This is a genomic window from Streptomyces sp. NPDC001093, assembly GCF_040298985.1.
Lineage (GTDB): Bacteria > Actinomycetota > Actinomycetes > Streptomycetales > Streptomycetaceae > Streptomyces.
This window is the reverse complement of sequence record NZ_JBEPBF010000055.1, coordinates 1-56,687: the sequence shown is the minus strand read 5'-3', so window position 1 is coordinate 56,687 and position 56,687 is coordinate 1. Positions and strand designations below refer to the sequence as shown.

Below are 56,687 nucleotides of genomic sequence, written 5' to 3'. Positions count from 1 at the left end.
CGGCCGACGGGAATCAGCCACTCCAGGCAGGACGGCGCGGATCGTCGGCACGTACCAGGACGTCCGCCGTTCCGGCGGGGTCGGTCTCGGACTCGTAGCGCTCGAAGGCGGGGAGCGTCCAGTGCTCGGCCTCGGGAGTACGCCGGCGCAGTGCACCCGGGGAAAGGAGGAGATGCACGGTCAGGTCGAAGGGGAACCAGTGCCGCAACAGGAGGGGGCCGTGGAGCAACAGGACACCACCGGGCGGGAGTTGGACATAGGGGCTGCGGGTGGCCCGGTCGGTGGCCGGATCCCAGAGGTCGGGCAGGACACGACCGCTGCCACCGGGGTCGAGCGGGCCGAAGACCTCGCGCCACAGGGCGCCGGTATCGAGCCAACCGCCGTAGTACGACTCCGCGTCGCGCCGCCCGTGTTCCAGGCGCAGCGAGGCGGGGCGCAGGAAGCCCTCGGCGCCGACCACGAGTGAGGGCCGGCCGCGCACCCGCAGCGCCTCCCCTACACGTTCGGCCAGGTCGCCGGGCCGGGCGGCCGGGGCTCCGTCGAAGCCGACACGCGTCCAGGCGCTGCCGTCGGCCGGCTTCAGCCCGGCCAGCCGGTCGGCGAGCAGCTCGGCGAGCCGGTCCCAGGTGATCGCTTCGAGTCGCACATGGCCATGATGCCGGGTGGCGGAAGGTGGGGTGACAGTGCCTGCGGGGGACGGGCCCCGCCTGCGGAGAGCGGAGTGACGGCACCTGCCAGCGGATGGGCAGGGCTCCGAGGCCGGGCACGAACCCGGCCGACGGAGAGGACGAGATGGCGCAGCTGCCGGGCGAGCTGTGCGGTGGGGCTGGGGAAGGGCGTGGCCAACGCGCTCCTCGACGGGCTCGCCGGGGCCGGGGTGGACCGGCTCGGCGCGGTGGGGCTGGGCGCACATCTGCTCGGCCTGGACGCACGGCCAGTGGGGGACGACCTGGTGGCTTTCCCACCGGAGCTCCGCCGCTTCGCGCGGGCCGCACCACGGGACTGGAGCACCTGCGGGGCGTGCAGACGATCCCGTCGACTGGGTGATGCCCACGCCCGCCGGGACGGCTGGAGCAAGGCAGACCGCAGACGGGACCGACCGCGTCGGCCAGGAGCGGCTGCCCGGTGGTCGAGGGCGGCGAGGACGGAGGGAGAGAGAGGGACACCCAGGAGGAGGCGGAGGAAAAGAAGGAGTGGGCAAGGCGTGCGAGGTGCGGGCGGCGGCGGGGAAAGTACCGCGTATGGCGCTTCCCTCAACTCCCCACTCCCCCGGTCGGCTTGTCGTCATCCAGGCGCAGAAGCCCAAGCGGTGCGCCAGGTGTCGGCGCGGGCCGCTGTCACTGCTCGTGCTGGAGGACGGGGCACCGCGCTGCCTGGACTGCGCGGACCTCGGACACCTGGTGTTCCTGCCGCGCGGGGACACGGCGCTGACCCGCAGGTCGAGGGAGGAGAGCGGGCTGTCGGTCGTCGTGGTGCGGTTCAACCGGCGCAAGAGTCGTTACGAGCGGCAGGGCGTGCTCGTGGAGGAGGCCGCGCTGGCCCGGGCCGAGGCGCGATGCCTGGCGGACGCGGAGGCGCGGCGTAGGCGTCGGGCGCGGGACGCGCGGCGCCGGGCGGCGGAGGACGAACGGTTCGCGGCGGCGTTCGCGGCCGAGATCCTGCGGCTCTTTCCCGGCTGCCCCGCCGATCGCGCGCGGGCCATCGCGGCGCACGCGTCCTTGCGCGGCAGTGGGCGGGTCGGGCGCAGCGCGGCTGGGCGGGCGCTGTCGGAGGGAGCGGTGGTCTCGGCGGTCGTGGCGGCCGTACGGCACGTCGACACACCGTACGACCAGCTGCTGATGAGCGGGGTGTCACGGTACGAGGCACGCCGCCGGATCGCCCCGGCCGTGGAGAGCGTGCTGCGCACCTGGCAGGACGCGGGGGCGGAGGCAGGCTGAGCGGGGCGGGGACCGGGGGGAGGGGGTGGGGGGAGGGGCCCCCGGGGAGGGGAGGGGGCGGAGAGACGCTCGCGTCTGTCGTCGCCTTCCTGGGCCATGGTCCGAACCCGTTCCTGGGCATTCACTGGGAGGTAGCGGTGATGCCGGGCGCGTACCGGGCGGAACAGACGAGCTGGGGCGTGGAGATGATCGACGGGCCGTTCTTCGTACTGGTCGTGGTGGGGATGCTCGGCACCGGGCTGGTGGCTGGGACCTTCTGCGCGTTCTCGACCTTTGTGATGCGGGGGCTCGCCACCCTTCCGCCGGCACAGGGCGTCGCGGCGATGAACGCGATCAATGTCGCCGCGGTCCGGCCCGCCTTCATGACGGTGTTCACCGGCTCGGCGGTACTGAGCGCGATGATCGCGGTGGTGACGTTCGTGGTGTGGCCGGACGAGGGGAAGCTCGAACTGCTGCTCGGCAGCGCGCTGTACCTCTTCGGCTCATTCGGGCTGACGATCGTCGCCAACGTCCCGCGCAACGACAGGCTGGCCCGGCTGACCCCGGGCGCCCCGGAGGCCGCCGTGTACTGGCCGGCGTATGTGCGCGAGTGGACGCTCTGGAACCACGTCCGCACCGTCGCATCCGCAGCGGCCGCCCTCGCCTACGTACTGGCGCTGGCTTGACCCTCGTACGGGTTGCCCCTCTACGGCTTGACCCTCGTACGGGCCGTTTCGTCTGACCCGATCCTGACAACCGGCGGTCCCCCTGGTCCGTTCATGCCCGACCCTCCCCCGGCCCACCTCCGACAGCCCCCTGACTGTTCCCCGATCAACCCCCGACCACTCCCGATCCCTCAACCACTCCCGACCCCAACCACTCCCGAATCCCCCCAACCACTCCGCGATCAACCACTCCCCGATCACCCCCAGCCACTTCACGATCAAGCACTCCCCGATCAGCCCGTGGCCACTCCCCGATCACCTCTCCCACCGCCCCGGATCAGTCCCTGATCGCCCCCCGCCCCCCGACTCCCCTGATCACGCCCCGACCACTCCGCGATCACCCCTGACCGTCTCCCGAGGCCTCCTCGGGAGGGGGGTCGGACGGCTTCCGGTGCCGGGCCGGGGGTGTGGCCGGAGAAAGCGCTGTCCGCCACTCTGCGCGGTGGTCGGCGCGGACGTATCGTGGCCGAAAGGGTGCCGGAGGAGTGCAGGAAGAGTGCCGAGGGTTGCCGCCCGATGGCGTACGGCCCGTCGTACACCTGATACCCGCGCGGTATCTGTACGCGAGGAAGACGACCATGGCCGATCCCAAGGGGTTCATGACCACGCCGCGGCAGGAGTGGGCGCGGCGGCCCGTCGAGGAGCGGGTGCGGGACTGGGACGAGGTGTACGTCCCGGGAGCGCTGCTGCCCATCATCAGCAAACAGGCCGACCGGTGCATGGACTGCGGCGTCCCGTTCTGCCACGACGCCTGTCCGCTGGGCAATCTGATCCCCGAGTGGAACGACCTGGTCTCGCGGGAGGACTGGCGGGCGGCGAGCGACCGGTTGCACGCGACGAACAACTTCCCCGAGTTCACCGGGCGGTTGTGTCCGGCGCCGTGCGAGGCGGGGTGCGTGCTGGCGATCAACCAGCCGGCCGTCACCATCAAGAACGTCGAGTGCGCGATCGCCGACCGGGCCTGGGAGGAAGGTTTCGCCCAGGCGCGGCCGCCCGATCGGCTGTCCGGGAAGACGGTCGCCGTCATCGGCTCGGGGCCCACCGGGCTCGCCGCGGCACAGCAGCTGACGCGGGCCGGGCACACGGTCGCCGTGTACGAGAGGGACGACCGGATCGGCGGGCTGATGCGGTACGGGATCCCCGAGTTCAAGATGGAGAAGCGGCATCTGGAGCGGCGGATCGAGCAGATGCGGGCCGAGGGGACGAAGTTCCGTACGTCGACGGCCGTCGGGCGGGATGTCGGGGCGGTGGAGCTGCGGGGACGGTACGACGCCGTCGTCATCGCCACGGGGGCCACGGCGTGGCGGGAACTTCCGGTGCCGGGCCGGGAGTTGAAAGGGATACACCAGGCGATGGAGTATCTGCCGCTGGCGAACCGGGTGTGTGAGGGGGATCTGGAGGTTTCACCGCTGTCCGCGGCCGGCAGGCACGTGGTGATCGTGGGCGGCGGGGACACCGGGGCGGACTGTCTGGGGACCGCGGTGCGCGAGGGGGCCGCGTCCGTGAGCCAGCTGGACATCTACGCGCAGCCGGGCGCCGAGCGTGACGAATACGCCGAGCCGTGGCCGACGTACCCGAAGGTCTACCGGCTGTCGGCCGCGCACGAGGAGGCCCGGGACCTGCGTACGGCGCCGGCGGCGGACGCGGATGCCCGGCTGTTCGCGGCGTCCACGCTCCGGTTCACCGGGGACGACGGCGGGCGGGTGCGCCGGCTGCACCTGGTGGAAGTCGACGAGGTGCGTCGTCCGGTGCCGGGCACCGAGCGGGCGCTTCCCGCCGATCTCGTGCTGCTCGCCCTCGGGTTCTCCGGCCCTGACCAGGAGGACGGGCTGATCGGGCAGCTGGGGCTGACGCTGGATCCGCGCGGCACGATCGCCCGGGACGACGGCTTCGCGACGAACGTCCCCGGGGTCTTCGCCGCCGGGGACGCGGCGCGCGGGCAGTCGCTCATCGTCTGGGCGATCGCGGAGGGGCGGGCGGTGGCGGCGGCCGTCGACCGCTATCTGACGGGGAGTTCACGACTGCCGGCCCCGGTCTCTCCGAGGGATCGGCCGATGAGGGTGTGAGTGTGGCCGACGGTCGTTGTGGCCGTTGGCTGTGCTCGGCGGTGGTGACGGCCGGTTCGGCACCGCCGGGATGCGGCGTTGTGGTTACTCGCCGTTGGGGCGGGGGGCCGGGCCACCCGCGAGATCCAGGGCACCGGCCAGACAAAAGGATCGGCGTCGGTGCCTGTCGGTGCCGGCCATCCATTCCCGTCATCCCTTCCGGTCATCCCTTCCGCTCGTCCGTCCCCGCCACCTTCCCCGTCGACAGGGCCACCCGGTTCCACGTGTTGATCGTGCAGATCATGGCGATGACGTGGGCCAGTTCCTCCTCGTCGAAGTGGGCCGCGGCCTCGGCGTAGACGGTGTCGGGGACGCCCGCGTCGGCGACGTGGGTCAGGGCCTCCGTGAGCGCAAGAGCGGCCTGTTCCCTGGGGGTGAAGAAGTGCCGGGCCTCGCGCCAGACGGCCACCATGTGCAGCCGGTCCTCGCTCTCGCCGGCCTTGCGGGCGTCGTTGGTGTGCATGTGCAGGCAGTAGGCGCAGTGGTTGAGGAGCGAGGAGCGGATCTGGATCAGCTCCACCAGTGCCGGGTCGAGGCCGGCCCGCGCGGCGGCGTCGAAGCCGATGAGGGCACGGAAGGCCTTCGGGGCGGACTTCGAGAAGTCCAGTCGGGCGCGGGCGTCCTCGGTCTCCGCGATCGCGGTGGTGATGTCGGCTGCGGTGGCGTTCGTGTGCGTTGTCATGGCTTCAACCTACGAGCCCGATAGACCGGCTGTAGGGTGCATTTTCGTGATGGAATCGTGGGTCAATTCCGCGGAGCGGATCGGCGCCGATCTGCATCTGGAGCTGTCGGGTCCGGGCGGGCGGCGGGCGGCGCTGACCCGGGCGCTGCGGGCGGCCGTGCGCAGCGGGCGGCTGGCGCCGGGCACCCTGTTGCCGCCGTACCGGTCGCTCGCCGCGGATCTGGGCGTGGCCCGCAACACGGTGGCCGACGCCTACGCGGAACTGGTGGCGGAGGGCTGGCTGACCGCCCGCCAGGGTTCGGGCACCCGGGTCGCCGACCGCGCGGAGCCGCTGCGGCAGGCCGTACGGACGCCCGTGAAGGCACCTCCACGCGCGCGTGGCCCGCGACACGATCTGCGGCAGGGCACGCCGGATGCGTCGGCGTTCCCTCGGGCGGCCTGGTCGGCCTGCTACCGGCGGGCCCTTCAGGCGGCGCCGAACGAGGCGTTCGGGCCGGGGGATCCGGCCGGGCGCCGGGAGCTGCGGGAGGCGTTGACCGAATATCTGGCACGCGCGCGTGGCGTGCGCGCCGAGCCGGGCCGGATCGTGATCTGTTCGGGCTTCGCGCACGCGCTGCGGCTGCTGTTCGGCCAGGGTGCGGGCGGGGTGCTGCGCGGTCCGCTGGGCGTGGAGGCGTACGGGCTGGACTTCCACCGGGGGTTGCTCGCCACGGCCGGGGTGCGCACGGTGCCGCTGCCGCTGGACGAGCGCGGCGTGCGGGTCGATGTACTCGGGCGGGAGCGGGCCGTGCTGCTCACGCCGGCGCACCAGTTCCCGACCGGCGGGCCGTTGCACCCGGAGCGCCGGTCGGCCGTGATCGACTGGGCACGCGCGCGTGGGACGGTCGTGCTGGAGGACGACTACGACGGCGAGTTCCGGTACGACCGCAGGCCGGTCGGTGCGCTGCAGGGCCTCGATCCGGAGCGGGTGATCCACCTCGGGTCGGTCAGCAAGAGCCTGTCACCGGCGCTGCGGCTGGGCTGGATGGTGCTGCCGGAGCGGTATGTCGGGCCTGTGCTGGCGGCGAAGGGCGAGCGGGAGGGCTGGGCGAGCGTGCTGGACCAGCTGGCCCTGGCGGAGTTCATCGTCTCCGGGTCGTACGACCGTCATGTGCGGCGCATGCGGCAGCGCTACCGGCACCGGCGTGACCGGCTCGTCGCGGCGCTCGCCGACCACGCGCCGCATGTCGAGGTGACGGGCGTCGCGGCCGGGCTGCACGCGGTGCTGCGGCTGCCGCCGGGCAGCGAGCCCTCCACGGTGAAGGCCGCCGCGTGGCAGGGGATCGCCCTGGACGGACTCGCCGCGTTCCGGCATCCGCAGGCGGTGGCGACGGCGGGTGACGGACTGGTCGTGGGCTACGCGGCCGCCGCCGAACACGCCTACGGCGCGGCGCTGGAGGCGCTGTGCGGGGTGCTGCCTCCTGGGTGAGGAGCGGGTTGCCTGCGGCCTGCGGCCTGCGGAGCGGTGGTTCGGAGATCGGGGTCGGCGGCGGTGACGTAGGCCTTCGCGCCCGGTGACTGGCTGCGGCCGGCTGTCGAGCCCGCCGCTGGCCCCAGGGCGAGTTCCCCCGGCTCAACAGGTGTGCCGCGCAGGTCTACCGTTTCCGCGCCACCGCCCCGTACCCGGGAATCACCCCGTCGTCCTGGCCCGGGACCGGCTCGCCCAGTTCCGGGTGCCACTTGTGGACGATCTCGACGCCGGGCCCGACCAGGTCGAGGCCGGTGAAGAAGCGGGTGAACTCCTCGCGGGAGCGCAGGGCGAGGGTGACGCCGGCCGCCTTCAGTTTCTCGGTGGCGGCCGCCGACTCCTCGGGGGTGAAGTCGGCCGTGGCGTGGGTCATCACCAGGTGGCTGCCGGAGGGCAGTTCGGCGAGCAGCCGGCCGACCAGGTCGTGTGCGCCGTCCTCGTCGGAGACGAAGTGCAGCAGGGCGATCAGGGAGAGCGCGACCGGCCGGTCGAGGTCCAGGATCTCCTTGGCACCCGCGATGACCGCGTCCGGATCGCGCACGTCGGCCTGCAGGTACTCGGTGGCGCCCTCCGGTGTGCTGCGCAGCAGCGCCGCGGCGTGGGCCAGCACGATCGGGTCGTTGTCGCAGTAGACGACCCGGGCGTCGGGGGCGGCCTGCTGGGCGATCTGGTGGAGGTTGGGCTCGGTGGGTATGCCGGTGCCGATGTCCAGGAACTGCCGTATCCCCTGCTGGGCCAGCCACCGCGTGGCCCGGTGCATGAACGCGCGGTTGACCCGGGCCATGACCGGGACCCGGGGGTCGAGGGCCAGCATCTGCCGGCCCATCGCCTCGTCGACGGGGTAGTTGTCCTTGCCGCCGAGATACCAGTCGTACATCCGCGCGGGGTGCGGCTTGCTGGTGTCGATCGCCACGGCCGTCGGGTCCTGCCCTGTCATGCGGCACTCCATGAGCGTGATGAACGTCCGGCGCAATGAGTGAGCAAGTGGGTTCCACGATAGGGAAGTTGAGCGAAAAGCAACACACGGTCCAGGTCAGGACAGCAGGAAGTCGGCCTCCCCCGCCTTGGCGCCCTCGATGAACGCGGTCATCTCGGCGGTGGTGTAGATCAGCGCTGGTCCGTCCGGGTCGGTGGACTGGCGTACGGCGATCCGGCCGTCGGCCAGCTTCATCGCCTCCAGGCAGTTCCCGCCGTTGCCGCCGCTCCAGGGCTTGTGCCAGCCCTCGCTGCCCAGCTCCCGCGCGGGCATGCCGTTGTAGACGCGTCCGCGCGGCGTGATGCGATCCATTCACAGCTCCTTGCGGAGATCCCGGAGGATCTCCTTCGTGCGTTGTGCCGTAGCGGCCTGCGCCGCCATGCGGTCCATGACCTCGAGGTGGGTCGCCACCTCCGCGCGCGCGTCCAGGTAGACGGCGCCGGTCAGGTACTCGCTGTAGACCATGTCCGGCAGCTCCGGCATGGCGAATCGGAACAGCACGAAGGGCCCGTACGTCCCCGGGTGCGGCCCGCTCGCGAACGGGGCGACCTGGAGCGTGACATGGGGCAGCTTCGTGGCCTCGAGCAACCTGTCGATCTGCGCGCGCATCACCTCCGGACCGCCGACCGGGCGGCGCAGGGCGGTCTCGTCCATCACCGCCCAGAAGCGGGGGGCGTCGGGACGGGTGAGCAGTTGCTGGCGTTGCATGCGCAGGGCGACGTGCCGCTCGATGTCGTCCGGACTGGTCTGGCCGATGGCACCGGACTTGAGCACACCGCGCGCGTAGTCCTCGGTCTGGAGCAGGCCGGGGACGAAGTGCGGCTCGTAGGAGCGGATGAGAGCGGCCGCACCCTCCAGGCTGACGTACATCGAGAACCAGCCGGGCAGGATGTCGTGGAAGCGCTGCCACCAGCCGGGCTTGTTGGCCTCCTCGGCCAGCTGGACGAAGAGTTCGGCCTCGTCGTCGGGTACGCCGTATGCCTTCAGCAGCAGTTGCAGGTACGGGATCTTGAGGGCGACCTCGGCCATCTCCATGCGGCGGACGGTGGCGGGCGCGACACGCAGGACGCGGGCGGCCTCCTCACGCTTCAGTCCGGCGCGTTCCCGCAGGTCCAACAGGCGTCGGCCGAGGACCACCTGGCCCACCGTCGGCGCGGACCGCGGTTCGCTCACGCTCTCACCTCCACCGCACGCCTCCACCGAACGTGTCCTGACAGATGTTTCCCGACAGCCCTGCGGCGCCGTTCGAAGATGCATTCGAAGACCGGGTCGGTCTCCGATGCCCCCAATTGGCGCCGCTCGACGTGCTGTTGCGAGCAGTGTGCCACGGCCTCTGACCGAGTCACACAGCACTCTGCAATTTTCAGAGTGATACTTGCCAAGTGTTCACGGCGGGGAGATAGTGGCAAGCGTGATTCCGTCCGCGCCCTTAGGAACAGACTCCGCCGCAGACCGTCCCGGTCGCGGTGCAGCCACGGGAGCAGCCCCTGACGGGGGCGCTGCCGGGCGCCGGTTCCGCTTCGAGCTGGCCGCACATCCCGGTTCCGTCGCCCGGGCGAGACGCCTCGCGCACGCCCGGCTGACCGGCTGGTCGGTGTGCGCGGACACCTGCGACAGCGCGGCCCTGGTCATATCCGAACTGGTCACGAACGCGATCGTGCACACCGCGAGCAGTCGTGTGGTGTGCGAACTGCAGGATCACGACGACACCGTGCGCATAGCCGTACGCGACGAGGGCTGCGCCCCAGGCGAACCCCACCCGTCCCCACAGCGGCCCGATGAGGAGCACGGGAGGGGATTGCTCCTCGTCGACGCGCTGTGCCGGGCCTGGGGCGCGCAGGAACACGGGCCCGGGCTGCTGGTCTGGGCCGAGCTGGCCCGCCAGACCGACGCGGACCGCGGCACCGCCGCTCCGCGAGCCGACCTGGGCTGGGGCGCCCGCCCCAAACCGGGCCGCCCGGACGACTCCGGCGAGGACGAGGCGCCGGAGGGCCGGCAACGGGCCGCCGGGCGCCCCCACCCTCACACTCCCGAGCACCAGCACCGCCCCGGGGCACCGGACCCCCACCGGCACCGAGCCCTGGACCGGCCCCCGCACCACCCTCTGCACCGGTTCCCCGAGCAGCACCGCGCCGGGGAGCGCCCGTGACCGCCGAGTACGACTCCCGCGGGTACGACTCCGTGGGGTACGACTGCGACGCCTACGACTGCGGCGGCTACGACTCCGGCCGAGAGGGTGTCACCGGCCGCGTCCTGGGCGGCGACAGGTACGACACCGCAAGCCCCTTCCCGCCCGGCGCCGCCGGTGTCTTCGGTGCGGCCCGTGCCGCTCATGCGGCCGGTGCCGCCGGCCGGGGACCCGAACCGGCCCTCGGCCTGGACACCCTGGTGCGGCTGCAGCGGCGCAGGTCCGTCCCGGACGAGCCCCGCCGGCTCGCCGTGCCGGACGGCATGACCGCACCGCTCGGCTGCGACGCCGTGGCCGTGCCCGACCGCCTCGGCCCGCTCGTCGTACCCCGGCTGCCCCGGCTGGGCTGTGTGTACACCGACGGCGCCCGCTGGTGGTGGATCGTTCCGTCGGACTCCGACTACGCCCTCCCCTGGCCCTTCCCGGCCCACTACGCCCCCGGCGCCCTGGTGACCGGCACCGCCCGGCTCATCCACCGCCCGGAGGGCACGGTCCCGTACACCCCGCCGATCCCGCTGTACCTGGCCCTGTGCCGGGTGACCGGGACGGCTCCGGACTGGTCCAGGGCGGTCCCCGCGTAGACGCGGACGCGGCGGCCGGCTTCGGGCCGTGGCCGTGACCCTGGGGCCGTGGTGGGGCGGGCTCGGCTTTCGGCGGCTGATCGTGGACGAGCCGACGGCCGCGCCGGCATGCCGAACTGGTGCAGCCTGCCTGAGCACGGCCTGCCTGAGCGGAGCGGACGGCAGCGGCGCGCTCACTCGGCCGCTTCGGCTCCCCGCACGATCACCAGGAACATGTCCGTCGCGAGGTCCATGACGACCTCGGCCGGCAGGCCTTCCAGACGCCGCGCGTGCGCGAACTCCTCCGCGGGCCAGGATCCCCGCGGACCACCGGCGGGAAAGCGTTCGAGCACCGTTCGCCCGTTCACCATCTCGCACCTCCAGAAAGCGTCGTACCTGTAGGAGTTAACGCCCTGGAGAAGGGAAAAGCCTCGCTCGGTGACGGGACTGAGACATTACCTACACTCGTTCGGCGCGGAGTGTGAGCAGACGTTCACTTTGTGGGATGAACCGCGCCCTCCGCGTCAGTGGTCGTACTCGTCGTGAAGGCGCAGCCGGTCGCTGCCGGCGGGGCTGCGGCCGAGCGCGGTGAGGTCGAGCAGACCGGCGAGGGTGCCGAGTCCGTCCAGCCCGTCGTCGTAGACCGAATAGGTGTGGAAGACCCGGTCGTGGTCGCGCAGGAAGCAGCTGATGCCCGGCCGCTCGACCAGGCTCTGACCCTGACCCTGACCCTGACCCTGGCTCCGGCACTGGTCCTGGTTCTGGTTCTGGCTCCGGTCCTGGTCCGGCTCCACGGTGGCCTCGAAGTCGAGGTTGAAGTCACTGTCGGACGACGAGTACCAGGGCACCATCCAGCCCATCCGCGCCTTGAACGGCAGGATCCGGGTGAACGGCGCCCGGGAGACGACCGCGAAGGAGGTGTTCCGGGAGCGCAGATGGGCGAGGTGGCCGACCTGGTCCAGGAAGGCCGAGCAGCACGGGCAGCCGGTCTCCCACTCCGGGGCGAACATGAAGTGGTGGACGACGAGCTGGGCCCGGCTCTCGAAGAGGTCCAGGAGGGTGGCCTTGCCGTCGCCGCCCTCGAAGACGTACTCCGCGTCGACCTCGGCCATGGGCAGCCGCCGCCGCTCCTCCCCGAGCACCTCGCGGGCCCGTCTGACCGCCTCCTCCTTGCGCAGCAACTCCTCGCGCGCCGCACGCCACTGCTCGCGCGAGACGATCTCCGGAAGCGACATGGGCCCTCCTGTCCGACGATCCGACGGTCGGTCCGGGTGGTGACCGTCGCCGGGAGCGGAACTCATCGCCACGCGCGAAGATTCTTTCCGGCGCGCCTCCGGCCTGCGCGGCGTCGGCCGGCTCAGGTCCGCAGGGGCCCACGTACCGCTACGCGGCGGCGGGCAGCGGCACCTCGACGAGACCTTGGAGCTTCAACTCTCCCAATGCGTCCTGGAGTTGCCTGACGTGCCGAGCTGTGAGCCGGCCCGTGTCGTCGAGGTGTACGGCGCTGGCCGTGGTCGTGTCGACAAGTCGCTCCAGGACGTCCGCGACGGCGTCCGTGCCCGCGGTGTGCCGGGCGAGGGCAGGCAGTTCGGCGGCGGCGAGCGCGATGGCGGCGCGCGCCTCGGCGAGGGTGCGGTAGGCCTCCCGGCGCAGCGCCCACCGTTCGGCGCGGTCGCCGGACCCGTCCAGGACGTGCACGAGATAGGCGTGCGCGGCGCTTCCGGCCGCCGCGAGCCGGGCGCGTACGCCGCCGCCGCGCTCCCCCGGCATCGGCAGATGCCCGACGACCAGCACGAGCGCGCAGGCCAGCAGGGTCTCGCCGATCCGGCTGACGGAGGCCTGCGGCTCGCCTCCGGCCATGACCAGGGCGAGGACGAGGACGGTGACGACGGCGGTGAGCGCGGCGAAGTGCCGGGTGGCGACCGGCACGAGCGCCCCGCAGACGGCGACCAGCGCGATCAGCCCGGCGGGCCGGGGCAGCAGCGCGGCGAGTCCGGCGAACACCAGGGCGCCCAGTACGGTCCCGGCGGCCCGGCACAGCACTCGGGAGGCGAGCGGCCCGAGGTCGGGCTTGACGAGGAAGACGGCGGTGGCGGGCAGCCAGTACCAGTGCTGGTGGTTGCCGTACCAGCGGGTGTGGTGCAGGGCCTGGGCGATGGCGGCGCTGGCCCCGAAGCAGAGGGCGACCCGCAGGCCGTACTCGCGTCCGCCGGTGCCGAACGCGGCGCGGACGGCGTGTCGCACATCCCGGCGCCGGGCGGGTGGCCGCTGGTGTGCGTCCTCGGCCCGGTCGAAGGCCTCGGCGGCGCGCAGCAGGGCGTCGTCGAGGGCGCGCAGGGCGGGGGCGGACCGGTGGGGAGCGGGCAGCGGGCCGGTGCCGGTGTTGTCGCGGACCGCTGCGGCGAGGCGCCGGGGCCCTTCCGCGGCCCGCGCCGAGACCGGCTCCCCCGCCCAGAACAGGGCGGTGGCGGCCTCGGCGAGGGGCAGCGCGGCCGCGAACCGCGCGTGCAGCCGGCGTTCGGCGGCGGAACTGGCGTACCGGCGCAACCGGGGTCCGGCGAGGGCGTCCTGGGCATGGTCGAGGGCGGCGGTGAGCGCGGCCCGCCGGGCGGTGGCCCGTTCACCGCCCACGGCGTCGAGCAGCGCGGCGACGGCGTCGTACACCTCGGCGACCGCCGCCCGCTCCCCGTCGAACCGGAAGTCCCCCGCGAGGGAGCCGGGCGTGGGCAGGGCGAGCCGCAGCACAAGCAGCCAGCCGGCCCCGGCGAGGAAGGCGAGCGCCCGCTGCCAGCCGCTCTCGGCCGTCGGCATTCCGGCGCCGATCGCGGCGCCGACGAGCAGTTGCGTTCCGGCGGCGGAGGCCACGGGCCCGACCGCGCTGATGCCACCGGCGACCAGCCCGAGCAGGGTGAGCGCCAGGGTCAGCGGTACGGCCGCCAGCCCCTGCCCCGCGTACGTCCCTGCGAGCAGCCCGAGCGCCCCGGCCAGCGCGGGCACCCCGAGCCGTTTGACGGAGGCGCGCCGGCCGCCGGGCCGGTCGTTGATGCCGGCGAGCATCGCGGCGATGGCGGCGAGGACGCCGGGGGCGATGCGTCCCGTGCCGACTCCGGCGGACAGCAGCGGACCGGCGGCGAGCGCGCCCCGGGTCACCGCGCTCCAGGGGACGGGGCCGCGCTGGGCGCGCAGGGCATGGGCGAGCCAGAGGGGTGCGGCGGGCCGGGACACGGGGCTCCTGTCGTATGCGGGCGGGAAGTGCATTGCCTTCGGACGACGGTGGCCGGGTGGGCTGTCCTTACACGGTAGGGGGCGTTCCCCGTGCGAACCGGGCGATCACGTTTCGCGCAGGTGAAAGGTGCCCGCGCGGCCGGTTTCTTTATGAACGCAATCCGCAGGAACGCGATGCGCCGACGACGAGTTCCTCGGTCTCGGTCACGGCGGCGACGAGGGCCTCCGGTGCGGCCCGCAGCTCGCCCACCACCGAGTCGATCCCCCGCAGCCCGGCCCGCTCCAGCAGCCGCTTCTCGTTCGTCACCCACTCGCCGCGTGCCGCGAGCACTCCGTGCGCGGCCTGGACGGCGGCCGTCGCGATGGAGCCGGCGGTCTCCGTGAGGCGGCCGTGGGGGGCGTGGTCGGCCTTCGCGTAGGCGAGGGTGGCGCGGGCGGTACCGTGCCAGCGGTCGGCGGCGGTGACGCGCAGCCTGGCCGGGTACTCCGCGGGACGGGGCAGGTCGCCGTGCAGGACCTGGTTGACGGCCAGTTCGGCGACCAGCAGATAGGTGGGGATGCCGGCCAGGTGGAAGAGCAGGGACTCCACCCGGAACCGTCCCGCCTCCGCCTCCGTCAGTTCGCGCTCGACCACGTCCAGGTCCCGGTAGTGGACGTCGACCCGGCGTCCGTCGATGGTCAGCCAGGCACCGCCGTTGAAGACTCCACCGCCCCAGCCCCCGACCTCGGAGACCTCGCCCTCCCAGCCGACCGCGCGCAGGTCGTCCGGATCGAAGGGGCCGCGGTAGTAGATCGCCAGGTCCCAGTCGCTGTCGGGGCGGTGGGTGCCCTGGGCCCGGGAGCCGCCGAGGGCGACCCCCTCCACCGTGGGCAGGGCGGCGAGGCGCTCGGTGGTGCGGGCGAGGAATTCGGCTTCGGAGGACTGGGCCATGCCCTCAGCCTGCCTCAGCCGTCCCGAAGTCCGCTCCCGGGATTTCCGCGAGTCCCTCCGCGATCCGTGGCAACGGCCGCGAAGCGCCGCTGCGTCAGCCCGCATTGCGAGGCCGGCCCGTATCTCCGCCCCCGCGCCGGGCGAGTTCGTGCTCGAGGGGCGCGAGATCGGCGGGCGGCGTGCCTCGTGCACGGCGAGCCGGGGGTGCCGGGTGGTGGTGGAGAGCCGGATGGTGTCGTTGATCAGGGCGTGGCGAGGCCCTGGACCGTGGCGAGGCTCTCGGCGGTGTCCTGCTCCAGGCGGATGCCGTGGGTGTGCAGCGTGCCGCGGGTGAAGTCGATGAGCGACTTCAGCAGCTTCGGGGCGGGCGGGTGCGGGGGCGTGCTGGTGCCCGGCGTGCGGGGTCACCGGGTGGAGGGAGCAGCGGTCGCGGCCCGGCGAGGGAGGCGTCGGCAGGTCGATCGGGTCCCCCGGCCCCGGCGCCTTCGGCTGCGTCGGCGCCGGTTCAGAACCGCCGCCTGGGCCCGCTGCCGAACCGGGCCCCGCCGATTTCCCTGGTCACGGGCCGTTGTCAGTGGCACGCGCTATCAAGGAATCGTAACGCTGTGTGACGACGGGGGGTCGTGGTGATCCAGGACGGCAGGGACAAGGAAGCGAGCGGGCATGGGCGGGGCGGGGAAGCCCAAGGGAGCCCGGCGGACCGGGCGGAGGTGTCGCAGACCCGCACCCATCTGTCGATGGCGGGACTGCGCGCGCGGGGATGGACCCCCGGCATGGTCCGTCAACTGCTCGGCGATCCCGATCTGCTGCGGAGCAATCCGCACTTCGAGTCGGCCCCGCGGACCCGGTTGTATCGCCTCGACCGGGTCGAGACAGCCGAGCGGAGCGAGGAGTTCAGGACCGTTTCGGCAGCCGCGGCCCGCCGGTCGGCCGCCGCACGGGCGGCCGCGCTGCGCCGGCGGCGGGAGGTGGTGGCGCGGATCGCGGCGGAACCCCTCGACGTGCCACGGCCGACCGCGCAACGGCTCGCCGAGCCGGCGGCCGAACACCGCGACCGGCAGGACACACGATGGGCATCCGGCCGGTGGCGGCATGCAACCGGTCCGGCGATAGCGCAAAACGCCGGTCCCCGCGCCGCACTCGACCGGTGGAAGGTCGACTACCTGCGCCATCGGCTGACTCGGTACGACGAGCTCCTGGACGGTCTGCACGGCAGCACAGGACGCGCCGCGGCCGAGGAACTGCTGCACCGCCGCATCTACGCCGCCATCGCCGAGGCGTACCCGGACCTTGCACGGGAGTGCGAACGGCAGTCGGGTGAACGACAGCCGGGTCCACCGGGGGCATGACAGGACCGGACGAGGAGCCCGCAACACAGGGACGGGCTTCGAGGCGGTCCCTACGCTCCGGGCACATGAAGGATGATCAAGCCCTTCGGGTGCACGCACGCCTGACGGCCTCCCCGCTGCCGCGCCCCGTCGCCTTCGGTGAGGGACGGCGGTTCGGCCTGTGGGACCTGGCCTCGCTCACCGAGGGTGCCCTCGGCCCGATCCAGGACCCGGACTCGCTCACCGTGTCGAGCGAGAAGCGACTGCGGCGCGAACTGGGGCCGGCCGGGCGGGAGTACCGGCACGACGACAGGCTCTCGAGGAGGTACTGGATCCGTTCGCCCGGCGAGTGCGGGGGTGGAGTCGTCGGCACCGTCGCCGTCGGCACCCGGCCGACGGGCGCGGACGCGCTCAGCGTCTCCTCGCTCCACGTCCGTCCGGCGGTACGGCGCAGCGGTCTCGCCGGGGCCGTGCTGAACGCGGTGTACGAGGCCTGCCGCGCCGAGGGACTGCACGGGTTCCGTCTGGAGGCGTACTGGACCTGGCAGGAGGCCGTCCGCTACTACCTCGGCCGCGGACTGTGGGTGACCTCGTGGAAGCATGCCCTGGGCTTCGCCCGGCTCTCCTTCCTGCCGGACTACGAGGTCCGGGAAGAAGGCGGCGAGCTGGTGCTGTACGTCGGGGGTGAGCCGCTGCCGGCCGCCGGTGCGGACGGGCGGCGGCTGCTCCTCCGGGAGACCGCCGGCTACCGGCGCCTCACCGGCGGACCCGAGGTGATGTGTCGCGACGCTCGGGCCAGGCTCGCACTTCATCTCGCTGTTGGCGGGCGTCCGTTGGTCCGCGGGGAGGAGGAGTGGGCCCGGGCCGGCTGGTCCTGTGACATCGGAGAGCCGGAGGGGCTGGCCTACAAGATCGGGGTGTTCGAGCGCGTGGCACGCGAGGACGGCCGGCGGGTGGAGAGCCCGTACGCCGACGCGAGCGCCCTCGGTGTCCCGCCGCCCCGAGAATTCGGATGCGCTCAGGGCCGAGGGAACCGATCATCGGGAGGTTGCACCCGCCGTCCCTAGGAGCAGCCGTCATGATCCAGCGCGTGACCGTACCGGCCCTCTTCCCGCCGCCCGCCTATTCCCACGCCTCCGTCGTCGAGGCCGGGACGAAGCTGGCCTTCCTCGCCGGGGCCGTGCCGCTCGACGAGAAGGGGGAGATCGTCGGCCCGGGGGATCCGGTGCGGCAGGCCGAGCAGGTGATCGCCAATCTCCGGGAGCAACTGGACGCCGTCGGGAGCGACTTGGCACATGTGGTCGCGACGGACGTGTACGTGGTGAGCAGCGAGCCCTCGGTGCTGTCCGCGGTGTGGGAGGTCGTGGAGGCCTCCGGGCTGAGCACGGGTCCGCACTCGTCCACGCTGCTCGGGGTCGCCTGCCTCGGCTACACCGGGCAGCTGGTGGAGATCACGGCCACGGCCGTGGTGCCGGAGGAGCGGGGCACGGCCGTGGTGCCGGAGGCGCGGAGCGCGGCCGGGTTGCCGGAGCGGGAGGGGAACCGGTGAGGACGGACGGGGTCGTACTGCGCCGGGCCGTGGCGGCGGACGCCCGGGCCGCCGCGGATGTGTATCTGCGGTCCTTCGGCACCGCCCTGCCCACCGTCGTGCGTGCGCACACCGACGACGAGGTGCGGGAGTACATCCGGGATGTCGTGGTGCCGTTGCGGGAGACCTGGGTGGCGGAGGCCGCCGACGGCGGGATCGTCGGACTGCTGGTGCTGGACGGGGAGTTGCTGTCGCAGCTGTATCTGGCTCCGGAGTGGCGGGGGCGCGGTATCGGTGACCGGTTCGTGGCGCTGGCCAAGGAGCGCAGCCCGGGCGGGCTGACCCTGTGGACCTTCCAGGTCAACAAGCCCGCCCACCGCTTCTACGAGCGCCATGGTTTCGCCGCGGCCGAGTTCACCGACGGCAGCGGGAACGAGGAGCGGGAGCCGGACGTGCGGTACGTCTGGCGGCCGTGAGCCCGGCCGCTTACGCCCACCGTGGCGGCGGGGAGCCACACCTTCCGGCTCACCGTGACGACCGTCCCCATCTCCTCCCCTTGGGCAGCGGCCGGTCGTAACTGCCCGCTCGGCTGGTGGTCAGGCCCAGGGCGACCAGGGACTCGGCGAGCTTGACCGCCGCCGCCACGCCGTCGACCACGGGCACCCCCAGCTTCTCCGCCACCGTCTGCTGCAGTCCCGTCATCCCGGCGCAGCCCAGGACCAGGACCTCGGCGCCCGCGTCCCGGGCCCGCTCGGCCGCCGTCAGGAACGCGGCCTCGGTGCGGCCCGGATCGCCGGCGAGGTCGAGGACGCCGAGGCCGGTGCCGACGACGGCGGCGCAGTTCCGGGCCACACCGGCCGTCTCCAGGCTGTCCTCGATCTGCCCGCGGGAGCGGTCGAGGGTGGTGACGACGCCGTAGCGGCGGCCGAGGAGGCAGGCGAGGTGGGCGGCGGCCTCGGTGATGTCCACGACCGGGACATCCACCAACTCCCGTACGCCTTCCCGGCCGTGCTCGCCGAAGCCGGCCAGGACGACGGCGTCGTACGCGGGCCCGTCGTACGTTCGCAGGGCGTCGAGGACGGCGGCGGCGGAGAGGTAGCTGTCCAGCCAGCCCTCGGCGGACGCCGGGCCCCAGGCGGGGGTCAGGCCGGTCACCGTGGTGGCCGGGCCCGCGGCGGCCCGGGCGCCGCGGACGATCTCCTCGGTCATCTCCTGCGTGGTGTTGCAGTTGGTGACGACGATCCGCACGCCTGTCAGGCCTCCTTCACCGTCGTGGCGCGTTCGCGGCGGGTCAGCAGGGCGTACAGGGCGGCGGCGAGCGCGGTGCCGATGAACCAGGAGTACGGCGCCACGTCGCCGAAGGTCTTCACCAGCGCCACCACGGCGGCCACCGCGGCGGAGGGCAGGAACGCCCACAGCGCCGTCGGGTTGACTCCCTTGCGGTAGTGGTACGCGGTGCCCGGCCGGGCGTCGAACAGCGCGTCGACATCGACCCTGCCGCGCTTGACCCAGTAGTAGTCGACCATGATCACACCGAACAGCGGGCCCAGGAAGGCGCCCAGGCCGCCGAGGAAGTAGTTGACGACGGTCGGGTTGGAGAAGAGGTTCCAGGGGGTGACGACCAGCGCGGCCACCGTGCTGATCATGCCGCCGACCTTGAAGGTGATCTTCTGCGGCCAGACGTTGGCGAGGTCGTACGCCGGTGAGACGAAGTTGGCGACGATGTTGACGCCCATGGTGGCGACCGCGAACGTGAACGCGGCGATCACCAGCACCCAGGTGTTGCCGACCTTGGCGACCAGTTCCGCCGGGTCGGTGATGGCCTGTCCGAACGCTTTCAGCGAGCCGGCCGTGACGATCACCGACACCACGACGAAGGCGGTGGAGTTGATGGGCAGGCCCCAGAAGTTTCCGCGCCGGACGGTCCTGTAGTCGGGCGCGAAGCGGGAGAAGTCACAGAAGTTGAGCATCAGCGTGCCGTAGGTGGCGAGGATGAGGCCGATCGCGCCGAACCACTGCCGCCACTGCTCGCCGGTGGACACCGGGTGCGGGGTGGAGGTGAGCGAGATGCTCCAGTGGGCCTTGGCCAGGACCCAGAGCGCCAGCGCGATCATCACCAGCCAGATCGCCGGACCGCAGAAGTCCTGGAACTTCCGCACGGCTTCCATGCCCTGCCTGATGATCAGCGCCTGGACCAGCCAGAGCGAGACGAAGGAGATCCAGCCGAGCGCGTCCAGGCCGAGGAAGGAGTGGTGGGTGAGGGACGCAAGGCCCGGCCAGGCCGCCAGCAGCATCACGTTCACGGCGACGGAGGCCAGATACGTCTGGATGCCGTACCACATGATGGCGATCACGGCCCTGATCAGGGCGGGGATGTTGGCACCCCAGACGCCGAAGCTGATGCGGCTGACCACCGGGAAGGGCACGCCGTGGCGCTGGCCGATCCTCCCCATCCAGTTCATGCCGGCGTAGATGAGCACAAAGCCGGCGAGCAGGGCGGTGAAGACCTGCCAGACGTTCATGCCGAGGACCAGCAGGCCGGCGGCGAAGGTGTAGTTGCCCAGGTTGTGGACGTCGGACATCCACATGGCGAACAGGTCGAAGACCTTCCAGTTCCGCTGCTGGGCGGGGGCGAGGTCCTCGTTGACGAGACGGGGGTCGGGGACGAACGCGGGGGCGCCGGTGGCTTCGGCGCGATCGGCGAGGGACACGGGGCCTCCTGGACGGGGGACGAAGGGGCCATACCGCAGGAACTCGGACGGGCTGCAGGCAGGGGCACCCACAGCGAGCCGCGTTTGGTATACCAAACAGTTGACATGGTGCCGCCGTCAAGCGTCCGGACCGATGTCGTTGCCGTTACGGCCCCGTAAAAGTCGCCCCGTGTCGGCGAAGATGGGCTCATGACGAAGATCGAACCCCTGGGCGCGGTGCGGGAGCGCGTCCTGGCGAGCCTGCGGGAGGACATCATCGCCGGGCGCCTCGGACCCGGTGACCGGCTCGTCGAACGGGAGCTCGCCGAGCGGTTCGGCGTCTCCCGGGTGCCGGTGCGGGAAGCGATCCGCGCGCTGGTCGCCGAGGGCTTCGTCCACTTCGAGTCGGCCCGCCGCACGGTGGTGCGCCGGCTGAACCCGACCGACGTCCGGGAACTCTTCGAGCTGCGCGAGGCGTTGGAGGTGTACGCGGCGGGACTGGCGGCGTCCCGGGTGACCCCCGAGGCCCTGGCGGAGCTGCGGGATCTGCTCGACCAGGCGGCGCGGGCGACGAAGGAGGGCGACGCCGAGGCGATCACGGACATCAACACACGCTTCCACGACCGCATCCGCGCCCTGGCCGGCAACAGCCTGCTGATCTCGGTCATGGAGCCGGTCGACGGCCGCCTGCGCTGGCTCACCCGGCGGAACGAGGAGTGGCCCCAACTCCTCACCGAGCACCGTGAGTTGTACGAGGCGATCGCCTCCGGCGACCCCGACCGCGCCCGCGCCCACGCGCTCGAACACGTCCGCGCCAACTACCGCTCGACGGTACGGCACCTGTTCGGAACCGATCCCGCCGACGCCGGCTGAAGACCCACCAGCACCCCCGACGGCCCACCCCGGATCCCTGACGGCACCGGTCCGCTCGCGAGGGACCAGGGAGGGCTGCCGACGGGCGGTTGTCCGCTCGTGATGGACCGATACGGGATGCTGACGGGCGCCGGTCGGCTGCCGGTGGACCGCCGCAGGGCCGTGACCGGCACCAGCCGGCTCCGAGGGAGGGCCGCAGGCAGCTCCGGCGGGCGGCTATCGGATTCTGGTGGACCGGTGCGGGCTCCTGGGCGGGCGCCGGTCGGCTGCCGGTGGACCGCTGGACGGACCGTCGCGGGCCCTCTGGCGGGCGGCTGTCGGTCGAGGGCGGCTCTGCTCGCGGCCGGTCACCGCAGTCCGGCCGCCTGCGCCGCCGTGCCCAGCACCTCGCGGAGCATCTCCGCGGTGAGCCGGCCGGTGAAGGTGTTGCGCTGGCTGACGTGAAAGCAGCCGAAAAGGTCCAGGCCGTCGAGCGCGACCCGGGTGCCGTGGGCGAAGGCCGGGCGGGGGCGGGGCACGGTCCAGCCCGCCTCGCTGAACGCAGGCAATGCGGCCTGCCAGCCGAAGGCACCGAGCACGACCGCGGCCCTCAGCGTCGGGCGCAGCAGCCTCAGCTCCTGGACCAGCCAGGGGCGGCAGGTGTCCCGCTCGCCCGGGGTCGGCTTGTTGGCGGGCGGGGCGCAGTGCACGGGCGCGGTGACACGGACGCCGTACAGCTCCAGCCCGTCGTCGGCACTGACGGACGTGGGCTGCGAGGCGAGCCCCTCGTCGTACAGTGCCCGGTAGAGCACGTCTCCGGAGCGATCGCCGGTGAACATCCGCCCGGTGCGGTTGCCGCCGTGCGCGGCGGGGGCCAGCCCGATGATCACCAGCCGTGCGTCGGCGGGGCCGAAGCCGGGCACCGGCCGCCCCCAGTACGTCCAGTCGGCGAACCCGGCCCGCTTCGTGCGGGCCACCTCCTCACGCCACTCGACCAGCCGAGGACAGGCCCGGCAGTCCGCGACCCGCCGGTCCAGCCGGGCGAGGGCGCTGCTGTCGTCCATAGGGCCACCGTATGCCCCATCCGCTCCGGTGAACGCCGTGCCCGGCGCCACGACCCCGCGGTTCAGCACTGGCAGGATCACCGGCAGCGGCCACGCGAACCGCGGGTGTCCGCCGTAGCCCGCCCCCACCGGCCGCGCCCCTGATCCGCACAGGCGCCCCCAGCCCACGGCACCCCGGCGCCCGGGGAAAATCGCCTCCGGCTCACCCGGCTCGGAGAGTTAAGGTCGGGGGCATGGCTTCCGAGGATGCGGACGAGAACGTGAACCGTGGGACCGGCGGACCGGACCGGCCCGAGCCCGCGCAGGACGCTCAGGACGTTCAGGCTGCCCAGGTCGGCCACGGCTCCGGCGCCTCCGCCGGGCAGCCCGTCGATCCGAAGGTCGCCGCCGCGGTGGCCGCCGCCGAGGCCGCGGGACCGGCCAAGGGCGAGACGGTCCGGATCGACAGCTGGATCTGGGCCGTGCGTCTGATCAAGACGCGTTCCCTGGGCGCCACCGCCTGCCGGGGCGGCCACGTCCATGTGAACGGCGAGCGGGTGAAGCCCGCCTACTCCGTGCGCGTCGGCGACGAGGTGCGCCTGCGGCACGAGGGCCGGGAACGGATCGTGATCGTCAAGCGCCTGATCCGCAAGCGGGTCGGTGCCCCCGTGGCCGCCCAGTGCTACATCGACAACTCCCCTCCGCCTCCGCCCCGCGAGGCCGTCGCCCCCGCCGGCCTTCGTGACCGCGGCACCGGCCGCCCCACCAAGCGCGACCGTCGCGAGATGGAACGCCTCCGCGACCTCGCGGGCCCGGGCCACGTCCCGGGCGGCTTCGGCGCCTTCGGCGGCGCCGCAGGCCCCGGCGGGTCCGGTGGGCACGGTCGATCCGGCGAGTCCGGTGGGCCTGGCGGGCCCGGGTCCGGGTCCGGGTCCGGGTCCGGGTCCGGCAGGCATGGTGGATCTCGGTCCGGCGGGAGCGGTGGGCGTCGCCCGGGACGGTGATCCGAAGGCGCTGCCACGTCGTGTGCACGCCGCCCATGCACGCATGAACACCCGTGCACTCATGCACTCATGCACACGCGGGCGGGGATGCGACGCATGCACACGCCGGTGCCGTCGGCCGGGCCCCCCGCGCCCGGCCGGCGGCGCCGGCGCCGTGCACCCGGGTCACCGTCGCCGCACCAACCGCAGCAGTTCCCCGTTGTACCCGCGCCGCGCCCAGGCGATCAGGAGGAGCGGCACCATCAGGATCAGCGGGGTCGCCGCGTACTGTCCGTCGAAGACGGTGAGCTGGACGATGAACGCGCCCACCATCAGCGCGCTGAGCGCGATCGCCGCAACGGACTGCAGCACGGGGATCAACAGCGCGACGGCTCCGGCGAGTTCCAGCGCGCCGATGGTGTACATGGCCCCGCTGCCCCAGCCGATCTTGTCGAAGGACTCGACGGCCGAGGGGTGTGCGATGAGCTTGGGCAGCGCGCTCGCGATGCCGTAGAACAGCGCGAGCAGCACCTGCACGGTGCGCAGCGTGACGCGGGCCGCGCGCCTCCGGCCGCCGAGGGAGCCGGTGGAGGCGACGGGAGCGGTGCGGGCGGCGGAAGCGGTGGTCTCGGACATGAGGGTCTCCTGGGGAAGCGGTGCCGATTGCTTTCACCGGGGTAGACCCGACAGGGTCCGGAAACTCATCGCTCTCCGGCCGCCCTGTGCGACCGAGTGCCCTCTATCCCCTCAGTACCGCCCGCACCCAGGTCCGGTCCGGTGTCAGATACGCGTCCACCTCCAGCCCCGCTTCCTCCAGTGCCGACTCGAACTGCTCCTTGGTCAGCGGCCGGGCCAGGAACGTCTGGGTCCACTGCGCGTCCGGGAAGTCGTACTCGACGTGGACCGAGTTCACTCCGTTGCCGACCGGCTCCGCGGAGACGATCCGTACGGTGAAGCCGCTCGGGTCGGCCCGCTCCCTGGGCACGTTCGTGTGGTAGTCCTCACCCTCCCGCTGGATGAGCACGCAGCCGTCCTTGGCCACATGCCGGGCGCAGGTGCGCAGCAGGCCTCTGCGCACCTCCTCGTCACCGGCGTGGACCAGGAACGACGCGAGCATCACCACGTCGAACTTCTCGCCGCCCAGGTCGAGTTGCTCGATGGGTCCGCATATCGTGCGCGCCCCGCGGACCCGGCTCAGCATGTCGGCGGACTCGTCCACCGCCGTGACCGTGAAGCCGCGCTCGAGCAGGGGGTGGGTCATCCGGCCCACTCCGCTGCCCAGTTCCAGGATGTGTGCCCCGGCCGGTACCGCCGCGGCGATGATGTCGGGCTCGTCGCCGACCGGCAGCCGCTCGTAGAGCTCGACCGCGCAGCCGTCCGGGGTGATCGCACCGGGTCCCGTGCCCTCGTATCCCTCACGCATTTCGACCGTCATGCCCGAACAACGGACCGCCCTCGCACGGCCGTTCCCGTCCCACCACAGTTCACTCGTTCGAGTTGATCCGCGCTATTCGGCCGGGAACGGAAACCAGCCGTGCCCGATGTACCAGTGGCCGCCCACCCGCAGATGGTCCCCCACGGCCCGCTCCACGGACGTGCGGCGCGGCAGGTCCGCCACCGGCAGGTCGGGGTCGCCGAAGACGAACTGGACGGGCTCGGTGTCGGACGGCTCGGCGTCCTCGCGGACGGTGCGGAACCGTTCCTGGAAACGGACGATGTTGGAGTCGGCCGGCAGGTACCGCCTCAACTGCGGGTCCAGCAGCCAGGAGTGGCACACTGCGGCCACCGGCCGCTCCTCGGGAAAGTGCACGGTGAAGAACTCGCGGGCCCGGGCCAGGGAGCGGTCGCAGGCGGACGGGGACAGCGGACCGTGGAAGTCGGGAATGTGCAGGCACAGGCAGTCCGTGCCAGGAAGCGCGTCGAGCCCCGCCGCCGCGAGCACGGAGGCCGTGCGCTGCCCGAGCCGCGCCCGCTCGAACTGCAGTCGGCCCAGCTGGTACAGCTCACTGCGGAAGTGGCGGACGAGCCAGCGCCACGACTGCACTCCGGTCGTACCGTGCCGTCTGCGGTGCACGGCCATCTGACGGCCCAGGTCGGCCAGGGTGCGGCGGGACATCTCGGGCGGGATGCCGCGTTCCCGGTGCCGGGCGAGGGTGTGCGGGGCCGCGGCGACGAAGACGTACACGGCGAAGAGGCCGTTCAGTTCGGCCGGTGCCGCGTCGAGGAGTTCGGCGAGCCCGGGGGTGCGGCCGGTCTCCTCCGGATCGCGGAACAGTTCCTCGACGCACTCCTCCAGGAGTCTCAGCGCTGCCGGGTCACCGGTCACCCGGCGCCGGCCGGCCACCAGATCGTTGATGTCCTCGTGCGGCACGGCCAGGTCGAGGAGCAGTTCGGGCAGGTCGTCGGCGTCCGGCAGCAATGGTTCCCCCTTCGACGAGCGACGGACGAGCGCCGTTGGTGAACGTCGTCCCCGAAGAGTACGTTGCAGTCAGGAGTGGTGGTCCGATGCGTACGGGCAGTGAACCGGTGACCGCGCGCAGTGCTCTGCGGGCGCGGTTCTGGCTGTGCGTGTGGGGACTGGCCTGGTCGGTCTTCGGCACGGTGGCGTTCGCGCTCGTCGGGCGCCCCGGCTGGGCGGCGGCCTGCGGGGTGCTGTGGCTGGTGGTCACCGTCGACATGGCCATGATCGTCAGACACATCCGGCAGGGGCCGCACTACCAGCCGGGCCGTGACGTGCCGCCGTACCAGCCGCCGGACGGCGGACCGCCGTATCCGAGCCCGCCGAGGCACCGGCACCCGTGAGCGACCCGGCGCGGCACGATCGGCTCGGTCGCTCAGTCGTCGGAGCCGGTCGTGGATCGAAGGTCAGTCGTCGAAGCGTGCCGCCCTCACGTACTGCGGGTTCGGGTCCAGTGCGGCCGCGAGACGGAAATGGCGTTTGGCCTGGTCGTGGCGGCCCTGGCGTTCGTAGGTGCGGGCCAGTGCGAAGTGCGCGAACGCGTTGTCCGGCTCGCGCTCCAGCACGATCGTGAACTCCAGCTCGGCGGGACGCAGTTGTGCCGCGGCGAAGAACGCACGCGCGCGGAGCAGCCGGGCCGCGGTGTTCTCCGGGTGCGCGGCGATGACTCCGTCGAGCAGCTTCACCGCACCCCGCGGATCCCGTGAGTTGAGCAGTTGCTCGGCTGCACGGAAGTCGATGACATGTGTCTCCGGAGTACGTCCGGTGGAACCACTGGTCTCGGGCACGGCAGAGTCCTTCCCTCACTCCGCCCGTTCAACGCACGAGGAGAGGGCCGCTATTCCTGCCCATGCCCACGCTACTCCGCGTTACTCCGCGGTGCTCTCGCGAGCGCGCCGCACGAGCTCCTCCCACACCTCGGCGACACGCTTGTGCAGCGCCTCCAGCGGCACGTCGTTGTCGATCACGATGTCCGCGATCTGTCTGCGCTGCTCGCGGGTCGCCTGCGCGGCCATACGCGCGCGTGCGTCCTCCTCGGTCATCCCGCGCAGCCGGACCAGCCGGTCGAGCTGGGTCTCGGGGCTCGCGTCCACGACGATCACGAGGTCGTACAGCGGCGCCAGGCCGTTCTCGGTGAGGAGGGGCACGTCGTGGACCACCACGGCGTCGGCGGCCGCGGCCTCCTCCAGCTCGCGGGAGCGGACGCCCACCAGGGGGTGCACGATCGAGTTGAGGACGGCGAGTCTGTCGGGGTCGGCGAAGACGATCGAGCCCAGCCTGGGCCGGTCCAGGCTGCCGTCCGCGGTGAGGACGTCCTCGCCGAAGGCCTCGACCACGGCGGCGAGACCGGGGGTGCCCGGCGCCACGACCTCGCGCGCGATGCGGTCCGCGTCGATCAGCACGGCGCCCTGCTCCACGAGCAGCCGCGACACCTCGCTCTTGCCGGCGCCGATCCCACCGGTCAGGCCCACTTTCAGCATGAGCGCCAGCTTAGGCTCTGCCACTGACAACGGGACCGGCGGAGGTCAGTTGTCGCCTTCGCGCTCCGCCAGGAACCGCTCGAACTCGCGCCCGATCTCGTCGGCCGACGGGATGTCCACGGGCTCGGCGAGCATGTTGCCCCGGGTCTCGGCGCCCGCTGCGGCGTCGTACTGGTGCTCCAGACCCTGGACGAGCGCGGTGAGTTCCTCGTCGCCCTCCTGGATCTGCCGGTCGATCTCCGTCTGGGTGCGGTACGCGTCCGTGCGCAGTGAGTGCGCGATGCCCGGGAGGACCAGCCCGGTGGCGGCCGTGATGGCCTCCAGGACGGTCAGGGCGGCATCCGGGTACCCCGAGCGGGCGATGTAGTGCGGGACGTGCGCGGCGACGCCCAGGACGTCGTGCCCGGCCTCCATCAGGCGGTACTCCACGAGCGACTCGGCGCTGCCGGGCACCTGGGCCTCCTCGAAGGGGCTGCGGTGGCCCGGGACGAGGTCGGTGCGGTTGCCGTGCGGGGTGAGACCCACCGGCCGGGTGTGCGGGACGCCCATGGGGATGCCGTGGAAGTTCACGGAGAGGCGGACGCCGAGCCGCTCCACGATCTGCCGCACGGCCGCCGCGAACCGCTCCCACTCCACGTCCGGCTCGGGCCCGGAGAGCAGCAGGAAGGGGGCGCCCGTGGTGTCCTGGACGAGGCGGACCTCGATGGCCGGGACCTCGTAGTCGGTCCAGCGGTCCCGCTTGAAGGTCAGCAGGGGACGGCGGGCCCGGTAGTCCACGAGCCGGTCGTGGTCGAAACGGGCGACGAGCTGGTGGGGCAGTGAGTCGAGCAGCCGGTCGACGATCTGGTCCCCGGTCTCGCCCGCGTCGATGTATCCGTCGAAGTGGTAGAGCATGACAAGGCCGGCCGACTCCTGGGCGAGCGCCATGTCGACAACGGCGAGGCCCTTCGGCTCCCATGCGTACAAACCCTGCGGATCAAGCACTGTGACCGCTCCTCCTCGTGTTCCTCATGGACAACGCGCCCTGGAACGCGGGCATTCCCGCAACCGGCCACTGATCAGGGCTGTCGCTCCGGCCGCCTTGACGCACCGTCAGCCGGTTTCCCCCGAACACGCCTGAGGGGCCGCACCTCGAAAGGTGCGGCCCCTCAGGACCGGCTATCGGCTAAGCCCAGCGGCCGGTGTTCAGCTCTGGCCGCCGGCCAGCTTCTCGCGCAGGGCGGCGAGCGCCTCGTCCGAGGCCAGCGCACCGGAGGTGTCGGCGCCCTCGGAGGAGTACGAACCGCCGGTCGCGGCCGGAGCGGCAGCCTCGCCGCCACCCTCGGCGGCAGCGGCAGCGTCGGCCTCGCGGGACTTGATGACCTGCTGCTGGTGCTGCTCGAAGCGGGCCTGCGCCTCGGCGTACTGGCGCTCCCACTCCTCGCGCTGCTTCTCGTAGCCCGGCAGCCAGTCGTTGGTCTCCGGGTCGAAGCCCTCGGGGTAGATGTAGTTGCCCTGGTCGTCGTAGGACGCGGCCATGCCGTACAGGGTCGGGTCGAACTCGACCTCCTCCGGGTGGGCACCGAAGGACTCGTTGGCCTGCTTCAGCGAGAGGCTGATGCGGCGACGCTCGAGGTCGATGTCGATGACCTTGACGAAGATCTCGTCGTTGACCTGGACGACCTGCTCCGGGATCTCCACGTGGCGCTCGGCCAGCTCGGAGATGTGGACCAGACCCTCGATGCCCTCGTCCACGCGGACGAACGCACCGAATGGCACCAGCTTCGTGACCTTGCCGGGCACGACCTGGCCGATCTGGTGGGTGCGGGCGAACTGCTGCCACGGGTCTTCCTGGGTCGCCTTCAGCGACAGGGAGACGCGCTCGCGGTCCATGTCGACGTCGAGAACCTCGACGGTGACCTCCTGGCCGACCTCGACGACCTCGGACGGGTGGTCGATGTGCTTCCAGGACAGCTCGGAGACGTGGACCAGACCGTCGACGCCACCCAGGTCCACGAAGGCACCGAAGTTGACGATCGAGGAGACGACACCGGAGCGGACCTGACCCTTCTGGAGGGTCGTGAGGAACGTCTGGCGGACCTCGGACTGGGTCTGCTCGAGCCAGGCGCGGCGGGACAGGACCACGTTGTTGCGGTTCTTGTCCAGCTCGATGATCTTGGCCTCGAGCTCCTTGCCGACGTACGGCTGAAGGTCGCGGACACGGCGCATCTCGACCAGGGAGGCCGGGAGGAAGCCACGGAGGCCGATGTCGAGGATGAGACCACCCTTGACGACCTCGATGACGGTACCGGTGACGATGCCGTCCTCTTCCTTGATCTTCTCGATGGTGCCCCAGGCACGCTCGTACTGGGCGCGCTTCTTCGAGAGGATCAGGCGGCCTTCCTTGTCCTCCTTCTGGAGGACCAGGGCCTCGATCTCGTCGCCGACGGCCACGACCTCGTTCGGGTCGACGTCGTGCTTGATCGAGAGCTCGCGGCTCGGGATGACACCTTCGGTCTTGTAACCGATGTCGAGCAGGACCTCGTCCCGGTCGACCTTCACGATGACGCCGTCGACGATGTCGCCGTCGTTGAAGTACTTGATCGTCTCGTCGATCGCGGCGAGGAAGGCTTCCTCGTTACCGATGTCGTTGACCGCTACCTGCGGGGTGGTGGCGGTGGTCTCGGTGCTGCTCGTCATGTGGGAAAGGGCTCCGGTACGGACATTGAAGTCGTAGGTACTGCTTACGCCGGGAGCCCGTTTCGCTCTGCAGAAGCCGGACAGCCAAGGAAGCGCCCCACCAGATACTGGTGATGGCGCCTCGACAACCGAGGGGACATACAACAGATGCGAGCGCAGCCTGCTACGTCTGAGGAGCGCAGGCCCGCAGCGCAACTTGTAGCATACGGGGGCAGCCGGGCATGGTCAATGCGCGAAGGCGCACACCCGTGGCAGATCGCCGCATAACCGGCAGAAGAAACGTCCTTTGAGGCCGCGCAGGCCTGCGGGACCGCCTCCGTGTCGGACCCTGGCGGGTTGGACGGAAGAGTACGACGAGGGAGCCGATCATCCAAGAGCCGAAAGCGTACGAGCCCGAGGGATCCGAGGCGTACGAGCCCGAGGCGACACGCCGTGACGCCGGTGTCGCGGAGAGCACACGGGCGAACCGGGGCTGGTGGGACCGCAACGCGGACGAGTACCAGGTCGAGCACGGCACGTTCCTCGGCGACGACCGCTTCGTGTGGGGTCCGGAGGGCCTGGACGAGGTGGAGGCCGAGCTGCTCGGCCCGCCGGAGGAGCTGAAGGGCAAGAACATCCTGGAGATCGGCGCGGGCGCGGCACAGTGCGCGCGCTGGCTGGCCGCCCAGGGGGCCCGCCCCGTGGCGCTGGACCTCTCGCACCGCCAGCTCCAGCACGCCCTGCGGATCGGTGGATCGTTTCCGCTGGTCTGTGCGGACGCCGGGGCGCTGCCCTTCGCGGACGGCGCCTTCGACCTGGCCTGCTCCGCGTACGGGGCGCTGCCGTTCGTCGCCGACCCGCGGCTGGTGCTCGGCGAGGTGCGCCGGGTGCTGCGTCCGGGTGGCCGGTTCGTCTTCTCGGTGACGCATCCGATCCGCTGGGCGTTCCCGGACGAGCCGGGCCCCGAGGGCCTGTCGGTGTCGTCCTCCTACTTCGACCGCACGCCCTACGTGGAGCAGGACGAGGAGGGCCGCGCGGTCTACGTCGAGCACCACAGGACGCTCGGCGACCGTGTCCGGGACATCGCGGCGTCCGGCTTCCGCCTGGTGGACCTGGTGGAGCCGGAGTGGCCGGCCTGGAACACCGCGGAGTGGGGCGGCTGGTCCCCGTTGCGGGGCCGTCTGATCCCGGGAACGGCGATCTTCGTGTGCGAGCGGGACTGACCTCCCGCCTCTGTGCAGATCTCCCACCCCTGTACATGCGGGCACGCGCGTGTGCGGGCGTTTGCGTGTGCGCGCGTGAGGGCCGGTCTCGCCGTCGTACGACACTGGGGGCGTGATCCGTTACGACGTCCTGGACGCGCTGCCCGTGCGCTCGGCCCTGCCCGCCCTGACCGAGGCCCTGGAGGACGGCGGCACCGCCGTGCTCGTGGCGCCGCCCGGCACCGGCAAGACGACGCTGGTGCCGCTCGTGCTGGCGGGGCTGGCCGGGGGCGGGCCCGCGCGGCGGGTCGTGGTGGCCGAACCGCGCCGGATCGCGGCGCGGGCGGCGGCCCGGCGCATGGCGTGGCTGCTGGGCGAGAAGCCCGGCGAGAGCATCGGCTTCACCGTGCGCGGCGAACGGGCCGTGGGGCGGCACACGCGCGTGGAGGTCGTGACGACCGGTGTGCTGCTGCAGCGGCTGCAACGGAACCAGGAGCTGCCGGGCGTCGACGTCGTCGTCCTCGACGAGTGCCACGAACGGCATCTGGATGCCGACACGGCGGCCGCGTTCCTGTGGGACGTACGGCAGGCGCTGCGGCCGGAGCTGCGGCTGGTGGCCGCGTCGGCGACGACCGACGCCGAGGGCTGGGCGCGGCTGCTGGGCGGGGCACCCGTGGTCGGGGCGGAGGGCGTCGCGCACCCGGTGGAGGTGGTGTGGGCGCCTCCGGCGCGTCCGGTACGGCCGCCGCACGGGATGCGCGTCGATCCGGCGCTGCTGGCTCATGTGGCGTCGACGGTGCGGCGGGCGCTGGCCGAGCGGGACGGGGACGTGCTGTGCTTCCTGCCCGGTGTGGGCGAGATCGCGCGCGTGGCGGGGCAGCTAGGCGCGCTCGGCGACGTCGACGTGCTCCAGGTGCACGGGCGGGCGCCGGCCGCCGTGCAGGACGCGGTGCTGTCTCCCGCGGGACGGCGCCGGGTGGTGCTGGCGACCTCGGTGGCGGAGTCCTCGCTGACGGTGCCCGGGGTGCGCGTGGTGGTGGATTCCGGGCTCGCGCGTGAGCCCCGGGTGGACCACGCGCGCGGGCTGAGCGGGCTGACGACCATACGGGCGTCGCGGGCGGCCGGGCGGCAGCGGGCGGGGCGGGCCGGGCGGGAAGCGCCGGGGGCGGTGTACCGATGCTGGTCCGAGGCCGAGGACGGGCGTCTGCCGGCGTTTCCGGCGCCGGAGATCAAGGTGGCCGACCTGACCGCGTTCGCCTTGCAGGCGGCCTGCTGGGGCGATCCGGACGCCTCCGGGATGGCGTTGCTCGATCCTCCGCCGGGTGGGGCGATGGCGGCGGCGCGCTCCGCGTTGACGGCGGTGGGGGCGGTGGACTCCGTCGGCCGGGCCACGTCGGTCGGTGAGCGGCTGGCTCGGCTGGGGGTGCACCCTCGGTTGGGGCGGGCGTTGCTGGACACGTCTGGTGGGGGCGCCGAGGTCGTCGCTCTGCTCTCCGAAGAGGTGCCGCGGGACTACGGGGATGATCTTGCGGGCGCGTTGCGGCGTGCCCGGCGTGGTGGTGACGCCTACGCTGCGCGGTGGGCTGCGGAGGTACGGCGGCTGCGGGCCGTCTCACAGGAGTCCCACGTGCCCGACCGACGCCGTCGGCCGGAAGGCGCCGTCCAGGTCGGACCGGGCACCGGTGACGACCAGCTCACCGGGCTCGTCGCCGCGCTCGCCTTTCCCGAGCGTGTCGCCAGGCTCGACGGCGGGTCGTACCTCATGGCCTCCGGTACCCGGGCCGAGCTGCAGGAGGGGTCGGGACTGCGGGGTGCGCCCTGGATCGTCGTCGCCGTCGCCGATCGGCCCTCCGGTACGGGCCACGCGCGCGTGCTGCTCGGGGCCGCCGTGACCGAGGACGTGGCGCGGGCCGCAGCGGGGGCGCTGCTCGACGAGCGGGACGAGGTGCGCTGGGCCGGCGGGGATGTCGTGGCCCGGCACGTCGAACGGCTGGGCGCCATCGAGCTGGCCGTACAGCCGCTGAAGGACGCTGCGCCCGCGTTCGTACGCGCGGCCCTGCTCGAAGGGCTCCGGCAGGAGGGGCTCGGGGTGTTGCGCTGGTCGCCGGAGGCCGAGGTGCTGCGGCAACGGCTGGCGTTCCTTCGGACGCATCTCGGTGAGCCGTGGCCGGACGTGTCCGACGACGCGCTGCACGCGCGCGTGGACGACTGGCTGGAGCCGGAGCTGAGCCGGGCCCGGCGGCGGGCCGATCTCGGCCGGATCGACGCCGGGCAGGCGCTCGCACGGCTGCTGCCCTGGGCGACCGGGGAGGCCGCCCGGCTGGACGAGCTGGCCCCGGAGCGGATCACCGTACCGAGTGGGTCCAGAATCCGGATCGACTACCGGGATCCGGAGCGGCCGGTGCTCGCGGTGAAGCTGCAGGAGATGTTCGGGCTGCGCGAGACGCCGGCCGTCGCGGGCGTGCCGCTGCTCGTGCATCTGCTCTCCCCCGCCGGGCGGCCCGCCGCCGTCACGGCCGACCTCGCCTCCTTCTGGAAGGGCGGCTACCAGGGCGTACGGGCGGAGTTGCGCGGGCGGTATCCGAAGCATCCGTGGCCCGAGGACCCGGCGGCCGCCGAGCCCACACGGCACACCAACGCGCGGCTCAGGCGCTGACCGGTTCTGGTTCGGCGGGCTCCGCGGGCGCCGCGTCCCGGGGGCGGCGGGCGCGGGCCTCCAGCCACAGGGAGAGGGCGAGCAGCAGGACTCCCGCGGTCAGGGAGCCCCAGGGGACGTACGAGGTGAGCATCAGCACCAGGGTGCGGTTGTGCTTGACCAGGGCGACCGTGTGCTCGATGTAGTCCTCGCGCATCTTCACGTCCCCGGCGAAGGCGGTGACCCGGTCCCGGCCGCCGAGCAGGGTGCCGCCGCGCAGTTCCTCCTTGTGGAGTTCCTCGCCGTAGACGGGCGCCCCGGTGACGGGTTCGACCCAGAATCTGCGGACCGTGCTGTACCAGCGCGTGGTGCCGGTCTTGGCGACCGATTCCGGGGTGATGCCCTGGACCGGCATGGTCTTCGGCAGGGGGACCTTGGTCCAGGGGATGGTCTGTTCGAAGTAGTAGACCTTCAGGCCGCGGAAGGTCCGGATGCCCTTGTAGTGGATGGGGTTGGTGGTGCGGGTCTGCGCGTCGAAGTACTCGTAGTCGCGTTTCTGTGTCAGGAAGGGCCACTTGAACTCGATGCCCTGGCGGGTGACGGGGTCGCCGTCGACCATCTCGCCGGTGGCGTGCACGGGGTCCTGGCTGTGGGCGTCGAAGATGTAGCGCTCCGGGACCTTGGAGACCATCTTGCCGTCGGGGCCCTGGACGTAGGAGAGGCTGTCCCAGACCACGACCGGCCGGCCTGCGGTCCCCTCGATCCTCTTCGCGGCGTCCACGTCGCCCTTGAGGGTCTGCACGATGGTGACCTTGGAGACCTGCTTCGCGCGCATCGTGCCGTAGTCGAGGAGGGTGGCGTTCCTGGCCTCGAGAACCATGTCCTGGTACTGGTTCGCGGGGATCCTCGCCAGGCGCGGGAAGGCGTACCAGCGCAGCAGCGGGGCGAGCGCCGCGCAGAAGACGGCGCAGGCGAGCAGGACCAGGCTTGCCTTGCGGCGCATGGAAGGCCTCCCTCCCGGACGGGCGCGGCTACGGATGCGAGGGCACCGTCGTCAGCAGCGGCTTGGGGGATGTACGGCCCGTCGGCGTGCCCATGGCGGTCATCGCCAGGACCAGGACGAGCGCGAGGGCGAGACCGGTCGCGGCGGCGATCAGGGCGCGCATACGGGCCTCCCGGCGGACGGTCGTGTCCTGACGGCTTTCTGATGGATCGTCAGGTTGGGCACCGTAGCAACGGGCGGGTGAGATGAGAACAGCGGTGCACGGACGAACGAGGGCGCCCTCCCCCCGCGGTGCGGAGAGGGCGCCCTGCCGGTTCGCGTGTGTCAGGAGGCGGACGGGCTCGGGGACGGGGACGGGCTCGCCGAGGAGTCGGCGGCGACCTTCAGCTCGACGGTGAGCGTCGCACCGCCGGTGGTGGTGATGCGGAGCAGGAAGGTGCCGGTGGTGTCGTCCGCGTACAGCTTCGGCAGCGTCAGCAGGCCCTTGGCATCCGTCTGCAGGCCGGTGAGCGTGCGTACGGGCTTGCCGTCGGCGTCCTTGAAGTACGGGCCCTTGTCGTTCTCGGTGGCGTCGGTGTCGGACTTGATCAGGGTGGCGGTGGCCGCGACCTTGTCCGCGACGGCGCCCTTGTACGTCGCCTTCACCTGGACCTGGTCGGCGAACTCGCCGCCCGGGGTGCAGGTCAGCGGGGTGTCGCTGGTGCGCGTCAGGGTGTCGGCGGCGCGCTCGGTGACGGTGGCCGTGTAGCCGAGGCCCGTGACCGTGCGGCCCACGACGGTGGCCATGACCCTGAAGTCGCCGGTCTTCTCGCCCGCCTGGAGCGCCGGTGCGAGGGCGACGCCCTTGGCGTCGGTGGCGACCGTGGCCACGGTCTCGCCGCCGGCGAAGGTGGCGTCGGTGTCCCCGGTGACGGTGAACCGGATCCTGACCTTGGCGATGGCCTTTCCGGCCTTGGTCTCGGCCCGGGTGCCGATCTGGTCGGTGAAGGCGTGGCCGGCCATCGCGGTGAGCTTGGCGGTGGCCGCGTCCTGCAGGTGGTCCACGGTGTCGGTGGGGGTCTGCGGGGGCGTCGGCGGAACGGGCGGCTTCGGAGGCGTCGGGCTGGGGCTGCCGTGCCCGCCGCCGGGCGTGCTGGGCTTCGGGTCCGGCTTGGTCCTCGGCGCCTTCGAGTGCTTCGGGGACTTGGCGCGCGGGGTGCCGTCGTCGCTGCGGTGGGTGGGCACACCGCCGGTGCCGTCGGGCACGGAGTGGGTGCCCTTGCGGTAGTACTCCAGCCACGACAGGACGGTGTTCAGGTAGTCCTGCGAGCCGTTGTAGCTGAGGATCGCGCTGTGCAGGTCGTCCTCGCGCGAGAGGTCCCAGCCGTTGCGGCACAGGTAGTGGCCCGCGGCGAGGGCGGCGTCGTAGACGTTGTTGGGGTCCTTCTTGCCGTCGCCGTTGCCGTCGCGGCCGGCCCAGGCCCAGGTCGACGGGATGAACTGCATGGGGCCGACGGCCTGGTCGTACTCGGTGTTGCCGTCGTAGACGCCGTGGTCGGTGTCCTTGATGAGCGCGAAGCCGTTGCCGTCGAGCGCCGGGCCCAGGATCCGGCCGATCGTGGTGCCGTTCGCGTCGACCCGGCCGCCGTCGGCCTGGCCCGACTCGACCTTGCCGATCGCGGCGAGCAGCTGCCAGGGCAGGTTGCAGCCGGGCTTGGCGGAACGCAGTTCGGCCTCGGCCTTCTTGTAGGCGTCGAGGACCGTCGCGGGGATGCCGGCCTCGGCATCGCCCTGGGCGACGGGGGTGCCGGTGGCGCTCGGTGAGGGGCTGGGGTTGGGGCTGTTGAGCGGCGGCAGGTCCGTGTAGTACGGCGAGTTGCCGGTGGCGTTGCCGTCGGAGGTCACGGGGGGCACGGGGGCGGAGGCGCCGGCCGTCGCCGGTCTGCCGCGGTCCTCGCCGGGCATTCCCGGAGCCTGGGACGCGGACAGGGCCGCGACCGCTGCCGCGGCCACGGCGGTGGTCGCCGCCCCCTTGCGCAGCCGCCTTCCGAAATGCGCCGCCATCGAGTGAACCCCTCCTGTGGACTCCGTGCGTCCGTCTCCGTCTGCCTGTCTCGCCCTGGTGTGACGGTTGACCCGGTGTTTCGGTTGCCCCTGTGGCGTCCTGCCATCCGCGCGACGCGTGTTCGACCCCGCGCCCGGCAGGTCACGCCGCAGGTGACCCTACGACAACTTGCTTGGCGCCGGGACCGCTTCACGCCCGTATTTCACCCATTGGCCAACTCTCGTTGTCGCGTACGACCGCGCAAGGCGGTCCGCATGCGGGACGGGCCGATCGGCGGATACGGGACGGACGTGATCAGGGGCTCGGCGCCACGGCCGACGACCTTTCCGGGAGGCTCTGTTGCCGTTCACGCTCAGCCATGCGGCGGCCGTGCTGCCCGCGCTCCGCCGGGACGGCACCGGCCGCGGCCGACTGGTTCCTGCGGTGCTCGTCGCGGGCTCCTTCGCGCCCGACATGCCCTTCTACGCGGCGAATGTCCTGCCGGGTGGCTTGGAATTCGGCGCGGGCACGCACGCGTTCGCCGGGGTCTTCACGGTCGACGTGCTCATCTCGTGGGCGCTGGTGGGGCTGTGGCTGCTCGTCCGCGAGCCGTTGCTCGCACTGCTGCCCCGGGGCGAGAGGGGCGGCCGGCCGTGCTGCTGTGCTGCGGTGCGGTGCGCCACGCGCGCGTGCCCGTGTGGTCACGGTGGTGCGGTGGTACGTCTCCGCGGCGCCGGGTGCGCTGACCCATGTGGTGTGGGACGCGTTCACGCATCAAGGGCGGTGGGGGACCGGCTGGTTCCGGCCATCGGGCGGGACCGGGTGGCGGGCATGCCGCTGTTCTCGTGGCTGCAGTACGGCTCGTCCGTGCTGGGCGCGGTCCTGATCGCGGCGTTCGGCGTGCGTGCGCTGCGGCGTGCGCCGGGCGGGGTACCGGTGGGGGTGCCCCTGCCGTCCGTACGGGACCGGTGGTGGGCCGGCGCGGTGCCCGGCGGCTGTGCGGTGGCCGGGGCGGTGCAGCGGGCGGCGCGTCGGCAGGTGCTCATGGGGCACCGGAGCGCGTGGGAACGGGTACCGGCCCTGTGCTTCGGGGTGGGCGCCGGGCCGGCGGCGGGAGCGCTGCTGTACGCCGTCGGGGTCAGGGTGTGGCGTCGGGGCCCGGTTCGCGACGGCTTCGGCGGTCTCGCCGGTCCTGCTGCTCCCGCTGATCCCGGTGATCCCGGTGGTCCCGCTGTTCCCGGTGGTCCCGGTGGGGTGGTCGGTGCGGGCCGGGGGCGGCCGGTCGGTCGGTGAGGGACGCGACGAAGACGGTGAGGGTGCGCCGGGGGCGCGGTCTCGGGATCGCGGTGAGCGCGAGGGCGAGGTAGCCGCGGGCGAGGTCGGCCCACTGGCGCCAGTCGGGGGCGCGGTCCACGGGGGCGGTCAGGCCGGCGAGTCTGTGCCGGAGGTGCGTGGCGGCCCTGCGGACGGTCGCGGTCAGCTCGGCGGGGATGCGGGCGGTGCTTGCGTCGGCCGCGAGGGCCGGGACCGGCGAGGCGGGCATGGCCTGCGCCGAGGCGGTGTCCGCCCAGGCCCGGATGTATGCCTCGGGCGTCCGGCGGTGAAGCATGCGTATACCCATGCCCGCAGTTTTGCGGCTGCGGGGGGTGCGGGGCGTTTTGGCGGGGGCCACGTGAGTGACGGGTCCCTCCGGGGGGTCGGCCGAATTGCCGGTGTGCGGTGGGTTCGGTGCCCTGCCTGTGCAGCGGAGGGGGTGTTGCAGCGAGGCCGGTGGCAACGCCCCCCTCCGCACAGGCGCCGCAGGCTAGTGCGCTGCCGACTCCCAGTCCGGGCCGACGCCGACCGAGACGTCCAGGGGGGCCCGGAGGTGGACGGCGCCGGACATTTCCTGGCGGACGATCTGCTCGGCGGCCGACCGCTCGCCGGGGGCGATCTCCAGGACGATTTCGTCGTGGACCTGCAGGAGCATGCGGGACTTCAGGTCCGCTGCCCGCAGGGCGCTGTCCACCTTGAGCATGGCGATCTTGACGATGTCGGCGGCCGTGCCCTGGATGGGCGCGTTGAGGGCCATGCGCTCGGCCGCCTCGCGGCGCTGGCGGTTGTCGCTGTTGAGGTCGGGGAGGTAGCGGCGGCGGCCGAAGAGGGTCGCCGTGTAGCCGGTCGCACGTGCCTCGTCGACCGCGCGGCGAAGGTAGTCGCGGACTCCGCCGAAGCGCTCGAAGTAGGCGTCCATCAGGGCGCGGGCCTCCGCCGCCTCGATGTTCAGCTGCTGGGACAGGCCGAAGGCGGAGAGGCCGTAGGCCAGGCCGTACGACATCGCCTTGATCTTGCGGCGCATCTCCGCGTCCACCGCGGCGGGCTCCACGCCGAACACCTGGGAGGCGGCCGTGGTGTGCAGGTCCTCTCCGGAGGTGAACGCCCGGATCAGGCCCTCGTCCTCGGAGAGGTGGGCCATCACCCGCAGCTCGATCTGGCTGTAGTCGGCGGTCATCAGGGACTCGAAGCCCTCGCCGACCACGAAGCCGCGGCGGATCGCGCGGCCCTCGTCCGTGCGGACCGGGATGTTCTGCAGGTTCGGGTCCGTGGAGGACAGGCGCCCGGTCGCGGCGACCGTCTGGTTGAAGGTGGTGTGGATACGGCCGTCGCCGGCGACGGTCTTGATCAGGCCCTCGACCGTGACCCGCAGCTTCGCCTGCTCGCGGTGGCGGAGCATGATCACCGGCAGTTCGTTGTCGGTCTGGGTGGCGAGCCAGGCCAGGGCGTCGGCGTCCGTGGTGTAGCCGGTCTTGGTCTTCTTCGTCTTCGGCAGGGCCAGCTCACCGAAGAGGACCTCCTGGAGCTGCTTGGGCGAGCCCAGGTTGAACTCGTGGCCGGCGGCCGCGTGCGCCTCCTTCACGGCCTGCTGCACGGCGCCCGCGAAGGTCTGCTCCATGGCCTCGAGGTGCGCGCGGTCGGCCGCGATGCCGTGGCGCTCCATGCGGGCGAGCAGGGCGGAGGTGGGCAGCTCCATGTCGCGCAGGAGGTCGGCCGCGCCGACCTCCTCCAGGCGGGTCTCGAAGGCCGTACCGAGGTCGAGGACGGCGCGGGCCTGGATCATCAGGGCCTCGGCCTCGGCACCGTCGTCGGCGCCGAAGGCCAGCTGGCCGTCGGCCGCGGCGGCGGGCGTCAGCTCGCGGTGCAGGTACTCCAGGGAGAGCGCGTCCAGGTCGAAGGAGCGGCGGCCCGGCTTGACGAGGTAGGCGGCGAGCGCGGTGTCCATGGACACGCCCTCGACGGACCAGCCGTGCTCGGCGAAGACGCGCATGGCGCCCTTGGCGTTGTGGAACACCTTGGGGCGGCCGGCGTCGGCCAGCCAGGCCGCGAACGCGTTCTCGTCGGCCTCGTCCAGCTCGGCCGGGTCGAACCAGGCGGCCGCTCCCCCGGCGGCGGCCAGGGCGACCTCGGCGACCGAGCCGGTGCCCAGCGCCCAGGTGTCGACGGTGGCGATGCCCAGGGTCTCGGTGCCGTGTTCGGTGAGCCAGGGGGCCAGCTCGCCGGTGCGCAGGATCTTGCCGTCCATCTCCACGCCGTCGGTGGTGATCGGCGTGGTCTCGGCCTCCTCGGCGCCGGGGTCGACGGCGAAGAGACGCTCGCGCAGGGACGGGTTGCGGATCTCCAGGGTGTCCAGGACCATCGTGACGGCCTTGCGGTCGTACGCGGCCCGCTCCAGGTCGGCGACCGCCCTGGGCAGCTCGACCTCGCGCTCCAGCTCCGTGAGGACGCGGTTGAGCTTGACCGACTCCAGGTGGTCGCGGAGGTTCTGCCCGGCCTTGCCCTTGACCTCGTCGACGCGCTCGACCAGCTCCGCGAACGAGCCGAACTGGTTGATCCACTTCGCCGCGGTCTTCTCGCCGACGCCGGGGATGCCGGGGAGGTTGTCGGACGGGTCGCCGCGCAGGGCCGCGAAGTCCGGGTACTGGGCGGGCGTCAATCCGTACTTCTCGAAAACCTTCTCCGGGGTGAACCGGGTCAGCTCCGAGACGCCCTTCGTCGGGTAGAGCACGGTGATGTTGTCGGTGACCAGCTGGAAGGAGTCGCGGTCGCCGGTGACGATCAGCACCTCGAAGCCCGCGGCCTCGGCCTGGGTGGCGAGGGTGGCGATGACGTCGTCCGCCTCGTACCCCTCCACGGCGAAGCGGGGGGCGTGCATCGCGTCGAGGAGCTCGCCGATCAGCTCGACCTGCCCCTTGAACTCGTCCGGGGTCTTGGAGCGGTTCGCCTTGTACTCGGTGAACCGCTCGGAGCGCCAGGTCCTGCGCGAGACGTCGAAGGCCACCGCGAAGTGCGTGGGCGCCTCGTCACGCAGGGTGTTGGCCAGCATCGACGCGAAGCCGTAGATCGCGTTCGTCGGCTGGCCGGTCGCGGTCGTGAAGTTCTCCGCGGGCAGCGCGAAGAACGCGCGGTAGGCCAGCGAGTGCCCGTCCATGAGCATCAGCCGGGGACGGGGGCCGCCGGGGATCTTGTCGGTCTTGTTCGATGCTGTCTCTGCCACGTCCCCGATCCTGCCACGCCCCACTGACACTCCGGTCCGGGACCGGATGGCGGGCTGCGCAGGGTTTTCCTCGGTCACCGAGAGTGCCGGTGTTCCCGTATGCCCTCCGGGCACGGTTGTCGGTGCCCCGTGGGAGGATCGGCACCGTACTTCCCACACGCAGCCGAAGGGGACCGCGCGATGGCGACCAAGCCACCCAAGGGTGATCCGGTTCAGGACGCGCCGCAGGTCGCGGAGCCGAAACACGCGGCGGCGGGACTGCCCGCCATCGGGCACACGCTGCGCATCGCCCAGCAGCAGATGGGCGTGCGGCGCACGGCGCTGACGTTGCTGCGGGTGAACCAGAAGGACGGTTTCGACTGCCCGGGCTGCGCCTGGCCGGAGCCGGACCACCGGCACAAGGCGGAGTTCTGCGAGAACGGCGCGAAGGCGGTGGCCGAGGAGGCCACCCTGCGCCGGGTCACCCCGGAGTTCTTCGCCGCGCACTCGGTGGCCGACCTGGCGACGAGGAGCGGGTACTGGCTGGGCCAGCAGGGCCGGCTCACGCACCCCATGTACCTCCCCGAGGGCGGCACGCACTACGAGCCGGTCGGCTGGGAGCGCGCCTTCGGCATCGTCGCCGAGGAGATCGCCGCCCTGTCCTCCCCCGACGAGGCGGTCTTCTACACCTCGGGCCGCACCAGCAACGAGGCCGCGTTCCTGTACCAGCTGTTCGCCCGCGAGCTGGGCACGAACAACCTGCCGGACTGCTCCAACATGTGCCACGAGTCCTCCGGCTCGGCACTCAACGAGACCATCGGCATCGGCAAGGGCAGCGTCCTGCTGGAGGACCTCCACAAGGCCGACCTGATCATCGTCGCGGGACAGAACCCGGGGACGAACCATCCCCGCATGCTCTCCGCCCTGGAGAAGGCCAAGGCGAACGGCGCGAGGATCATCAGCGTCAATCCGCTGCCCGAGGCGGGCCTCGAGCGGTTCAAGAACCCGCAGACCCCGCAGGGCCTGCTGAAGGGCGCCGCCCTCACCGATCTGTTCCTGCAGATCCGCATCGGCGGCGACCAGGCCCTCTTCCGCCTCCTCAACAAGCTGATCCTCGAGACGGACGGCGCGGTCGACGAGGAGTTCGTCCGCGAACACACCCATGGATTCGAGGAGTTCGCCGCGGCCGCCCGTGCCGCCGACTGGGACGAGACCCTGAAGGCGACGGGCCTCACGCGCGCGGAGATCGAGCAGGCCCTCGGCATGGCGCTCGCCTCGAAGCGCACCATCGTCTGCTGGGCCATGGGCCTCACCCAGCACAAGCACGCCGTCCCGACCATCCGCGAGGTCGTCAACTTCCTGCTGCTGCGCGGCAACATCGGCCGGCCGGGCGCGGGCGTGTGCCCGGTGCGCGGGCACAGCAACGTACAGGGCGACCGCACCATGGGCATCTTCGAGCGGCCCGCCCCGGCCTTCCTGGACGCGCTGGAGAAGGAGTTCGGGTTCGCGCCACCGCGCGAGCACGGCTTCGACGTCGTACGGGCCATCCAGGCGCTGCGCGACGGCGAGGCGAAGGTGTTCTTCGCCATGGGCGGCAACTTCGTCTCCGCCTCCCCCGACACCGAGGTCACCGAGGCCGCGATGCGACGGGCGCGACTGACGGTGCACGTGTCGACCAAGCTCAACCGCTCGCACGTGGTCACGGGCGCGCGGGCGCTGATCCTGCCCACGCTGGGCCGCACCGAGCGGGATCTGCAGGCGAGCGGCGAGCAGTTCGTGACCGTCGAGGACTCGATGGGCATGGTGCACGCCTCGCGCGGGCGGCTGGCGCCGGCGAGCCCGCGGCTGAAGTCGGAGCCCGCGATCGTCTGCGGCCTCGCGCGCCGTGTGCTCGGGGAGAGCAGCGTCGTGCCGTGGGAGGAGTTCGAGAAGGACTACGCCACGATCCGTGACCGCATCGCGCGCGTGGTCCCCGGTTTCGCGGACTTCAACGCGCGCGTGGCCCGCCCGGGCGGCTTCGCGCTGCCGCACGCCCCGCGCGACGAGCGCCGTTTCCCGACCGCCACCGGCAAGGCGAACTTCACGGCGGCGCCGGTGGAGTACCCCGAACTGCCCGAGGGCCGGCTGCTGTTGCAGACCCTGCGCTCGCACGACCAGTACAACACCACGATCTACGGCCTGGACGACCGCTACCGGGGCATCACGGGCGGCCGCCGGGTGGTGCTGGTGAACCCCGAGGACGCGCGGGCGCTCGGGTTCACCGAGGGGTCGTACGTCGACCTGGTGAGCGAGTGGAAGGACGGCGTGGAGCGGCGGGCGCCCGGTTTCCGGGTCGTGCACTACCCGACGACCCGGGGATGCGCGGCGGCGTACTACCCGGAGACGAACGTCCTGGTCCCGCTCGACGCGACCGCCGACACCAGCAACACCCCGGCCAGCAAGTCCGTGGTCGTACGTCTCGAAGGTCACACCGGGCAGGCGGAGGGCCGTCTGGAACAATCGGCGACCGACTGAGCGTTTGCTCAGTCGACCGACAGATGTACGACGAAGGAGCTGGGCCCATGGGCGAGCAGCAGCAGGTGAGATTCCCGCAGCAGGTCATCGACGAGTACGCGGCGCTCGGCGTCGACCTGCCCGCCCTGTTCTCGGCCGGGCATCTCGGCACGCGGATGGGTGTGCAGATCCTGGAGGCCTCGGCGGAGAAGGTCGTCGGGACCATGCCGGTGGAGGGCAACACCCAGCCGTACGGCCTGCTGCACGGCGGTGCCTCGGCGGTGCTGGCGGAGACGCTCGGCTCGGTCGGCTCCATGCTGCACGGCGGCAGCTCGAAGATCGCCGTCGGCGTGGACCTGAACTGCACGCACCACCGCGGGGTCCGCTCGGGCCTGGTCACCGGTGTGGCCACGCCGGTGCACCGGGGCCGTTCGACGGCGACGTACGAGATCGTGATCAGCGACGAGCAGGGCCGCCGTGTGTGCAGCGCCCGGCTGACCTGTCTGCTGCGGGACGCCCGGCCGGGCGACGCGGCGCAGGTACCGCCCACGGCGGACTGACCGGCCGGCACCACACCACTGCCCCGCCGGCCGAACAGCCGGCACCGGACCGTTGCCCCCCGCCGCCCCTCCCCTTAGTTTCTGCTCATGGGACGGCGAGGGGACCCCCGGCCGGGGGCGAGGTTCCTGGTGCTCGGGCCGGCGCTGTCGGCACTTGTGTGGACGGCGGCGTGCGACCGGCCCGCCGCCCCCGGAACGGCTGCCCGCTCCTCCCCCTCGGAGAGTTCCTCCCCCTCTCCCGCGAAGACCTCTGCCGCGGACCTGTGCACCCGCCTCGTCGTGGACTGGTCCCGCAAGGTGCTCGACGGCAGCACCTACGGCGACTACCAGTCGATGGGTTTGTCCAACGGGGAGTACGAGATCCTGCGGGACGTCGTGAAAGCCGCGCGCGCCGTGAGGGGGCGACAAGGCGATTCGTCCGCAGAGGAGTTGATCGGCCGTCAGGCGCGCGCGGCCTGCGTCGAGCGCTATCGCCATGGCGCTCCGACCGAAAGCCCCTGGCAATGAGCGGCATCGGTCCCGTGGAGCCCGGCGAGGGCACACATGCGTGGGACGCTCGGCAGCCGGCAGCCCCAACTCCAGGCCTCCCAGGCCGGATTCGCTCGGTCCTGGCGGCCCGTTACGGCCGCCACCGGCGTGCCGTCCTTGCGTTCACCGCGGCGGCCGCCCTCCTGACCGGCGGCGGTTATCTCTACGCCACCCGGCCTCAGAAGCCGCCACCGCCCCCGGCTCCCTACCCCGCCCAGGCGGTGGTGGTGGAGTATGTGGGCGGCCGGACGACTCCGGCGGGCGCCCTGCCCCGCAGTTTCAGCTTCGCTGTGCTACTGAGCGTGGAGTCGGGGCCGCCGGTCACGGTGACCCGGGTGACCCAGCCGTACGCGGGACTCTCGCTGGTGACGGACCCGCGAACGCCGTTCCGGACAAAGGCAGGTTCGGACCGCAAGATCACGATAACCATGCACGTGACGCAATGCGGAAAAGTACCTATGGACGCCGGACTGCCTTTCCTGGATGTAACTCTGCGTAATACGCGCGCAATGCAGATTCAGAGCTACATCCTCGGTCCGCGCTACGCGCAACACCTCTCCCATGCCCTCGAAGTCGCCTGCAGCAACAGTGCCACGTCATTACCAAAACCCTCGAGACACCTGAATTGATCATGGTGGATCCAGCGGGTTCTCACATTGCGGACAGAGCGAATCGGCCTTAATTCCGCTCTATCCCCCACGGCGTACCGCTCTGCATTACGTCGTGTCATAACAAGAGCGTCACAGCCTTGGTCAAGCTCTCCTCCACATTCCCCGCACACGCTTAGAGTCACGGCCAGTCACCGCGCCCTCGATCTCCTCTTCGGCTCGTCACTTCGGGCAGGCGCGCGGCTCGACCGCTTCCACAGGGATGCGGTCGTCCTGGGGAAAGGACTGATCGTGCGTCAACGTTCGCTCATCGCCATCACCGCCGCGCTGGCAGCGGGAGCACTCACCCTCACGGCCTGCGGCTCGCGCGACAGCGGCGGAAAGGGCTCGGACTCCGGCAAGGGCGGCGGCACCACCGTCACCATCGGCGTCGACGCCCCGCTGACCGGCGACCTGTCCGCGCTCGGCCTGGGCATCAAGAACTCGGTGGACCTCGCGGTCAACACCGCGAACAAGAAGAACTACGTCAAGGGCGTCACCTTCAAGATCGTGGCCAAGGACGACCAGGCCCAGCCCTCCTCCGGGCAGTCGAACGCCACCGCGTTCGTCGGCGACAACAGCGTCCTCGGCGTGGTCGGCCCGCTGAACTCGTCCGTGGCCCAGTCGATGCAGAAGGTCTTCGACGACGCCAAGCTGGTCGAGGTCTCGCCGGCCAACACCAACCCCGCCCTGACCCAGGGCACCAACTGGCAGACGTCGAAGGCGCGTCCGTACAAGTCGTACTTCCGCACGGCGACCACGGACGCCATCCAGGGCCCCTTCGCCGCCCAGTACGTCTACAACACGGCCAAGAAGACCAAGGTCTTCGTCATCGACGACAAGAAGACCTACGGCGCCGGCCTCGCCGCCACCTTCACCGACGAGTTCAAGAAGCTCGGCGGCAAGGTCGTCGGCACCGAGCACATCAACCCCGACACCAAGGACTACTCCGCGGTCGCCACCAAGGTGAAGTCCTCGGGCGCCGACGTGGTCTACTACGGCGGCGAGTACCCGCAGGCCGGTCCGCTCAGCAAGCAGATCAAGTCGGCGGGCGCCAACGTCCCGCTGGTCGGCGGTGACGGTATCTACGACCCCACCTTCATCAAGCTCGCGGGCAGCGCCGCCACCGGTGACCTCGCCACCTCGGTCGGCGCCCCGGTCGAGACCCTGGCCTCCGCCAAGCAGTTCGTCGCCGACTACAAGGCGGGGGGCTACAAGGAGGACTACGCGGCCTACGGCGGCTACTCCTACGACTCGGCCTGGTCGATCATCGAAGCGGTGAAGAAGGTCGTCGACGCCAACGGCGGCAAGCTGCCGTCCGACGCCCGCGCCAAGGTCACCGCCGCGATGCAGAACGTCTCCTTCGACGGTGTGACCGGCAAGGTCTCCTTCGACGAGTTCGGTGACGCGACCAACAAGCAGCTCACCGTCTACAAGGTCGACGGCGGCGCCTGGAAGGCTGCCCAGTCCGGCACGTACACCCCCAGCAGCTGACCCACACCCGCATCCACAGAGCCGCGCGGGGCGCTGTTCCACTGGCGCCCCGCGCGTCCTCGCATCCGGCCCCATCCGTCGAAGCTTTCCGAACCTCTCGGAGGACATGCGGTGAACGAACTGCCGCAGCAGCTGGTCAACGGCCTGCTACTGGGATCCATGTACGGGCTGGTCGCCATCGGCTACACGATGGTCTATGGCATCGTCCAGCTCATCAACTTCGCCCACGGCGAGATCTTCATGACCGGCGCCTTCGGCGCGCTCACGGTCTACGCGTACATACTGCCTGACGGCACCTCGATGTGGGTCGCCCTGCCCCTCATGCTGGTGGGCGCGGTCCTGGTCGCCGTCCTGGTCGCCGTCGGAGCGGAACGGTTCGCCTACCGTCCCCTGCGCACCGCCCCCCGTCTCGCCCCCCTCATCACCGCGATCGGCCTCTCCCTGGCCCTGCAGCAGGCCGTGTGGGCCTGGTACCCCCAGGCGAAGTCCGCCCGCACCTTCCCGACGATTCCGGGCGGCCCCTTCGACATCGGCAGCGTCACGATCCAGACCGGTGACATCTTCCTGGTGATCGCGGCCCCGCTCAGCATGGCCTTCCTCGCCTACTTCGTGATGCGCACCCGTACCGGCCGCGGCATGCAGGCCACCGCCCAGGATCCGGACACCGCGAAGCTGATGGGTGTCAACACCGACCGGATCATCGTGATCGCGTTCGCCCTCGGCGCCGCCTTCGCGGCCGTCGGAGGCGTCGCCTACGGCCTCAAGTACGGCCAGATCGACTTCAAGATGGGCTTCCTCCTCGGTCTCAAGGCCTTCACCGCGGCCGTCCTCGGCGGCATCGGAAACATCTACGGGGCCATGCTCGGCGGTCTCGTCCTCGGTGTGGCCGAGGCCCTGTCCACCGCCTACATCGCGAACATCCCCGGCATGGACAAGTTCGGCAGCCAGTCCTGGGCCGACGTCTGGGCCTTCGTACTCCTCATCCTCGTACTGCTGTTCAGGCCGCAGGGCCTGCTCGGCGAACGCGTCGCGGACAGGGCGTGACACCGATGACCACACAGACCACCACATCCGACACCCCCGAGACGCCGGAAACCCCGAGCGCACCCGCCACCGCCCCGTCCGGCCTGATCGGTCTGCCGGCCCCGCTCGGCAGGGCCCTCGCCACCGGCGGCGGCGCCCTCGCGATCGTCTCCACGTTCCTGTCCTGGACCTGGACCGCCGACTTCCCCGGTGACCTCACCGTCTACGGCTACCCGGGCGGCCTGCAGGTCCTGGTGCTGATCGGAGGCATCCTCACCACCCTGTTCGGCCTCGCCTCCTACGGCGTCAGGGGCCTCGGGTGGCTGACGCCCGGAAGCGCCGACGCGGCCCTGAAGCTGGCCGCGCTCGGTACCTTCGCCACCGCCTGGTACACCGTCATCGCCATCAGCGACGAGCTCGGCGGCCTGGTGAACCTGGAGCCCGGCGGCTTCGTCGTGGCCGTCGCCACCCTGGCCGCCCTGCTCGGCGCGCTGGCCCTGCCGTTCGAACGGCCGGAGCCCGACCTCGCCGACCCGGACGACCGCGGCTGGGAGCTGTTCCGGCACAACTCCCGGCAGAAATGGAACATCTTCAAGGCGGCCTTCGTCGCCAAGGCCCCGGAACCGGCGCGCACCCTGCCGGCCTATGCCGAGATCCTCGTCATCGTCGCGGCCATGGCCGTGGGCCTGTGGGTCTTCAGCTACGGCGTCAGCACACCGTACGACGAGCTGTTCATCGGCTTCCTCATCACCGCAGGCTTCGGCTTCGCCGCCCTCTCCAAGGCCGGGCTCGTGGCCCGGGTCTCGGCGATCACCGCGAAGCACCGCACCGTCACCATGACCGGCGCCTTCGTCGCCGCCGCGGCCTTCCCCTTCACCCAGTCCAACGACCAGTACGCGACGATCGGCGTCTACATCCTGATCTTCGCGACCGTCGCGCTGGGCCTGAACATCGTCGTCGGCCTCGCCGGCCTCCTCGACCTCGGTTACGTCGCCTTCCTCGGCGTCGGCGCCTACACCGCGGCCCTGGTCTCCGGCTCGCCGTCATCCCCCCTGCACGTCAACTGGCCGTTCTGGGCCTCGGCGTTGCTCGGCGCGGTCGTCGCCATGATCTTCGGCGTCGTCATCGGCGCCCCGACCCTGCGACTGCGCGGCGACTACCTGGCCATCGTCACCCTCGGCTTCGGTGAAATCTTCCGCATCACCGTCCTCAACATGGACGGCACCTCGGGCCCGGACGTCACCAACGGCTCCAACGGCATCTCCTCGATCCCGAACCTGAACATCGCCGGCTTCGACTTCGGCCAGGAGCACCAGATCCTGGGCACCACCATCGGCCGGTTCGCCAACTACCTGCTGCTGATGCTGATCATCACGTTCATCGTGGTCGTGGTGTTCCGGCGCAGCAGCGACTCCCGCATCGGCCGCGCCTGGATCGCCATCCGCGAGGACGAGACCGCGGCGCTCGCCATGGGCATCAACGGCTTCCGGGTCAAACTCATCGCCTTCGCCCTGGGCGCCTGCCTGGCCGGTCTCTCCGGCTCCGTCCAGGGCCACGTCACCTACACCGTGACCCCCGAGCAGTACCAGTTCGCCTACGCCGTACCGCCCAACTCGGCCTTCCTGCTGGCCGCGGTGGTCCTCGGCGGCATGGGCACCATCGCCGGTCCGCTGGTCGGCGCGTCCCTGCTGTACCTGATCCCGGCCAAGCTGCAGTTCCTGGGCGACTACCAGCTCTTCGCCTTCGGCGTCACCCTCATCCTGCTGATGCGCTTCCGTCCGGAGGGCCTCATCCCCAACCGGCGCCGCCAGCTCGAGTTCCACGAAGAGGCCGAAGCACCCGCCGTCCTCACCAAGGCAGGGGCCTGACCACGATGACTACCGACACCACTACCAAGGACGCCGTCCCCGGCGCCTCCGCACCCGGCGAGGTCGTGCTCGACGCCCGCGGCGTGACCATGCGCTTCGGTGGCCTCACCGCCGTACGCAATGTCGACTTCACCGTCCAGAGCGGCGAGATCGTCGGCCTGATCGGCCCCAACGGCGCCGGCAAGACGACCTTCTTCAACTGCCTGACCGGCCTGTACGTGCCCACCGAGGGCGAGGTCCGCTACAAGGGCCAGGTGCTCCCGCCCAAGTCCTTCAAGGTCACCGCGGCCGGCATCGCCCGCACCTTCCAGAACATCCGGCTGTTCGCGAACATGACGGTCCTGGAGAACGTCCTGGTCGGCCGGCACACCCGCACCAAGGAAGGCCTGTGGTCCGCGCTGCTGCGCGGCCCCGGATTCCACCGCGCCGAGAAGGCCTCCCGCGAACGCGCCATGGAACTCCTGGAGTTCGTGGGCCTGGAGAAGAAGGCCGAGCACCTCGCCCGCAACCTCCCCTACGGCGAGCAGCGCAAGCTGGAGATCGCCCGCGCGCTGGCCAGCGAGCCCGGACTGCTGCTGCTCGACGAACCGACGGCCGGCATGAACCCGCAGGAGACCCGGGCCACCGAGGAACTGGTCCTCGCCATCCGGGACAAGGGAATCGCCGTCCTCGTCATCGAGCACGACATGCGCTTCATCTTCAACCTGTGCGACCGCGTGGCCGTCCTGGTGCAGGGCGAGAAACTGGTCGAGGGTGACAGCGCCACCGTCCAGGGCGACGAACGCGTCATCGCGGCCTACCTCGGCGAGCCCTTCGAGAACGCGCCCGGCGACGAAGAGGTGGCCGAGGTGGAGGCCGCCGAGGCCAACGCCGAGGCCGGTGAGGCAGCCGAGTCTGCTGAGGCTACTGAGTCTGTTGAGGCGGACGCCGAGACCACGACCGACGCTGCGCCCGGCAAGGAGAACGACCGATGACCGCACTGCTCGAAGTGGAGGACCTGAGGGTCGCCTACGGCAAGATCGAAGCCGTCAAGGGCATCTCCTTCAAGGTCGAGGCCGGTCAGGTGGTCACCCTCATCGGCACCAACGGCGCCGGCAAGACCACCACCCTGCGCACGCTCTCCGGCCTGCTGAAGCCGGTCGGCGGCCAGATCCGGTTCAACGGCAAGTCGCTGAAGAAGGTCCCCGCCCACCAGGTGGTCTCCCTGGGCCTCGCCCACTCCCCCGAGGGGCGGCACATCTTCCCGCGCATGACCATCGAGGACAATCTGCGCCTCGGCGCGTTCCTGCGCGGCGACAAGCCCGGCATCGAGAAGGACATCCAGCGCGCCTACGACCTCTTCCCCATCCTGGGTGAGCGCCGCAAGCAGGCCGCGGGCACCCTCTCCGGCGGTGAGCAGCAGATGCTGGCGATGGGGCGCGCCCTGATGTCCCAGCCGAAGCTGCTCATGCTGGACGAGCCGTCGATGGGCCTGTCGCCGATCATGATGCAGAAGATCATGGCGACGATCGCCGAGCTGAAGTCCCAGGGCACGACGATCCTGCTGGTCGAGCAGAACGCCCAGGCGGCGCTCTCGCTCGCCGACGAGGGCCATGTCATGGAGGTCGGCAACATCGTCCTGTCCGGCACGGGGCAGGACCTGCTGCACGACGAGTCGGTCCGCAAGGCCTATCTGGGCGAGGACTGACCGTCACGACGGCAAAGGCCCGCGCCCCCTTCTCCGGGGCGCGGGCCTTTGCCGTACGGGGTCAGCCCTTCTTGGCCGCCTTCTTCTCCTCGTTGTCCGCGATCACAGCCTCCGCGACCTGCTGCATCGACATCCGCCGGTCCATCGAGGTCTTCTGGATCCAGCGGAACGCGGCCGGCTCGGTCAGGCCGTACTCCGTCTGGAGGATCGACTTCGCGCGGTCCACCAGCTTGCGGGTCTCCAGACGCTGGGTGAGGTCGGCGACCTCCTGCTCCAGCTGCTTCAGCTCGGTGAAGCGGGAGACGGCCATCTCGATGGCCGGGACGACATCGCTCTTGCTGAACGGCTTGACCAGGTACGCCATGGCGCCGGCGTCCCGGGCGCGCTCGACGAGGTCGCGCTGTGAGAAGGCGGTGAGCATCAGCACCGGCGCGATGGACTCCTCGGCGATCTTCTCGGCCGCGGAGATGCCGTCCAGCCTGGGCATCTTCACGTCCATGATCACCAGGTCGGGCCGGTGCTCGCGGGCCAGCTCGACGGCCTGCTCACCGTCCCCGGCCTCGCCTACGACGGTGTACCCCTCCTCCTCCAGCATCTCTTTCAGGTCGAGCCGGATCAGGGCCTCGTCCTCGGCGATGACGACACGGGTCGTCAGCGGAGGCACGTGCGACTTGTCGTCGTCGGGCGCGTCTACGGGCTGGGGCGACTCGGCGGTCACGGGGGCTCCTCGTTCCAGGCAGGGGTACTGCTGACAAGAGCCTACCTAGCTACGGTATGGTGGACGCGCGGAGGGTCGGGGGAAACCTTGGATTCTGCGAGCCCCGGTAGCCCAATTGGCAGCAGGCAACGGATTCAAAACCCGTACAGTGTCGGTTCGAGTCCGACCCGGGGCACTTTTCCTTGGATTCCAAGGTCAGCGTTCCGGATGGCCCCTCAGGTGAGGGGCCCTTTTTCATGCCTTAGGGCTGTCGTCCTCCCCGATGTGGTGGACCCGGACCATGTTGGTCGAGCCGGAGACACCGGGCGGGGAGCCGGCCGTGATCACCACGACGTCGCCCTTCTCGCAGCGGCCGTACTTCAGCAGCAGCTCGTCCACCTGGTCGACCATGGCGTCGGTGGAGTCGACGTGCGGGCCGAGGAAGGTCTCGGCGCCCCAGGTGAGGCTGAGCTGGGAGCGGGTGGCCGGCTCGGGGGTGAAGGCCAGCAGGGGGATCGGGGACCGGTAGCGGGACAGGCGGCGGGCGGTGTCTCCCGACTGGGTGAACGCCACCAGGAACTTCGCGCCCAGGAAGTCGCCCATCTCCGCCGCCGCGCGGGCGACCGCGCCGCCCTGGGTGCGCGGCTTGTTCCGCTCGGTCAGCGGCGGCAGGCCCTTGGCCAGCATGTCCTCCTCGGCCGCCGCGACGATCTTCGCCATGGTGCGCACGGTCTCGACCGGGTACTTGCCGACGCTGGTCTCGCCGGAGAGCATCACCGCGTCCGTGCCGTCGAGGACCGCGTTGGCCACGTCGGAGGCCTCGGCGCGGGTCGGCCGGGCGTTGTCGACCATCGAGTCGAGCATCTGGGTGGCGACGATGACCGGCTTGGCGTTGCGCTTGGCGAGCTTGACCGCGCGCTTCTGCACGATCGGCACCTGCTCCAGGGGCATCTCCACGCCCAGGTCGCCGCGCGCGACCATGAGCCCGTCGAAGACGGCCACGATGTCGTCGAGGTTCGCCACGGCCTGCGGCTTCTCGACCTTGGCGATCAGCGGGAGGCGGCAGCCCTCCTCGGCCATGATCCGGTGCACGCCCCTGGCGTCGTCGCCGCTGCGGACGAAGGAGAGCGCGATGACGTCGAAGCCGGTGCGCAGCGCCCAGCGCAGGTCCTCCTCGTCCTTCTCGGAGAGGGCGGGGACGGAGACGGCGACGCCGGGGAGGTTCAGGCCCTTGTGGTCGGAGACCATGCCGCCCTCGACCACGAGGGTGCGGACGCGCGGGCCGTCGACGGCGGTGACCTCCAGGCAGACCTTGCCGTCGTCGACGAGGATGCGCTCACCGGGGGAGACGTCGGCGGCGAGGCCGGCGTAGGTGGTGCCGCACTGGTGGCGGTCGCCCTCCACGCCGTCCTCGACGGTGATGGTGAACGTGTCGCCGCGTTCAAGGAGTACCGGTCCTTCACCGAAACGGCTGAGCCGGATCTTCGGGCCTTGAAGGTCGGCGAGAATTCCGACGCTGCGGCCGGTTTCGTCGGCCGCCTTGCGCACTCGCCGGTAACGCTCCTCGTGTTCGGCGTGGGTGCCGTGGCTGAGATTGAACCGGGCCACGTCCATTCCGGCGTCGACCAGTGCCTTGATCTGGTCGTACGAGTCGGTGGCGGGCCCCAGAGTACAGACGATCTTTGCTCGGCGCATATGTCGAGCCTAGGCCTTACCCGCGGGTAGAGATTCGGCCCCACATGACCACTCAACAACCTTTGAGTAAATGGTCATTGACAAGTGTTGAATTGTGCGGTCACTCGCTCCGATGAGCGAATTCCCCTTGGGGATCACCTGCCGTCGACCAGTGGCGTGAGGTGCTGTGCCTGGCGGGCCTGCGGCATGCGGTGCCGGGGGTGCTGGATCGCCTCGAGTCCGAATGAGGTGAAAGCGGTTCGCGAGGGCTGCGGGTACGGCTCCTTTCCAGTGAGCGAGTTGAGGATGGTCGCGCTCCGCCAGGCGGCGAGGCCGAGGTCGGGTGCGCCCACGCCGTGGGTGTGCAGCTCGGCGTTCTGGACGTAGACCGAGCCGGTCACGGACGGGTCGAGGACGAGCCGGAACTCCTCGTCGATGCGCAGGCGTTCACTGCTGTCGCGGCGCAGGTACGGGTCGAGCCCGGCGAGGACGTGGCCGAGCGGGCGGTCTCGGTAGCCGGTGGCGAGGACGACGGCGTCGGTGGTGAGCCGGGAGCGGCTGTCCTGCTGGAGGTGTTCCAGGTGCAGCTCGATCCTGGTCGTGGCGATCCGGCCGGCGGTGCGGACCCGGACGCCCGGGGTGAGGACGGCGTCGGGCCAGCCGCCGTGCAGGGTGCGCCGGTACAGCTCGTCGTGGATGGCGGCGAGGGTGCCGGCGTCGATGCCCTTGTGCAGCTGCCACTGCGCGGCGACCAGCCGGTCCCGGACGGGCTCGGCGAGGGCGTGGAAGTAGCGGGTGTAGTCGGGGGTGAAGTGCTCCAGGCCCAGCTTGGAGTACTCCATCGGCGCGAACGCCTCGCTGCGGCCGATCCAGTGCAGCTTCTCCCGCCCGGCGGGGCGGTTGCGCAGCAGGTCGAGGAAGACCTCGGCACCGGACTGCCCGGAGCCGACGACGGTGACGTGCTCGGCGGCGAGGATCGCGGAACGGTGGTCCAGGTAGTCGGCGGCGTGGATGACCGGCACGCCCGGGGCGGCCACCAGGGGCTTGAGCGGATCGGGTACGTACGGCGCGGCGCCGACGCCCAGGACGACGTTGCGGGTGTAGGTACGGCCCAGCGCCTCTGCCTCGCCCGCGGCGTCGAGCTGGGTGAAGTCGACCTCGAACACGTCCCGTTCGGGGTTCCAGCTGACCGCGTCGACCTGGTGGCGGAAGCACAGCCCGGGCAGGCTCTGGGCGACCCAGCGGCCGTAGGCGTCGTACTCGGCGCGCTGGATGTGGAAGCGCTCGGCGAAGTAGAAGGGGAAGAGCCGCTCGCGGGTCCTGAGGTAGTTCAGGAAGCTCCACGGGCTGGTCGGGTCGGCGAGGCTCACCAGGTCGGCCAGGAACGGCACTTGGATGGTCGCGCCCTCGATGAGCAGGCCGGGGTGCCAGTCGAAGCCGGGGCGCTGTTCGTAGAAGACGGCGTCGAGTTCGGCGAGCGGCTGGGCGAGTGCGGCCAGCGAGAGATTGCAGGGGCCGATGCCGATGCCGACCAGGTCGCGGGGGGAGGTGGGCTCGTGGCACGGGGGGTTGGTCATGCGAGGGTGCCTTCTTCTGCGAGTTTCAGGAGCCGGGCCAGGTCGTCCGGCCGGGTGTGGGGGTTGAGGAGGGTGGCCTTGAGCCAGAGGCGGCCGTCGAGGCGGGCGCGCCCGAGGACGGCCCGGCCCTCGTGCAGCAGCCCACGGCGTACGGCGGCCACGGCGTCGTCGGTGGCGCCCGCGGGCCGGAACAGGACGGTGCTGATCGCGGGCCGGTCGTACAGCTCGAAGCCGGGGTGTGCCTCGACCAGCGCGGCGAACTCGCGTGCGTGGGCGCAGACCTGGTCGATCAGGGTGCCGAGTCCGGTGCGGCCGAGGGTCTTCAGGGTGACCGCGATCTTGAGGACGTCGGGGCGGCGGGTGGTGCGCAGGGAGCGGCCGAGCAGGTCGGGGAGCCCGGCCCCGGTGTCGTCGTCGGCGTTCAGATAGTCGGCGCGCTGGTGCAGTACGGCGAGTTCGCCGGGGCGGGCGACGGCGAGGAGTCCGGCGGCGACCGGCTGCCAGCCGAGCTTGTGCAGGTCGAGGGTGACGGTGTGGGCGGCTTCCAGTCCGGCGAGTCTCTCCCGGTGCCGGTCGCTGAAGAGGAGGCCTCCGCCGTAGGCCGCGTCGATATGCAGGCGGGCTCCGTGCGCGGCGCACAGGCCGGCGATCTCGGGCAGCGGGTCGATGAGTCCGGCGTCGGTGGTGCCGGCGGTGGCGGCGACCAGCAGCGGGCCGGAGAGCGTGGTGAGGGCCTCGTCGAGGGCGGCGAGGTCGAGGGTGCCGCCCGCCGCCGGGACGAGGACCGGGTCGGGCAGGCCGAGCAGCCAGGCGGCGCGCGGCAGCGAGTGGTGGGCGTTGGCCCCGCAGATCAATCGGACACTGCCGCCGTGTGCCTCGCGGGCGAGGAGCAGGGCGAGCTGGTTGGACTCGGTGCCGCCGGTGGTGACGAGGGCGTCGGCGAGACCGGCGGCGCGAGCCAGGGCGCGGGTGACCGCGGCCTCCACGGCGGAGGCGGCCGGGGCCTGGTCCCAGGAGTCCAGGGACGGGTTGAGGACGCTGACGGCGAGGTCGGCGGCGGTGGCCACGGCGAGCGGCGGACAGTGCAGATGGGCCGCGCACAGCGGGTCGGCGGGGTCGGCGGCGCCCTCGGCCAGGGCGTGCACGAGGGCGCGCAGGGCGTCGGGGTCGCCCTGGTCGGGAAGGGCGTCCCCGAGCACGTCGGCGACGTGCGCGGCGACGGCCTCCGGT

52 protein-coding genes, 1 tRNA gene and 1 pseudogene are annotated in these 56,687 nt (G+C 71.7%); 27 read left to right on the top strand and 27 right to left on the bottom strand.

Annotation, left to right across the window (positions count from 1 at the left end; translation table 11 throughout):
• Positions 1-13: 13 nt before the first annotated feature.
• A complete protein-coding gene (locus tag ABT288_RS25890) occupies positions 14-646 on the bottom strand; it encodes a nucleoside/nucleotide kinase family protein (protein WP_351612147.1) in 633 nt (210 codons plus the stop codon).
• A 595-nt stretch (positions 647-1,241) separates the two neighbouring features.
• On the opposite strand from ABT288_RS25890, the gene ABT288_RS25885 reads away from it, so the two are divergent.
• From ABT288_RS25885 to ABT288_RS25875, 3 genes are all read left to right on the top strand, one after another.
• On the top strand, positions 1,242-1,937 hold the full coding sequence (locus tag ABT288_RS25885; RefSeq protein ID WP_351612145.1) for a DUF2293 domain-containing protein: 696 nt from the start codon (positions 1,242-1,244) through the stop codon (positions 1,935-1,937).
• Positions 1,938-2,122: 185 nt separating this feature from the next.
• The gene (locus tag ABT288_RS25880) at positions 2,123-2,602 is read left to right on the top strand and encodes an anthrone oxygenase family protein (protein ID WP_351612163.1); all 480 of its coding nucleotides are present in this window, start codon (positions 2,123-2,125) and stop codon (positions 2,600-2,602) included.
• A gap of 617 nt (positions 2,603-3,219) precedes the next feature.
• Positions 3,220-4,707: a glutamate synthase subunit beta gene (locus ABT288_RS25875; protein ID WP_351612143.1), complete on the top strand. Its 1,488-nt coding sequence runs from the start codon at positions 3,220-3,222 to the stop codon at positions 4,705-4,707.
• Between the two features lie 202 nt (positions 4,708-4,909).
• Here ABT288_RS25875 and ABT288_RS25870 read toward each other — a convergent pair whose 3' ends face one another.
• Positions 4,910-5,428: a carboxymuconolactone decarboxylase family protein gene (locus ABT288_RS25870; protein ID WP_351612140.1), complete on the bottom strand. Its 519-nt coding sequence runs from the start codon at positions 5,426-5,428 to the stop codon at positions 4,910-4,912.
• A 46-nt stretch (positions 5,429-5,474) separates the two neighbouring features.
• Between ABT288_RS25870 and pdxR the strand changes: the two genes are divergently transcribed.
• Entirely contained in the window at positions 5,475-6,896 is a 1,422-nt protein-coding gene (gene pdxR, locus ABT288_RS25865; protein ID WP_351612137.1) for a MocR-like pyridoxine biosynthesis transcription factor PdxR, read from the top strand.
• A gap of 166 nt (positions 6,897-7,062) precedes the next feature.
• On the opposite strand, the gene ABT288_RS25860 is transcribed toward pdxR, so the two are convergent.
• The 3 genes from ABT288_RS25860 to ABT288_RS25850 all read right to left on the bottom strand — a co-directional run bounded on the left by ABT288_RS25860 (position 7,063) and on the right by ABT288_RS25850 (position 9,084).
• Positions 7,063-7,872, bottom strand: a complete 810-nt coding sequence (locus ABT288_RS25860) for an SAM-dependent methyltransferase (RefSeq protein ID WP_351612134.1) — start codon at positions 7,870-7,872, stop codon at positions 7,063-7,065.
• A gap of 96 nt (positions 7,873-7,968) precedes the next feature.
• Entirely contained in the window at positions 7,969-8,223 is a 255-nt protein-coding gene (locus ABT288_RS25855) for a DUF397 domain-containing protein (protein ID WP_228622545.1), read from the bottom strand.
• Positions 8,224-9,084 (bottom strand): Sco1979 family transcriptional regulator, encoded by an 861-nt coding sequence (locus ABT288_RS25850; protein ID WP_351612132.1) that lies wholly within the window; start codon positions 9,082-9,084, stop codon positions 8,224-8,226.
• Between the two features lie 202 nt (positions 9,085-9,286).
• Between ABT288_RS25850 and ABT288_RS25845 the strand changes: the two genes are divergently transcribed.
• Positions 9,287-10,060, top strand: a complete 774-nt coding sequence (locus tag ABT288_RS25845) for an ATP-binding protein (RefSeq protein WP_502972814.1) — start codon at positions 9,287-9,289, stop codon at positions 10,058-10,060.
• 227 nt (positions 10,061-10,287) lie between these two features.
• The gene (locus tag ABT288_RS25840) at positions 10,288-10,680 is read left to right on the top strand and encodes a hypothetical protein (protein ID WP_351612160.1); all 393 of its coding nucleotides are present in this window, start codon (positions 10,288-10,290) and stop codon (positions 10,678-10,680) included.
• Between the two features lie 173 nt (positions 10,681-10,853).
• Here the strand turns inward: ABT288_RS25840 and ABT288_RS25835 are convergent, their stop codons facing one another.
• The 4 genes from ABT288_RS25835 to ABT288_RS25820 all read right to left on the bottom strand — a co-directional run bounded on the left by ABT288_RS25835 (position 10,854) and on the right by ABT288_RS25820 (position 14,815).
• Positions 10,854-11,030: a DUF8839 family protein gene (locus ABT288_RS25835; RefSeq protein WP_351612127.1), complete on the bottom strand. Its 177-nt coding sequence runs from the start codon at positions 11,028-11,030 to the stop codon at positions 10,854-10,856.
• Positions 11,031-11,183: 153 nt separating this feature from the next.
• Positions 11,184-11,894, bottom strand: coding sequence for a DUF899 domain-containing protein (locus tag ABT288_RS25830; RefSeq protein WP_351612125.1), 711 nt, complete (start codon positions 11,892-11,894; stop codon positions 11,184-11,186).
• Positions 11,895-12,042: 148 nt separating this feature from the next.
• Complete coding sequence (locus ABT288_RS25825) at positions 12,043-13,917, bottom strand: FUSC family protein (protein WP_450859091.1); 1,875 nt, start codon at positions 13,915-13,917, stop codon at positions 12,043-12,045.
• Positions 13,918-14,032: 115 nt separating this feature from the next.
• Complete coding sequence (locus tag ABT288_RS25820; protein ID WP_351612120.1) at positions 14,033-14,815, bottom strand: nucleotidyltransferase domain-containing protein; 783 nt, start codon at positions 14,813-14,815, stop codon at positions 14,033-14,035.
• Positions 14,816-15,525: 710 nt separating this feature from the next.
• Between ABT288_RS25820 and ABT288_RS25815 the strand changes: the two genes are divergently transcribed.
• The 4 genes from ABT288_RS25815 (at position 15,526) to ABT288_RS25800 (ending at position 18,147) form a co-directional block, all read left to right on the top strand.
• A complete protein-coding gene (locus ABT288_RS25815) occupies positions 15,526-16,164 on the top strand; it encodes a hypothetical protein (RefSeq protein WP_351612118.1) in 639 nt (212 codons plus the stop codon).
• 65 nt (positions 16,165-16,229) lie between these two features.
• On the top strand, positions 16,230-17,210 hold the full coding sequence (locus ABT288_RS25810) for a GNAT family N-acetyltransferase (RefSeq protein ID WP_351612117.1): 981 nt from the start codon (positions 16,230-16,232) through the stop codon (positions 17,208-17,210).
• Between the two features lie 11 nt (positions 17,211-17,221).
• Complete coding sequence (locus ABT288_RS25805) at positions 17,222-17,692, top strand: RidA family protein (protein ID WP_351612115.1); 471 nt, start codon at positions 17,222-17,224, stop codon at positions 17,690-17,692.
• Positions 17,689-18,147 carry a GNAT family N-acetyltransferase gene (locus ABT288_RS25800; RefSeq protein WP_351612112.1) on the top strand — a complete coding sequence of 153 codons (459 nt, stop codon included), beginning with the start codon at positions 17,689-17,691 and terminating at the stop codon, positions 18,145-18,147. Before ABT288_RS25805 ends, ABT288_RS25800 begins: the two co-directional genes overlap by 4 nt.
• A 49-nt stretch (positions 18,148-18,196) precedes the next feature.
• Here ABT288_RS25800 and ABT288_RS25795 read toward each other — a convergent pair whose 3' ends face one another.
• Both ABT288_RS25795 and ABT288_RS25790 read right to left on the bottom strand, forming a co-directional pair.
• Complete coding sequence (locus ABT288_RS25795) at positions 18,197-18,919, bottom strand: aspartate/glutamate racemase family protein (RefSeq protein ID WP_351612109.1); 723 nt, start codon at positions 18,917-18,919, stop codon at positions 18,197-18,199.
• A 5-nt stretch (positions 18,920-18,924) separates the two neighbouring features.
• Positions 18,925-20,382: an NCS1 family nucleobase:cation symporter-1 gene (locus ABT288_RS25790; RefSeq protein ID WP_351612106.1), complete on the bottom strand. Its 1,458-nt coding sequence runs from the start codon at positions 20,380-20,382 to the stop codon at positions 18,925-18,927.
• 189 nt (positions 20,383-20,571) lie between these two features.
• Here ABT288_RS25790 and ABT288_RS25785 point away from each other — a divergent pair, with 189 nt between their 5' ends.
• Positions 20,572-21,234: a GntR family transcriptional regulator gene (locus tag ABT288_RS25785; protein ID WP_351612104.1), complete on the top strand. Its 663-nt coding sequence runs from the start codon at positions 20,572-20,574 to the stop codon at positions 21,232-21,234.
• A gap of 347 nt (positions 21,235-21,581) precedes the next feature.
• On the opposite strand, the gene ABT288_RS25780 is transcribed toward ABT288_RS25785, so the two are convergent.
• Entirely contained in the window at positions 21,582-22,277 is a 696-nt protein-coding gene (locus tag ABT288_RS25780) for a uracil-DNA glycosylase (protein ID WP_351612102.1), read from the bottom strand.
• 233 nt (positions 22,278-22,510) lie between these two features.
• Between ABT288_RS25780 and ABT288_RS25775 the strand changes: the two genes are divergently transcribed.
• Positions 22,511-23,260, top strand: coding sequence for an RNA-binding S4 domain-containing protein (locus ABT288_RS25775; protein WP_351612099.1), 750 nt, complete (start codon positions 22,511-22,513; stop codon positions 23,258-23,260).
• 165 nt (positions 23,261-23,425) lie between these two features.
• Here the strand turns inward: ABT288_RS25775 and ABT288_RS25770 are convergent, their stop codons facing one another.
• The 3 genes from ABT288_RS25770 to ABT288_RS25760 all read right to left on the bottom strand — a co-directional run bounded on the left by ABT288_RS25770 (position 23,426) and on the right by ABT288_RS25760 (position 25,658).
• A complete protein-coding gene (locus ABT288_RS25770) occupies positions 23,426-23,875 on the bottom strand; it encodes a DoxX family protein (RefSeq protein ID WP_351612097.1) in 450 nt (149 codons plus the stop codon).
• Between the two features lie 103 nt (positions 23,876-23,978).
• The gene (locus tag ABT288_RS25765; RefSeq protein WP_351612095.1) at positions 23,979-24,674 is read right to left on the bottom strand and encodes a class I SAM-dependent methyltransferase; all 696 of its coding nucleotides are present in this window, start codon (positions 24,672-24,674) and stop codon (positions 23,979-23,981) included.
• 72 nt (positions 24,675-24,746) lie between these two features.
• The gene (locus ABT288_RS25760; protein WP_351612093.1) at positions 24,747-25,658 is read right to left on the bottom strand and encodes an acyltransferase domain-containing protein; all 912 of its coding nucleotides are present in this window, start codon (positions 25,656-25,658) and stop codon (positions 24,747-24,749) included.
• A gap of 86 nt (positions 25,659-25,744) precedes the next feature.
• Here ABT288_RS25760 and ABT288_RS25755 point away from each other — a divergent pair, with 86 nt between their 5' ends.
• Positions 25,745-26,041, top strand: coding sequence for a DUF6343 family protein (locus tag ABT288_RS25755; RefSeq protein WP_351612090.1), 297 nt, complete (start codon positions 25,745-25,747; stop codon positions 26,039-26,041).
• 63 nt (positions 26,042-26,104) lie between these two features.
• On the opposite strand, the gene ABT288_RS25750 is transcribed toward ABT288_RS25755, so the two are convergent.
• The 4 genes from ABT288_RS25750 to rpsA form a co-directional block, all read right to left on the bottom strand.
• Positions 26,105-26,485 (bottom strand): tetratricopeptide repeat protein, encoded by a 381-nt coding sequence (locus ABT288_RS25750; protein ID WP_351612087.1) that lies wholly within the window; start codon positions 26,483-26,485, stop codon positions 26,105-26,107.
• A gap of 81 nt (positions 26,486-26,566) precedes the next feature.
• Positions 26,567-27,178: a dephospho-CoA kinase gene (coaE, locus tag ABT288_RS25745; protein ID WP_351612084.1), complete on the bottom strand. Its 612-nt coding sequence runs from the start codon at positions 27,176-27,178 to the stop codon at positions 26,567-26,569.
• 45 nt (positions 27,179-27,223) lie between these two features.
• Positions 27,224-28,162 (bottom strand): PAC2 family protein, encoded by a 939-nt coding sequence (locus ABT288_RS25740; protein WP_351612081.1) that lies wholly within the window; start codon positions 28,160-28,162, stop codon positions 27,224-27,226.
• Between the two features lie 201 nt (positions 28,163-28,363).
• Complete coding sequence (gene rpsA, locus ABT288_RS25735) at positions 28,364-29,857, bottom strand: 30S ribosomal protein S1 (RefSeq protein WP_055707059.1); 1,494 nt, start codon at positions 29,855-29,857, stop codon at positions 28,364-28,366.
• 365 nt (positions 29,858-30,222) lie between these two features.
• Between rpsA and ABT288_RS25730 the strand changes: the two genes are divergently transcribed.
• Both ABT288_RS25730 and hrpB read left to right on the top strand, forming a co-directional pair.
• Positions 30,223-31,059: a class I SAM-dependent methyltransferase gene (locus ABT288_RS25730; protein WP_351612158.1), complete on the top strand. Its 837-nt coding sequence runs from the start codon at positions 30,223-30,225 to the stop codon at positions 31,057-31,059.
• A gap of 112 nt (positions 31,060-31,171) precedes the next feature.
• Complete coding sequence (hrpB, locus tag ABT288_RS25725) at positions 31,172-33,694, top strand: ATP-dependent helicase HrpB (RefSeq protein WP_351612079.1); 2,523 nt, start codon at positions 31,172-31,174, stop codon at positions 33,692-33,694.
• Here the strand turns inward: hrpB and pgfA are convergent.
• The 3 genes from pgfA to ABT288_RS25710 all read right to left on the bottom strand — a co-directional run bounded on the left by pgfA (position 33,684) and on the right by ABT288_RS25710 (position 36,719).
• A complete protein-coding gene (gene pgfA, locus ABT288_RS25720; RefSeq protein ID WP_351612077.1) occupies positions 33,684-34,676 on the bottom strand; it encodes a cell envelope lipid trafficking protein PgfA in 993 nt (330 codons plus the stop codon). The two genes, hrpB and pgfA, sit on opposite strands and share 11 nt — an antisense overlap.
• 28 nt (positions 34,677-34,704) lie before the next feature.
• Entirely contained in the window at positions 34,705-34,839 is a 135-nt protein-coding gene (locus ABT288_RS25715; RefSeq protein WP_107440881.1) for an SPW_0924 family protein, read from the bottom strand.
• 161 nt (positions 34,840-35,000) lie between these two features.
• The gene (locus tag ABT288_RS25710; RefSeq protein WP_351612075.1) at positions 35,001-36,719 is read right to left on the bottom strand and encodes a lytic transglycosylase domain-containing protein; all 1,719 of its coding nucleotides are present in this window, start codon (positions 36,717-36,719) and stop codon (positions 35,001-35,003) included.
• A 340-nt stretch (positions 36,720-37,059) separates the two neighbouring features.
• Between ABT288_RS25710 and ABT288_RS25705 the strand changes: the two are divergent.
• Both ABT288_RS25705 and ABT288_RS25700 read left to right on the top strand, forming a co-directional pair.
• Positions 37,060-37,992, top strand: a pseudogene (locus ABT288_RS25705) (DUF4184 family protein).
• A gap of 158 nt (positions 37,993-38,150) precedes the next feature.
• Complete coding sequence (locus ABT288_RS25700; RefSeq protein WP_351612072.1) at positions 38,151-38,303, top strand: hypothetical protein; 153 nt, start codon at positions 38,151-38,153, stop codon at positions 38,301-38,303.
• A gap of 200 nt (positions 38,304-38,503) precedes the next feature.
• On the opposite strand, the gene polA is transcribed toward ABT288_RS25700, so the two are convergent.
• Positions 38,504-41,230 carry a DNA polymerase I gene (gene polA, locus ABT288_RS25695; RefSeq protein ID WP_351612069.1) on the bottom strand — a complete coding sequence of 909 codons (2,727 nt, stop codon included), beginning with the start codon at positions 41,228-41,230 and terminating at the stop codon, positions 38,504-38,506.
• Between the two features lie 180 nt (positions 41,231-41,410).
• Between polA and ABT288_RS25690 the strand changes: the two genes are divergently transcribed.
• From ABT288_RS25690 to ABT288_RS25650, 9 genes are all read left to right on the top strand, one after another.
• Complete coding sequence (locus ABT288_RS25690) at positions 41,411-43,723, top strand: FdhF/YdeP family oxidoreductase (RefSeq protein WP_351612068.1); 2,313 nt, start codon at positions 41,411-41,413, stop codon at positions 43,721-43,723.
• A gap of 47 nt (positions 43,724-43,770) precedes the next feature.
• Positions 43,771-44,262: a hotdog fold thioesterase gene (locus ABT288_RS25685; RefSeq protein ID WP_351612066.1), complete on the top strand. Its 492-nt coding sequence runs from the start codon at positions 43,771-43,773 to the stop codon at positions 44,260-44,262.
• Between the two features lie 279 nt (positions 44,263-44,541).
• The gene (locus tag ABT288_RS25680) at positions 44,542-44,769 is read left to right on the top strand and encodes a hypothetical protein (RefSeq protein ID WP_351612064.1); all 228 of its coding nucleotides are present in this window, start codon (positions 44,542-44,544) and stop codon (positions 44,767-44,769) included.
• Positions 44,766-45,419 (top strand): Tat pathway signal sequence domain protein, encoded by a 654-nt coding sequence (locus tag ABT288_RS25675; protein WP_351612061.1) that lies wholly within the window; start codon positions 44,766-44,768, stop codon positions 45,417-45,419. Before ABT288_RS25680 ends, ABT288_RS25675 begins: the two co-directional genes overlap by 4 nt.
• 270 nt (positions 45,420-45,689) lie before the next feature.
• Complete coding sequence (locus ABT288_RS25670) at positions 45,690-46,931, top strand: branched-chain amino acid ABC transporter substrate-binding protein (protein WP_351612059.1); 1,242 nt, start codon at positions 45,690-45,692, stop codon at positions 46,929-46,931.
• 111 nt (positions 46,932-47,042) lie between these two features.
• Complete coding sequence (locus ABT288_RS25665) at positions 47,043-47,975, top strand: branched-chain amino acid ABC transporter permease (RefSeq protein ID WP_351612057.1); 933 nt, start codon at positions 47,043-47,045, stop codon at positions 47,973-47,975.
• 5 nt (positions 47,976-47,980) lie between these two features.
• Entirely contained in the window at positions 47,981-49,822 is a 1,842-nt protein-coding gene (locus tag ABT288_RS25660) for a branched-chain amino acid ABC transporter permease (RefSeq protein WP_351612054.1), read from the top strand.
• 5 nt (positions 49,823-49,827) lie between these two features.
• Positions 49,828-50,796, top strand: coding sequence for an ABC transporter ATP-binding protein (locus tag ABT288_RS25655; RefSeq protein ID WP_351612052.1), 969 nt, complete (start codon positions 49,828-49,830; stop codon positions 50,794-50,796).
• Complete coding sequence (locus ABT288_RS25650; RefSeq protein WP_351612049.1) at positions 50,793-51,509, top strand: ABC transporter ATP-binding protein; 717 nt, start codon at positions 50,793-50,795, stop codon at positions 51,507-51,509. The genes ABT288_RS25655 and ABT288_RS25650 overlap by 4 nt, the downstream gene beginning before the upstream one ends.
• Before the next feature lie 61 nt (positions 51,510-51,570).
• Here ABT288_RS25650 and ABT288_RS25645 read toward each other — a convergent pair whose 3' ends face one another.
• Positions 51,571-52,227, bottom strand: coding sequence for an ANTAR domain-containing response regulator (locus tag ABT288_RS25645; RefSeq protein WP_351612046.1), 657 nt, complete (start codon positions 52,225-52,227; stop codon positions 51,571-51,573).
• A 100-nt stretch (positions 52,228-52,327) separates the two neighbouring features.
• Between ABT288_RS25645 and ABT288_RS25640 the strand changes: the two genes are divergently transcribed.
• Positions 52,328-52,402: transfer RNA gene (locus ABT288_RS25640), tRNA-Leu, on the top strand.
• 59 nt (positions 52,403-52,461) lie between these two features.
• Here the strand turns inward: ABT288_RS25640 and pyk are convergent.
• From pyk to ABT288_RS25625, 3 genes are all read right to left on the bottom strand, one after another.
• Complete coding sequence (pyk, locus tag ABT288_RS25635; protein WP_351612043.1) at positions 52,462-53,901, bottom strand: pyruvate kinase; 1,440 nt, start codon at positions 53,899-53,901, stop codon at positions 52,462-52,464.
• 134 nt (positions 53,902-54,035) lie between these two features.
• Complete coding sequence (locus ABT288_RS25630; protein ID WP_351612041.1) at positions 54,036-55,457, bottom strand: lysine N(6)-hydroxylase/L-ornithine N(5)-oxygenase family protein; 1,422 nt, start codon at positions 55,455-55,457, stop codon at positions 54,036-54,038.
• A partial coding sequence (locus tag ABT288_RS25625; protein WP_351612038.1) for a pyridoxal phosphate-dependent decarboxylase family protein occupies positions 55,454-56,687 on the bottom strand: 1,234 nt, incomplete at its 5' end. The genes ABT288_RS25625 and ABT288_RS25630, both read right to left, overlap by 4 nt.

Coding starts and splice junctions, on each gene's coding strand:
- ABT288_RS25860 (WP_351612134.1), bottom strand. CDS start 7,872: ATGACAGGGCAGGACCCGACGGCCGTGGCGATCGACACCAGCAAGCCG.
- ABT288_RS25675 (WP_351612061.1), top strand. CDS start 44,766: ATGAGCGGCATCGGTCCCGTGGAGCCCGGCGAGGGCACACATGCGTGG.
- ABT288_RS25785 (WP_351612104.1), top strand. CDS start 20,572: ATGACGAAGATCGAACCCCTGGGCGCGGTGCGGGAGCGCGTCCTGGCG.
- ABT288_RS25835 (WP_351612127.1), bottom strand. CDS start 11,030: ATGGTGAACGGGCGAACGGTGCTCGAACGCTTTCCCGCCGGTGGTCCG.
- ABT288_RS25765 (WP_351612095.1), bottom strand. CDS start 24,674: ATGACGGTCGAAATGCGTGAGGGATACGAGGGCACGGGACCCGGTGCG.
- ABT288_RS25780 (WP_351612102.1), bottom strand. CDS start 22,277: ATGGACGACAGCAGCGCCCTCGCCCGGCTGGACCGGCGGGTCGCGGAC.
- ABT288_RS25690 (WP_351612068.1), top strand. CDS start 41,411: ATGGCGACCAAGCCACCCAAGGGTGATCCGGTTCAGGACGCGCCGCAG.
- ABT288_RS25660 (WP_351612054.1), top strand. CDS start 47,981: ATGACCACACAGACCACCACATCCGACACCCCCGAGACGCCGGAAACC.
- pgfA (WP_351612077.1), bottom strand. CDS start 34,676: ATGCGCCGCAAGGCAAGCCTGGTCCTGCTCGCCTGCGCCGTCTTCTGC.
- ABT288_RS25830 (WP_351612125.1), bottom strand. CDS start 11,894: ATGTCGCTTCCGGAGATCGTCTCGCGCGAGCAGTGGCGTGCGGCGCGC.
- rpsA (WP_055707059.1), bottom strand. CDS start 29,857: ATGACGAGCAGCACCGAGACCACCGCCACCACCCCGCAGGTAGCGGTC.
- ABT288_RS25775 (WP_351612099.1), top strand. CDS start 22,511: ATGGCTTCCGAGGATGCGGACGAGAACGTGAACCGTGGGACCGGCGGA.
- ABT288_RS25820 (WP_351612120.1), bottom strand. CDS start 14,815: ATGGCCCAGTCCTCCGAAGCCGAATTCCTCGCCCGCACCACCGAGCGC.
- ABT288_RS25880 (WP_351612163.1), top strand. CDS start 2,123: ATGATCGACGGGCCGTTCTTCGTACTGGTCGTGGTGGGGATGCTCGGC.
- ABT288_RS25630 (WP_351612041.1), bottom strand. CDS start 55,457: ATGACCAACCCCCCGTGCCACGAGCCCACCTCCCCCCGCGACCTGGTC.
- ABT288_RS25710 (WP_351612075.1), bottom strand. CDS start 36,719: ATGGCGGCGCATTTCGGAAGGCGGCTGCGCAAGGGGGCGGCGACCACC.
- ABT288_RS25805 (WP_351612115.1), top strand. CDS start 17,222: ATGATCCAGCGCGTGACCGTACCGGCCCTCTTCCCGCCGCCCGCCTAT.
- ABT288_RS25855 (WP_228622545.1), bottom strand. CDS start 8,223: ATGGATCGCATCACGCCGCGCGGACGCGTCTACAACGGCATGCCCGCG.
- ABT288_RS25825 (WP_450859091.1), bottom strand. CDS start 13,917: ATGCACTTCCCGCCCGCATACGACAGGAGCCCCGTGTCCCGGCCCGCC.
- ABT288_RS25650 (WP_351612049.1), top strand. CDS start 50,793: ATGACCGCACTGCTCGAAGTGGAGGACCTGAGGGTCGCCTACGGCAAG.
- ABT288_RS25875 (WP_351612143.1), top strand. CDS start 3,220: ATGGCCGATCCCAAGGGGTTCATGACCACGCCGCGGCAGGAGTGGGCG.
- ABT288_RS25685 (WP_351612066.1), top strand. CDS start 43,771: ATGGGCGAGCAGCAGCAGGTGAGATTCCCGCAGCAGGTCATCGACGAG.
- ABT288_RS25885 (WP_351612145.1), top strand. CDS start 1,242: ATGGCGCTTCCCTCAACTCCCCACTCCCCCGGTCGGCTTGTCGTCATC.
- pyk (WP_351612043.1), bottom strand. CDS start 53,901: ATGCGCCGAGCAAAGATCGTCTGTACTCTGGGGCCCGCCACCGACTCG.
- ABT288_RS25655 (WP_351612052.1), top strand. CDS start 49,828: ATGACTACCGACACCACTACCAAGGACGCCGTCCCCGGCGCCTCCGCA.
- coaE (WP_351612084.1), bottom strand. CDS start 27,178: ATGCTGAAAGTGGGCCTGACCGGTGGGATCGGCGCCGGCAAGAGCGAG.
- ABT288_RS25715 (WP_107440881.1), bottom strand. CDS start 34,839: ATGCGCGCCCTGATCGCCGCCGCGACCGGTCTCGCCCTCGCGCTCGTC.
- ABT288_RS25755 (WP_351612090.1), top strand. CDS start 25,745: ATGCGTACGGGCAGTGAACCGGTGACCGCGCGCAGTGCTCTGCGGGCG.
- ABT288_RS25770 (WP_351612097.1), bottom strand. CDS start 23,875: ATGTCCGAGACCACCGCTTCCGCCGCCCGCACCGCTCCCGTCGCCTCC.
- ABT288_RS25810 (WP_351612117.1), top strand. CDS start 16,230: ATGAAGGATGATCAAGCCCTTCGGGTGCACGCACGCCTGACGGCCTCC.
- ABT288_RS25870 (WP_351612140.1), bottom strand. CDS start 5,428: ATGACAACGCACACGAACGCCACCGCAGCCGACATCACCACCGCGATC.